General features: G+C 72.4%; 52 protein-coding genes and 3 pseudogenes (2 of these 55 only partly in view). 17 read left to right on the top strand and 38 right to left on the bottom strand.

Translation table 11 applies throughout. The annotated features are described in order from the left end of the window. Window positions 1-593 carry the 5' portion of an LLM class flavin-dependent oxidoreductase gene (locus tag FIV44_RS18610; RefSeq protein WP_141005748.1) on the bottom strand. The gene continues 562 nt to the left of window position 1, outside the view, so only the first 593 of its 1155 coding nucleotides appear in the window; the start codon lies at window positions 591-593; the stop codon falls past the left edge of the window. Window positions 594-607: 14 nt separating this feature from the next. Then, a complete protein-coding gene (locus FIV44_RS18605; RefSeq protein WP_141005747.1) occupies window positions 608-1729 on the bottom strand; it encodes an LLM class flavin-dependent oxidoreductase in 1122 nt (373 codons plus the stop codon). A gap of 56 nt (window positions 1730-1785) precedes the next feature. On the opposite strand from FIV44_RS18605, the gene FIV44_RS31465 reads away from it, so the two are divergent. Beyond that, window positions 1786-1998, top strand: coding sequence for a hypothetical protein (locus FIV44_RS31465; protein ID WP_219996087.1), 213 nt, complete (start codon window positions 1786-1788; stop codon window positions 1996-1998). A gap of 212 nt (window positions 1999-2210) precedes the next feature. Here the strand turns inward: FIV44_RS31465 and FIV44_RS34150 are convergent. The 3 genes and pseudogenes from FIV44_RS34150 to FIV44_RS18590 form a co-directional block, all read right to left on the bottom strand. Continuing rightward, a pseudogene (locus FIV44_RS34150) lies at window positions 2211-2801 on the bottom strand (ATP-binding cassette domain-containing protein); the annotation flags it as partial. Further along, a complete protein-coding gene (locus FIV44_RS18595; protein ID WP_219996086.1) occupies window positions 2798-3784 on the bottom strand; it encodes an ABC transporter ATP-binding protein in 987 nt (328 codons plus the stop codon). The gene FIV44_RS18595 and the pseudogene FIV44_RS34150, both read right to left, overlap by 4 nt. A 22-nt stretch (window positions 3785-3806) precedes the next feature. After that, complete coding sequence (locus tag FIV44_RS18590; RefSeq protein ID WP_141005745.1) at window positions 3807-4697, bottom strand: ABC transporter permease; 891 nt, start codon at window positions 4695-4697, stop codon at window positions 3807-3809. A gap of 353 nt (window positions 4698-5050) precedes the next feature. On the opposite strand from FIV44_RS18590, the gene FIV44_RS18585 reads away from it, so the two are divergent. The 3 genes and pseudogenes from FIV44_RS18585 (at window position 5051) to FIV44_RS31455 (ending at window position 6285) form a co-directional block, all read left to right on the top strand. Continuing rightward, window positions 5051-5968: an IS110 family transposase gene (locus FIV44_RS18585; RefSeq protein WP_219996085.1), complete on the top strand. Its 918-nt coding sequence runs from the start codon at window positions 5051-5053 to the stop codon at window positions 5966-5968. After that, window positions 5935-6060 (top strand): annotated as a pseudogene (locus FIV44_RS32380) (transposase); the annotation flags it as partial. The gene FIV44_RS18585 and the pseudogene FIV44_RS32380, both read left to right, overlap by 34 nt. A gap of 3 nt (window positions 6061-6063) precedes the next feature. Next, complete coding sequence (locus tag FIV44_RS31455; RefSeq protein WP_219996084.1) at window positions 6064-6285, top strand: hypothetical protein; 222 nt, start codon at window positions 6064-6066, stop codon at window positions 6283-6285. Between the two features lie 11 nt (window positions 6286-6296). Here FIV44_RS31455 and FIV44_RS18580 read toward each other — a convergent pair whose 3' ends face one another. The 3 genes from FIV44_RS18580 to FIV44_RS18570 all read right to left on the bottom strand — a co-directional run bounded on the left by FIV44_RS18580 (window position 6297) and on the right by FIV44_RS18570 (window position 10331). Next, window positions 6297-7346 carry an ABC transporter permease gene (locus tag FIV44_RS18580; RefSeq protein ID WP_141005744.1) on the bottom strand — a complete coding sequence of 350 codons (1050 nt, stop codon included), beginning with the start codon at window positions 7344-7346 and terminating at the stop codon, window positions 6297-6299. After that, entirely contained in the window at window positions 7343-8890 is a 1548-nt protein-coding gene (locus FIV44_RS18575) for an ABC transporter substrate-binding protein (RefSeq protein WP_141005743.1), read from the bottom strand. Before FIV44_RS18575 ends, FIV44_RS18580 begins: the two co-directional genes overlap by 4 nt. A gap of 82 nt (window positions 8891-8972) precedes the next feature. Continuing rightward, window positions 8973-10331: an LLM class flavin-dependent oxidoreductase gene (locus FIV44_RS18570; protein WP_141005742.1), complete on the bottom strand. Its 1359-nt coding sequence runs from the start codon at window positions 10329-10331 to the stop codon at window positions 8973-8975. Window positions 10332-10458: 127 nt separating this feature from the next. Here FIV44_RS18570 and FIV44_RS18565 point away from each other — a divergent pair, with 127 nt between their 5' ends. Further along, a complete protein-coding gene (locus FIV44_RS18565) occupies window positions 10459-11565 on the top strand; it encodes a LysR family transcriptional regulator (protein WP_219996083.1) in 1107 nt (368 codons plus the stop codon). Between the two features lie 68 nt (window positions 11566-11633). Here the strand turns inward: FIV44_RS18565 and FIV44_RS18555 are convergent, their stop codons facing one another. Then, window positions 11634-13514 (bottom strand): phosphoenolpyruvate carboxykinase (GTP), encoded by a 1881-nt coding sequence (locus tag FIV44_RS18555; RefSeq protein WP_246086487.1) that lies wholly within the window; start codon window positions 13512-13514, stop codon window positions 11634-11636. 50 nt (window positions 13515-13564) lie between these two features. Between FIV44_RS18555 and FIV44_RS18550 the strand changes: the two genes are divergently transcribed. Beyond that, complete coding sequence (locus FIV44_RS18550) at window positions 13565-13900, top strand: ArsR/SmtB family transcription factor (RefSeq protein ID WP_141005740.1); 336 nt, start codon at window positions 13565-13567, stop codon at window positions 13898-13900. Next, a complete protein-coding gene (locus FIV44_RS18545) occupies window positions 13897-15624 on the top strand; it encodes a SulP family inorganic anion transporter (protein WP_141005739.1) in 1728 nt (575 codons plus the stop codon). The genes FIV44_RS18550 and FIV44_RS18545 overlap by 4 nt, the downstream gene beginning before the upstream one ends. Here the strand turns inward: FIV44_RS18545 and FIV44_RS18540 are convergent. After that, window positions 15572-16336 (bottom strand): 3-hydroxyacyl-CoA dehydrogenase, encoded by a 765-nt coding sequence (locus tag FIV44_RS18540; RefSeq protein ID WP_141005738.1) that lies wholly within the window; start codon window positions 16334-16336, stop codon window positions 15572-15574. The two genes, FIV44_RS18545 and FIV44_RS18540, sit on opposite strands and share 53 nt — an antisense overlap. A gap of 136 nt (window positions 16337-16472) precedes the next feature. Continuing rightward, a complete protein-coding gene (locus tag FIV44_RS18535) occupies window positions 16473-17666 on the bottom strand; it encodes a thiolase family protein (RefSeq protein WP_141005737.1) in 1194 nt (397 codons plus the stop codon). A gap of 63 nt (window positions 17667-17729) precedes the next feature. Between FIV44_RS18535 and FIV44_RS18530 the strand changes: the two genes are divergently transcribed. Then, complete coding sequence (locus FIV44_RS18530; RefSeq protein WP_181410687.1) at window positions 17730-18323, top strand: TetR/AcrR family transcriptional regulator; 594 nt, start codon at window positions 17730-17732, stop codon at window positions 18321-18323. Window positions 18324-18352: 29 nt separating this feature from the next. On the opposite strand, the gene FIV44_RS18525 is transcribed toward FIV44_RS18530, so the two are convergent. From FIV44_RS18525 to FIV44_RS18515, 3 genes are read right to left on the bottom strand one after another with little or no spacing between them, the layout of a single operon-like run. After that, entirely contained in the window at window positions 18353-18844 is a 492-nt protein-coding gene (locus tag FIV44_RS18525) for an HtaA domain-containing protein (RefSeq protein WP_141005735.1), read from the bottom strand. After that, window positions 18841-19158, bottom strand: coding sequence for a hypothetical protein (locus FIV44_RS18520; RefSeq protein ID WP_141005734.1), 318 nt, complete (start codon window positions 19156-19158; stop codon window positions 18841-18843). The genes FIV44_RS18525 and FIV44_RS18520 overlap by 4 nt, the downstream gene beginning before the upstream one ends. Window positions 19159-19174: 16 nt before the next feature. Then, window positions 19175-20101 (bottom strand): SDR family NAD(P)-dependent oxidoreductase, encoded by a 927-nt coding sequence (locus tag FIV44_RS18515; RefSeq protein WP_141005733.1) that lies wholly within the window; start codon window positions 20099-20101, stop codon window positions 19175-19177. A 60-nt stretch (window positions 20102-20161) separates the two neighbouring features. Between FIV44_RS18515 and FIV44_RS18510 the strand changes: the two genes are divergently transcribed. Both FIV44_RS18510 and FIV44_RS18505 read left to right on the top strand, forming a co-directional pair. Continuing rightward, window positions 20162-20944, top strand: a complete 783-nt coding sequence (locus FIV44_RS18510; protein WP_141005732.1) for an enoyl-CoA hydratase — start codon at window positions 20162-20164, stop codon at window positions 20942-20944. A gap of 17 nt (window positions 20945-20961) precedes the next feature. After that, a complete protein-coding gene (locus FIV44_RS18505) occupies window positions 20962-21768 on the top strand; it encodes an aspartate/glutamate racemase family protein (RefSeq protein ID WP_141005731.1) in 807 nt (268 codons plus the stop codon). A 16-nt stretch (window positions 21769-21784) separates the two neighbouring features. On the opposite strand, the gene FIV44_RS18500 is transcribed toward FIV44_RS18505, so the two are convergent. The 8 genes from FIV44_RS18500 to FIV44_RS18465 form a co-directional block, all read right to left on the bottom strand. Beyond that, window positions 21785-22216, bottom strand: coding sequence for an SRPBCC family protein (locus tag FIV44_RS18500; protein ID WP_141005730.1), 432 nt, complete (start codon window positions 22214-22216; stop codon window positions 21785-21787). A 37-nt stretch (window positions 22217-22253) separates the two neighbouring features. Beyond that, window positions 22254-24587: an acyl-CoA dehydrogenase family protein gene (locus tag FIV44_RS18495; protein ID WP_219996082.1), complete on the bottom strand. Its 2334-nt coding sequence runs from the start codon at window positions 24585-24587 to the stop codon at window positions 22254-22256. Beyond that, window positions 24584-25075 carry a nuclear transport factor 2 family protein gene (locus tag FIV44_RS18490; protein ID WP_141005729.1) on the bottom strand — a complete coding sequence of 164 codons (492 nt, stop codon included), beginning with the start codon at window positions 25073-25075 and terminating at the stop codon, window positions 24584-24586. Before FIV44_RS18490 ends, FIV44_RS18495 begins: the two co-directional genes overlap by 4 nt. Beyond that, window positions 25062-27434, bottom strand: coding sequence for a transketolase-like TK C-terminal-containing protein (locus FIV44_RS18485; protein WP_141005728.1), 2373 nt, complete (start codon window positions 27432-27434; stop codon window positions 25062-25064). Before FIV44_RS18485 ends, FIV44_RS18490 begins: the two co-directional genes overlap by 14 nt. Before the next feature lie 29 nt (window positions 27435-27463). Next, window positions 27464-28243, bottom strand: coding sequence for an SDR family NAD(P)-dependent oxidoreductase (locus tag FIV44_RS18480; RefSeq protein ID WP_141005727.1), 780 nt, complete (start codon window positions 28241-28243; stop codon window positions 27464-27466). 44 nt (window positions 28244-28287) lie between these two features. Then, a complete protein-coding gene (locus FIV44_RS18475; protein ID WP_141005726.1) occupies window positions 28288-29328 on the bottom strand; it encodes an LLM class flavin-dependent oxidoreductase in 1041 nt (346 codons plus the stop codon). 103 nt (window positions 29329-29431) lie between these two features. Beyond that, a complete protein-coding gene (locus FIV44_RS18470) occupies window positions 29432-30628 on the bottom strand; it encodes a CaiB/BaiF CoA transferase family protein (RefSeq protein WP_141005725.1) in 1197 nt (398 codons plus the stop codon). Further along, complete coding sequence (locus FIV44_RS18465) at window positions 30625-31794, bottom strand: alpha/beta hydrolase (RefSeq protein ID WP_141005724.1); 1170 nt, start codon at window positions 31792-31794, stop codon at window positions 30625-30627. The genes FIV44_RS18470 and FIV44_RS18465 overlap by 4 nt, the downstream gene beginning before the upstream one ends. 148 nt (window positions 31795-31942) lie before the next feature. On the opposite strand from FIV44_RS18465, the gene FIV44_RS18460 reads away from it, so the two are divergent. After that, on the top strand, window positions 31943-33091 hold the full coding sequence (locus FIV44_RS18460; RefSeq protein WP_141005723.1) for a CaiB/BaiF CoA transferase family protein: 1149 nt from the start codon (window positions 31943-31945) through the stop codon (window positions 33089-33091). Here the strand turns inward: FIV44_RS18460 and FIV44_RS18455 are convergent. The 6 genes from FIV44_RS18455 to FIV44_RS18430 all read right to left on the bottom strand — a co-directional run bounded on the left by FIV44_RS18455 (window position 33075) and on the right by FIV44_RS18430 (window position 39930). Then, on the bottom strand, window positions 33075-33845 hold the full coding sequence (locus FIV44_RS18455) for an enoyl-CoA hydratase-related protein (protein WP_141005722.1): 771 nt from the start codon (window positions 33843-33845) through the stop codon (window positions 33075-33077). The genes FIV44_RS18460 and FIV44_RS18455 overlap by 17 nt on opposite strands. After that, window positions 33845-34966 (bottom strand): Rossmann-fold NAD(P)-binding domain-containing protein, encoded by a 1122-nt coding sequence (locus tag FIV44_RS18450; protein ID WP_141005721.1) that lies wholly within the window; start codon window positions 34964-34966, stop codon window positions 33845-33847. The genes FIV44_RS18455 and FIV44_RS18450 overlap by 1 nt, the downstream gene beginning before the upstream one ends. A 3-nt stretch (window positions 34967-34969) precedes the next feature. Continuing rightward, window positions 34970-35782 carry an SDR family NAD(P)-dependent oxidoreductase gene (locus FIV44_RS18445; protein WP_219996081.1) on the bottom strand — a complete coding sequence of 271 codons (813 nt, stop codon included), beginning with the start codon at window positions 35780-35782 and terminating at the stop codon, window positions 34970-34972. Between the two features lie 28 nt (window positions 35783-35810). Further along, a complete protein-coding gene (locus FIV44_RS18440; protein ID WP_141005719.1) occupies window positions 35811-36377 on the bottom strand; it encodes a VOC family protein in 567 nt (188 codons plus the stop codon). Between the two features lie 20 nt (window positions 36378-36397). Beyond that, the gene (locus tag FIV44_RS18435) at window positions 36398-39124 is read right to left on the bottom strand and encodes a branched-chain amino acid ABC transporter permease/ATP-binding protein (protein WP_141005718.1); all 2727 of its coding nucleotides are present in this window, start codon (window positions 39122-39124) and stop codon (window positions 36398-36400) included. 77 nt (window positions 39125-39201) lie between these two features. Next, window positions 39202-39930, bottom strand: a complete 729-nt coding sequence (locus tag FIV44_RS18430; RefSeq protein WP_141005717.1) for an ABC transporter ATP-binding protein — start codon at window positions 39928-39930, stop codon at window positions 39202-39204. A gap of 240 nt (window positions 39931-40170) precedes the next feature. On the opposite strand from FIV44_RS18430, the gene FIV44_RS18425 reads away from it, so the two are divergent. The 3 genes and pseudogenes from FIV44_RS18425 (at window position 40171) to FIV44_RS18415 (ending at window position 42966) form a co-directional block, all read left to right on the top strand. After that, window positions 40171-41358, top strand: a complete 1188-nt coding sequence (locus tag FIV44_RS18425) for an ABC transporter substrate-binding protein (protein ID WP_141005716.1) — start codon at window positions 40171-40173, stop codon at window positions 41356-41358. A gap of 2 nt (window positions 41359-41360) precedes the next feature. After that, window positions 41361-42115: pseudogene (locus FIV44_RS18420) on the top strand (SDR family NAD(P)-dependent oxidoreductase). Beyond that, window positions 42112-42966: an alpha/beta fold hydrolase gene (locus FIV44_RS18415; RefSeq protein WP_181410684.1), complete on the top strand. Its 855-nt coding sequence runs from the start codon at window positions 42112-42114 to the stop codon at window positions 42964-42966. Before FIV44_RS18420 ends, FIV44_RS18415 begins: the two are co-directional and overlap by 4 nt. A 4-nt stretch (window positions 42967-42970) precedes the next feature. Here the strand turns inward: FIV44_RS18415 and FIV44_RS18410 are convergent, their stop codons facing one another. The 6 genes from FIV44_RS18410 to FIV44_RS18390 form a co-directional block, all read right to left on the bottom strand. Continuing rightward, the gene (locus FIV44_RS18410; protein WP_141005713.1) at window positions 42971-44077 is read right to left on the bottom strand and encodes a phosphotransferase family protein; all 1107 of its coding nucleotides are present in this window, start codon (window positions 44075-44077) and stop codon (window positions 42971-42973) included. Window positions 44078-44154: 77 nt separating this feature from the next. Further along, window positions 44155-45336: an ABC transporter substrate-binding protein gene (locus FIV44_RS18405; protein WP_141005712.1), complete on the bottom strand. Its 1182-nt coding sequence runs from the start codon at window positions 45334-45336 to the stop codon at window positions 44155-44157. 107 nt (window positions 45337-45443) lie between these two features. Further along, window positions 45444-46559 (bottom strand): alpha-ketoacid dehydrogenase subunit beta, encoded by a 1116-nt coding sequence (locus FIV44_RS31450; protein WP_219996080.1) that lies wholly within the window; start codon window positions 46557-46559, stop codon window positions 45444-45446. Window positions 46560-46678: 119 nt separating this feature from the next. After that, window positions 46679-47452, bottom strand: a complete 774-nt coding sequence (locus tag FIV44_RS31445) for a thiamine pyrophosphate-dependent dehydrogenase E1 component subunit alpha (protein WP_219996079.1) — start codon at window positions 47450-47452, stop codon at window positions 46679-46681. Window positions 47453-47532: 80 nt separating this feature from the next. Then, window positions 47533-48027, bottom strand: a complete 495-nt coding sequence (locus FIV44_RS18395) for a MarR family winged helix-turn-helix transcriptional regulator (protein ID WP_141005711.1) — start codon at window positions 48025-48027, stop codon at window positions 47533-47535. Window positions 48028-48069: 42 nt separating this feature from the next. After that, window positions 48070-48264 (bottom strand): ferredoxin, encoded by a 195-nt coding sequence (locus tag FIV44_RS18390; RefSeq protein WP_141005710.1) that lies wholly within the window; start codon window positions 48262-48264, stop codon window positions 48070-48072. 171 nt (window positions 48265-48435) lie between these two features. Between FIV44_RS18390 and FIV44_RS18385 the strand changes: the two genes are divergently transcribed. From FIV44_RS18385 to FIV44_RS18375, 3 genes are read left to right on the top strand one after another with little or no spacing between them, the layout of a single operon-like run. Further along, window positions 48436-49479: an NAD-dependent epimerase/dehydratase family protein gene (locus FIV44_RS18385; protein WP_219996078.1), complete on the top strand. Its 1044-nt coding sequence runs from the start codon at window positions 48436-48438 to the stop codon at window positions 49477-49479. A 35-nt stretch (window positions 49480-49514) separates the two neighbouring features. Continuing rightward, a complete protein-coding gene (locus tag FIV44_RS18380; RefSeq protein WP_141005709.1) occupies window positions 49515-49811 on the top strand; it encodes a hypothetical protein in 297 nt (98 codons plus the stop codon). Beyond that, entirely contained in the window at window positions 49745-50719 is a 975-nt protein-coding gene (locus FIV44_RS18375; RefSeq protein WP_181410683.1) for a cytochrome P450, read from the top strand. The genes FIV44_RS18380 and FIV44_RS18375 overlap by 67 nt, the downstream gene beginning before the upstream one ends. Here FIV44_RS18375 and FIV44_RS18370 read toward each other — a convergent pair. The 4 genes in view from FIV44_RS18370 to FIV44_RS18355 are tightly spaced (each overlapping or abutting the next) and all read right to left on the bottom strand, a layout consistent with a single transcriptional unit that may run on beyond the window. Next, entirely contained in the window at window positions 50706-51122 is a 417-nt protein-coding gene (locus FIV44_RS18370; protein WP_141005707.1) for a TIGR03618 family F420-dependent PPOX class oxidoreductase, read from the bottom strand. The two genes, FIV44_RS18375 and FIV44_RS18370, sit on opposite strands and share 14 nt — an antisense overlap. Further along, complete coding sequence (locus tag FIV44_RS18365) at window positions 51119-52021, bottom strand: hydroxymethylglutaryl-CoA lyase (RefSeq protein WP_219996077.1); 903 nt, start codon at window positions 52019-52021, stop codon at window positions 51119-51121. The genes FIV44_RS18370 and FIV44_RS18365 overlap by 4 nt, the downstream gene beginning before the upstream one ends. Continuing rightward, complete coding sequence (locus FIV44_RS18360) at window positions 52018-54006, bottom strand: oxidoreductase (protein WP_141005705.1); 1989 nt, start codon at window positions 54004-54006, stop codon at window positions 52018-52020. Before FIV44_RS18360 ends, FIV44_RS18365 begins: the two co-directional genes overlap by 4 nt. Next, window positions 54006-55230: the 3' portion of an oxidoreductase gene (locus FIV44_RS18355; RefSeq protein WP_141005704.1), read on the bottom strand. The gene runs 824 nt beyond the window's last position; only the last 1225 of its 2049 coding nucleotides appear in the window; the start codon falls outside the window, past its right edge; the stop codon is at window positions 54006-54008. The genes FIV44_RS18360 and FIV44_RS18355 overlap by 1 nt, the downstream gene beginning before the upstream one ends.

The raw sequence follows: 55230 nt of genomic DNA, 5'->3' as shown, positions 1-55230 counted from the left end.
TCCGCGCGCCTCGCGCCGACGACATACGCCGCGGGCGAGCTGCCGCCGAAGAAGAGCTCCAGATGCCGGTCCTGGTAGGGGAAGACCTGCGGGGTGGCGCCCTCGAAGCGGTAGTAGCGGCCCTCGAAGTCGCGCGGCCCCTTGGTGTCCCAGGCGGTGCGCAGGATCTGGAGGTACTCGTCGGTGCGGTCGTAGCGCTCGTCGTGCGGCACGTAGTCGCCTTCGCGGCGCTGCTCGGCGTTGGTGCTGCCGGTCACGATGTTGAGCGCGACCCGGCCCTTGCTGAACTGGTCGAGCGTCGTGAACGTGCGCGCCGCGAGCGTCGGGTGCACGACGCCGGGCCGGTGCGCGACGAGGAGGCCGAGGCGCTCGGTGTGCGCGGCGGCGTACGCCGCGACCTGGCTGCCCTCGGCCCAGCCGGAGCCGTAGCCGATGAGGACGCGGTCGAAGCCGCCCTCCTCGTGGGCGCGGGCGAACCGGGCGGTGTAGTCGGGGTCGACGACGGCGGCGTTGCCGGGGCGGATCTCGGAGGCGTCGGCGGTGCCGATCATGCCGAGGATCTCGACGTCGTCGTAGGGGGATGCGTGGCTCATGGGATCTCCTTCTGCTAGCCGGCGAGCGCCGGGTGGTCGGCCGCGCCAGCGCGGACAAGGTCGATGAGTCGGCCGTACTTCCGCGCGTCCTCGAGCGGGTCGAAGCCGCGGATGAGCAGCGTCGTGACGCCGATGCCGACGTAGTCGAGCAGCGCTTCGGCGACCTGCTCGTAGCTGCCGACGACCGCCGTCGAGTTGCCGCCGGCACCGGTGACCTTGGCCAGTGCCGTCCACAGACGCTTGTCGTGCACGTCGGCCTGGTCGGCGGCGGCGAGCAGGCGCTGTGAGCCGACCGCCTTGCTGCCGAAGGCGCGCACCTTCTCCGCGCCGGCGGCGGCGACGTACTCACGCGTGCGGGCGAGGATCTCCTCCGCACGCGACCACGCCTCGGCCTCGGTGTCGGCCACGATCGGCCGCAGGCTCACGCTGAAGCGCGGCTCGCGGCCGTACGGCTCGGCGGCCGCGCGGACCTCACGGATGCGCTCCTTGATGCCCTCCAGCGGCTCGCCCCAGAAGGCGTACGCGTCGGCGTGCTTGCCGCCGACCCGGATCGCGTCGGCGGAGGCGCCGCCGAAGTAGACGGGGATCCGGGTACCCGGCCGCACCGACGACCAGGCGCCGGCGACCCGGTAGAACTCGCCCTCGTGGTCGAAGGGAGCCTCCGACTCCCACTCCTTGCGCACCACCGTGAGGAAGTCGTCGGTACGCCGGTAGCGCTCGGCCTTGGTGAGGAAGTCGCCGTCGCGCTGCTGGTCGGCGTCGTCGCCACCCGTGATCACGTGCATCGCGACCCGGCCCGGGTGGAAGGCGTCGAGGGTCGCGTAGGCGCGGGCGGCGATCGTCGGGGCCCAGAAGCCGGGGCGATGCGCCAGCAGCACCTTCAGCCTCTCGGTGGCCTCCAGCACCTGGTCGGCGACGACGAAGCCGTCGGGCATCGAGGACAGATGGGCGATCAGCACCCGATCGAATCCGGCCTCCTCGTGAGTGCGGGCGAGCCGACGGACGTAGTCCTTGTCGACGACGGGGCCGACCGGCGCGGATGCCTCGGACTGGGTGGTGGCGCCGACCGAGGTCGCCCCCGGGCCGCGAGTGCCCACGTCCTGGGTGGCGGTGATGCCGATGAACTCCAGGCTCATGCGGACTCCTTCTGCGGGTGGGGATGGTCGAGTCGCTCGCGCCACACGACGGCGTCGTGGCAGGCGACCTGCCGGCCCGGCGCCTGCGGTACGACGGCCGGGACGGGCTGGTCGGCGCAGGCGTCGTGCGCGAACGGGCAGCGGTGGGCGAAGACACAGCCGAGGTCGGCCGGCCAGGACGGGGTGCCGGCGGCGGGCCGGAGCTGGTCGGGGCGCAGCCGGTCCTCGTGCCCGATGCTCGGGCGGAGGCGGTGAGCAGCGCCGTGTAGGGATGGGCGGGGTCCTCCAGCACGGCGCGGATCGGGCCCTGCTCGACGATCCGGCCGCGGTAGAAGACGGCGACCCGGTCGGCGATGCCGGCCAGCGAGCTGAGGTCGTGGGCGATGATCACGACGGCGAGGTCGAGCTCGACCCGGAGCCGGTCGAGCAGGTTGAGCACCAGGTTGCGGTTGGACACGTCGAGCGCGGAGACCGGCTCGTCGCAGAACAGCAGCCGCGGACGGGTGGCGATGGCGCGGGCGAGGGAGACGCGCTGGCGCTGGCCGCCGGACAGCTCGCGCGGACGGCGGTGCGCGACCGTCTCGGGGTCGAGGCCGACGAGGTGGAGCGACTCCGCCACCCGCTGCTGCCGCTCGGTCCGTGTCAGCGTGCCGGCGATGTCGAGCGGCTCGCGGACCAGCTCGGCGACGGCGAGGTCGGGGTCGAGCGAGCGCAGCGGGTCCTGGAAGACCAGCTGCACCTGGCCGGAGCGGCGGAAGGCGCGCCGCGCGCGGCCGCGCAGGCCGCCGATGTCGTCGCCGGCGAACTCGATGGTCCCGGCAGCGGGCGCGACCAGGCCGACGGTGGCGCGGGCGAGCGTGGTCTTGCCGGAGCCGGTCTCGCCGACGATGCCGACGATCTCGCCGGGGCGGACCTCGAGGTCGGCGTCGCGGAGCGCCGCGCCGGTGCCGAGGTGGGTGCCCTTGCGCGGCGGGGCGTAGGAGACCGAGAGGCCGCGGACCCGCAGCAGCGGCGCGGGGGTGGGCGTCACCTCCGCACGCTCGGGGATCCTGAGGTCGTGGGTCGTGCTCATGCCGGCACCGCCTCTCCGACCGACGTGGCCGAGGATGTGGTCGTGCGGACGCACCGCGACGTGCGGCCCGCGCCGAGATCGGTCACCGGGACCGGTCCGGCCAGGCACGCGTCCGCGGCGTACCCGCAGCGCGGGGCGAACCGGCAGCCCGGCATCTCCTCCCCCGCCGCGGGCGGCTGGCCGGGGATCACCTCGAGCCGGCGCCGGCCCCAGTCGCCGATGGTCGCGACGCCCATCAGCGCGCGGGTGTAGGGATGCCGCGGGTCGCCGAGGACCTCGTCGGTGGGGCCGCTCTCGACGATCTGGCCGCCGTACATGACCAGGATCCGCTCGCAGCTCTCGGCGACCACGGCGAGGTCGTGGGTGACCAGGAGCAGCGAGAGACCGTGGGCCGCGCGCAGCCGCCGCAGCAGGGCGAGGATCTCGGCCTGGATGACGACGTCGAGCGCGGTGGTGGCCTCGTCGGCGATGAGCAGCTCGGGCTCGCAGGAGATCGCGATCGCGATGAGGACCCGCTGGAGCATGCCGCCGGAGAGCTGGTGCGGGTACTGGTGGAACACGCCGGCGGGGTCGTGCAGGCCGACCTCGGCGAACAGCTCGACCGACCGGTCGTGGGCCGCGCGCCGGCGCAGGCCGCGCTTGACCCGCAGCTGCTCGGCGAGCTGGTGGCCGACGGTCAGCGAGGGGTTGAGGTACGACGCCGGGTCCTGGAACACCGCGCCGATCCGGCCCGCGCGGACGCCGTCCCAGGTGGAGCGGCGCGCGCCGGTCAGCTCGACCGCGTCGGCGCCGTCGCCGAGCACGATCCGGCCGGCGTCGACCCGGCCGGTGGCCGGCAGCAGCCCGAGCGCGGCGCGGCAGGTCAGCGTCTTGCCGCTGCCGGACTCGCCGACCAGGCCGACCGACTCGCCGCGGGCGATCGCGAAGGAGACGTCCTGGACGGCGACCAGCCCGTCGGCGACGGAGATCCGGAGGTCACTCACCTCGAGCGTGCTGGCGGGTTGCTCAGGACGCGACGGCATCGCGCTGCTCCTCTCGGGAGGCGGACGGGGTGGGCCGGGTACGACGGCGCGGCGCCGCGCTCGCGCCGGTGGCGTCGCGGATGGCGTCGGCGAGGAGGTTGAGCGAGCCGACGGTCGCCATCATCAGCAGGGCGGGGAAGATCGGCGCCCACGGCTGCTGCGCGAGGTAGCCGAGGTCGGAGGAGAGCATGCCGCCCCAGGTGGGTGCGGGCGGCGTGACGCCGAGGCCGAGGAAGGCGAGCGAGGCCACCACGAGCAGGGCGGCGCCGGTCGCGTGCGCGGCGGTGACGGCGACATTCGGCAGCACCTTGTTCCAGATGTGCCGGCGCAGGGTCCACCACTCGGTGGCTCCCATCAGCTCGGCGGCCTCGACGTACTGCACCTTGCGCAGCCCGAGCGCGGCGGCCCGGGTGACGCGGTAGAAGATCGGGCTGATCAGGATGCCGATCGCGATCATCGCCTGCTGCAGGCCGTTGCCGAGCGTGCCGGCGACCGCGATGGCGAAGACCGTGAACGGAAGGATCACCAGGGTGTCGCTGACCCGCAGCGTGATCCACTCCAGCCGCGGGCCCAGCCAGGCGGACGCGAGGCCGGACGGGATGCCGAGCAGCCCGCCGATCAGCACCGCCTCGACCGCGCCGAGCACGGACAGGCGGGTGCCGCTCATCAGCCGGCTCAGCACGTCGCGGCCGACGTAGTCGGTGCCGAGCAGGTGCTGCGCGCTCGGGCCCTGCAGCACGTCGTCGGTGTACTGCTTCAGCGGGTCGTGCGGGGCGAGCGTGCCGCCGAAGACCGCGAGGAGCGCCACGCCGGCCAGCACGATCAGGGCGAGCCGGGCGCTGGGGATGCGCCACAGCGCACGGAGGGTGCTCACTGGACTACCTTCCTGACGTCATCGCTTCCAGATGAGGCGGTGATGCACCCCGGGTGCCGCCAGGTCACTGCCCTGCTCGCTTGACGCCAAGGACGTCCACGATGAGATCTGCAGGATCTGGTGGTTGCCCGGGACGTGTGGACCGTCGATAGGGCTGTGCGCCAAGACCGCTGCTGAGCATCAGCGTGGTCGCGAGCGCCGATCAGTGAGCGAACCGGCAGACACGTCCCGGCACCGTGAGATATCGCGACACCCGAAGAAATGGGTGCCTCCCCACTGATTGGAGCAGCGAGGAGGCTGACGTGAAGTCTGCCAGCAAAACCCCGACCGAATCCATGAGTAGCCAACGTTCTGTGACCCTGCCCGAGACCGCGCCCAACGACGTGACCGCGGGCATCGACTGGGCCCGTGACGACCACGCCGCCTGCATCGTCAACGGACGCGGCCGCAAGGTCGCCACCACGACGGTCGAGCACACCGCAAGCGGCCTGCGTGAACTGGTCGGCTTCCTGCGCCGTCACGGCGTCGACGAGGTCGCGATCGAACGACCCGACGGACCCGTCATCGACACACTGCTGGCCGCCGGGCTGAGCGTGGTGGTGATCTCCCCGAACCAGGTCAAGAACCTGCGCGGCCGCTACGGATCGGCCGGCAACAAGGACGACCGTTTCGACGCCTACGTCCTGGCCGACACCCTGCGCACCGACCGGACCCGACTGCGCCCACTGATCCCCGACCGCGACGACACGGTCGCGCTGCGACGCGCCTGCCGTGCCCGCAAAGACCTCGTCAAACACCGCGTCGCGGTCGCCAACCAGCTCCGTGCCCACCTGCGCAACGTCTTCCCAGGCGCCATCGGCCTCTTCCGCGACATCGACTCCGAGATCTCCTTGACGTTCCTGACCCGGTTCGACACCCAAGACCGCGCCGACTGGCTCACCCCCCAACGCCTCGGCGGCTGGCTGACCAAACAGGGCTACTCCGGACGCACCGACCCTGCCGTGCTGCACGCCCGGCTCCTGGACGCGCCCAGGGGCGCCACCGGCATCCACGCCACCACCCAGGCTGCGATCACCGCGAGCTACGTGACGCTGCTGCTGACTCTGGTCGAGCAGATCAAGATCCTCTCGACCCAGATCGACCGGCAGCTCGACGCACACACCGACGCGCACATCTTCACCAGCCTCCCCAAAGCCGGACGCGTCCGCGCCGCACGCCTCCTGGCCGAGATCGGCGACTGCCGAGCCAGATTCCCCACCCCGAATCGCTGACCTGCCTGGCCGGCGCCGCACCCTCGACCCGCCAGTCCGGCAAACACCGAGCCGTCGGGTTCCGCTGGTCCTGCGACAAACAACTCCGCGACGCCGTGGTCGACTTCGCCGCCGACAGCAGACACGCCAACCCCTGGGCCGCCGACTACTACAACCGCGCCAGGGCACGAGGCCACGACCACGCCCACGCCGTACGCATCCTCGCCCGAGCCTGGCTCCACATCATCTGGCACTGCTGGCAAGACAACCTCGCCTACAACCCCGAAACCCACCGCGCACTCCAACGCGTCATCACCCAACAGAACAAAGCGGCTTGACATAGGGCTTCTCATCGCGCCGCCCCCGTCGCTCCGCTGCCGCGCCGGGCGACCGGGTTGAGCAGCACCTGCAGCAGGTTGACCACGAGACTCGCGATCACGACGACCACGGCGGTGACCAGCAGGGTGCCGAGGACGACGGGCACGTCGCCCTTCTCGGCCGCCTGCAGCGACAGCTGGGCCACGCCCGGCAGGCCGAACAGCTTCTCGGTGATCACCGCGCCGCCGATGATCAGCGGGATGGCCAGGCCGATGACCGCGAGCGTCGGTCCCGCGGCGTTGCGGAGCACGTGCCCGAAGAGCACCCGGCGCCGACCGAAGCCGCGCATCTCCGCCCCCACGGCGTAGTTCTCGCGCAGCTGGCCGACCAGCGAGGTCCGCAGCTGGCGCGCGATCGAGGCCGCCACGTCGAGGCTCAGCGCCAGCGCCGGGAGGATGGCGAAGCGCAGCCACTCCAGCGGGTCCGCCTGGATCGGCACGTACCCGCCGGCCGGCAGCAGCTGGAGCTTCACGGCGAACACGACGATGAGCGCCATGCCGATGACGAACGGCGGCAGCGTGGCCAGCAGGGAGCAGACCAGCGTCACCGCCCGGTCGAACACGCCGCCGTTGCTGAGCGCCGCGCCGATCCCGGCGCCGCCGCCGATCAGGAGCGCCAGCACGAGCGCGAGGGCCGCGATCGAGAGGTCGACGGGCAGCGCCTGCCGGATGCTGTCGGCCACCGGGATGGTCGTGAACCAGGAGCGGCCGAGGTCGCCGGTGACGGCGTTGCCGACCCAGCTGAGGTACTGCTCGGGCAGCGGGCGGTCCAGCCCGAACTCGTGGTCGAGCCGCGCGATGTCCTCCGCGGTGGCGGTCTCCCCCAGCGCCGCGGCGGCCGGGTTGCTGTCGCTGAGCGCACCGAGCGCGAAGGTGACGACCGAGGCGAGGAGGAGCACGGTCACGGTCACGGCCACCACGCCGGCGAGCGACCGCAGCGCCGGCACGGTACGGCGGGCCGCCGCGCCGGCGCGGCCGACGGCGGGCGCCGCCGGGGCCGGCGCGGAGGCGACCAGGGTCACGACGTGGTCACCCCCTCGAAGCGCCGCAGGCTCGGGGAGTCCGGCAGCGCCGAGACGCCCTTGCGCGCGACGATCGACGGCGTGAGGTAGAGGAAGACGTTGGGGAACGTGGTGACCGCGATCCGGGTCGCCTCCTGGAGGAGGGCGGGGTACTCCGGGTCGTCGGTCGGCGTCTCCTTGACCTTCTTCAGCTGCGCCTCGAGCTCGGGGTCGGTGGTCCGGTTGGGGTTCATCAGCCCCTCGGCGCCGAAGAGCACCTGGAAGGCCTGCACCGGCGACTCGCGGCCGGCGAAGCCGTCGTACGTCAGGGCCTTGGAGCGCTCGATGTAGACCTGCTGGGTGTGCTGGGTCTGCGGGATCGTGTCGATCTTCGCCTCGATCCCGACCTCCTTCAGCTGCGCCTGGATCAGCTCCACGGCGGCCGGGCCGAAGCCGGAGCTGGTGAAGACGGCCGGGATCGGCTCGGTGTAGCCGGCATCGGCGAGCAGCTGGCGGGACTTGTCGGGGTCGTAGGCGTAGATGTCGCCCAGGTCGGGGTCGTAGCCGACGTACCCCGGCGGGAAGGGCTGGTAGTTCACGTCGCCGATGCCGAAGTTGGCGACCTCCTTGATCTTCTCCCGGTCGATGGCGAACTTGAGCGCCTCCACGACGGCGGGGTCGTCGAACGGCTTCATCCCGGTGTGCACGTCGAGGCAGCTGACGAACATCGAGTCGAGGATCTGCACCTCCAGCCCGGCGTCCTCGGCCTGCTGGACCTGCGCGCCGAAGAGCCGCGCGACGTTGTACTGCCCCGACTGGACGGCGGCCACGACGGTCGCCGGGTCGGCCTGCGGGTAGAGGTCGAAGGCGGAGACCTTGATCTCGTCGGCGGCGAAGAAGTTCGGGTTCTTCTTCATCGAGGCGTGGTCGTTCTGGACGTACTTCGTGACCTCGAAGGGCCCGGACCCGGCGGGCTGGGTGGCCAGCGACGAGGCGTCCTTCTCGAAGACCGCGGGGTTGACGACCATGCCGGTCTTGCCGGCGAAGAGCAGCGGGTACTGGTAGTCGACCTCGCTCAGCTCGAGGACGACGTCACGGTCGCCGGACGCGCTGACCTTCTCGATCGTCTTCATCTGCGGGGCGATGAGCGAGCCCTGCTCGCTGCGGCCGCGCTCGATCGACTTCGCGACCGCGGTGGCGTCGATCGGGCTGCCGTCGCTGAACTTCAGGCCCGCACGGAGGGTGAAGGTGACCTGGGTGCCCGACGCGTCGTACGTCCACGACTCGGCGAGCCACGGGATCGCGTTGCCCTCCTGGTCGAGCGCCGTGATGGGGTCGTAGGCCAGCGCGAGCATCTGCACGTCCGAGCCGGCGGAGGAGGTGACCGGGTCCCAGGTCGTCGGCAGCTGCCAGGCCCACTTGAGGGTGCCGCCGGCGCCGCCGCTGGTGCCCGTCGAGGTGCCGCCGCAGGCCTCGAGCGCCAGGATCAGCCCGGCGCCCAGGCTGGCGCCGAGGAAGGTCCGCCGGTTGAGGTGGGTGGCGGGCTTGCTGGTGCGGAGAGGCATGCGTTTCTGCTTTCGTGGGTGTCTCGGGGTGTCTTCGTGCTGGTGACCGGGCGCCCGGCGGGTGCGGCCGGGCGCCCGGGGTCTAGACGCTCGCGGCGGCGGTGGCGCGAGCGGTGGTGTGGCGGTTGACGGGGACGGGCAGCCCGAGATGCCCGCGCAGGGTCGTGGCGTCGTACTCGGCGCGGAAGACGCCGCGCTCGGTGAGGATCGGCACCACCTCGTCGACGAAGCGGCGGAAGTTGGCCGGGTGGTCGACGCCGACGTTGAAGCCGTCGCAGGCGCGCGCCTCCCACCACTCGACGAGCTTGTCGGCGACGGTCGCCGGGGATCCGACGAACTCGCTCTTGCGGAAGTAGCGGGTGGCCTCGACGGTCTGGCGCAGCGTCCAGCCGTTCTCGACCGCCCGCTCGGTGACCGCCTTGGCCTGGGTGAAGAACGAGCGCTCGCCGTACCTCAGCGCCTCGGCGGGGAAGGGCGCGTCGAGGTCGTACCGGGTGAAGTCGTGCCAGCCGAAGGGCCGGCCGAACTCCGCGAGCGCCGCGGCGAAGGTGTGGTCGCGGTCGTTGTTGAACGCCTCGATCTCGCGGGCCTCCTCGTCGGTGTCGCCGACGACGACCTTGATCCCGGGCAGGATCTTGAGGTGCTCGGGGTCGCGGCCGAACTTCGTCCGCGCCCGGCCCTTGATGTCGTCGTAGAACGCCTGGCCGGCGGGGATGTCCGGTGCGTGGGTGAAGATGCCCTCGCCCACGCTGGCGCCGAGGTCGCGGCCCTGGTCGGAGTCGCCGGCCTGGAAGACCACCGGGTGCCCCTGGGCGGAGCGCACCAGGTTGAGCGGGCCGCGCACCCGGAAGTAGGTGCCGTCGTGGTTCAGCACGTGCTGCCTGTCGCGGTCGAGGAAGACGCCGGTCTCGCGGTCGCGGACGAAGGCGTCGTCCTCGTAGGAGTCCCACAGCGCGCGGGCGAGCTCGACGAACTCCTGGGCCCGGCCGTAGCGGGTGTCGTAGTCGTAGTGCTCGTCCAGCCCGTAGTTGCCGGCCGTCCCCGCATCGCCGGTGGTGACCACGTTCCATCCGGCCCGGCCGCCGCTGATCAGGTCGAGGGAGCCGAGCCGTCGGACCAGGTTGAAGGGGCTGTTGAAGCTCGTCGTCGCGGTGCCGACCAGACCGAGGTGGGTGGTGCGTGCGGCGAGCGCGCTGAGCAGGGTGAGCGGCTCGAGCCGGTTGAGGTAGTGGGGCGGCGAGTGCGGGGTGATGAACTGGCTGTCCACGACGAACAGCAGGTCGAAGCGCCCGCGCTCGGCGAGCCGGGCGATCTCGGTGTACCAGTCGATGCTGACGCTCGCGTCGCCCGGGATGTCCGGGTCCAGCCACAGCGTGTGGCTCCCGGGTCCGCCGGTGCCGTAGGGCACCGCACCCAGGTGGATCTGCCGCCTCGTCGCCATCCGCTCCCACTCCCGCGTCGTCTCGATGTTTGTCTACCAAGTTACTTTGATTAAATCAGCCGGTCCAACGAGGGTTCGTGATCCGAACCGATCACGGAGCGTGATCGGTCCGGGTTACTCTTGTTTCATGAGCAAGATTCTGGACATTGCCCCGCTGCGCAGCCTCGTCGCCGTCGCGGACTGCGGCGGTTTCCAGCGCGCGGCGACCCACCTCCACCTCAGCCAGGGCGCCGTGAGCCAGCACGTACGACGCCTGGAAGGCGTGGTCGGCACGAAGCTGGTCGAGAAGCACGGGCGCGGGTCCCGGTTCACCGCCGGCGGCGAGCGGCTGGTGCACCACGCCCGGCAGATCCTGGCCGCGCACGACGACACCCTGCGCAGCTTCGCGGTCGAGCAGGTCACCCAGGTCACCCTCGGCTCCACCGAGCACGCCGCCGCCCAGCTGCTGCCCTCACTCGCAGCCGCCCTGGAGCAGGCCGATCCCGGCTACCGGTTCCGGTTCCGGATCGACCGCGGCAACCGGCTGCGGGAGGGGCTCCTCGCGGGCTCCGTCGATCTCGCGCTGGTGCTCAACGCCGACGACCCGGACGCCGTACCCGTGGGCGAGCTCGACCTCGCCTGGTACTCCTCCCCCACCTGGTCCCCGCCCCACGCGCCCGAGCCGGTGCCGGTCGTCGCCTTCGACAGCCCGTGCAGCCTGCGCAGCCGCGCCCTGGAGACCCTGGCGGCGCACGCCGTGCCGGCCGTCATCGGCGCCGAGGCGATCCAGCTCGCCGGCGTCCAGGCCGCCGTCGGCGCCGGCCTCGGCGTCGCGCTCATGGCCACGCTCGGCCAGACCCCCGAGGGACTGGTCCGCCGCGACGACCTCCCCACCCCGAGCCGCTCCGGCTCTCCGTGTGCGCCCGCGCCGGCCTCCCGCCCGCCGTGGTCCGGCTGGCCGCCGACGCCCTCGCGCCGCTGCTCGTCCGGCCGGCCTCGGGCTGACGCCGGCGGACGCCCTCCGAGCAGGGTCTCGGATCAGGCGCGGATCAGGTCTCGGATCAGGTCTCCTCGGGGTCGACCGCGGGAGAGGCGGCACCGGTGTGCCGGACCACGACCTGGTGGAGCGGGAGGGCGACGTGTCCACGCCGCCGGACACCGGACGAGGCGTCGACGACGTAGAGCCAGACGACGCCCGGAACGGCCGACCGGACGATCTGGATCCGGCAGCGACCGGACACGCCCGGAATGGTGACGACGTCGCCGGGCTCGAGCTGGGCGGCGGTGACGGATGCGCCGGCTTCCTTCATGCGCTGTCGAGACTCAGGCGTTGTCGAGGGCCTGGGCGACGCGGCGGTGTGCTTCCCAGATCTCCTCGGGCAGCCCGTCGAACTGCGCGAGGTGCTTCTCGCGGAAGCCCATCTCCTGCTGCCAGCGCTCGACGTCGATGGCCAGGACCGTGTCGAGGTCGGCCAGGGTCTGCTCGTCCAGGCCCTCGAGGTTGAGCTCCTCACGCTTCGGCAGCACCCCGACCGGGGTCTGCACACCCTCGACCTCGCCGCCCAGGAACTGCATGAGCCAGTTCAACGGCCGCAGGTTCTCCCGATACCCCGGCCACAGGAAGCGGCCATCCTCACCACGCTGGAACCAGTTCACGTGCGCGAAGATCGGCTTCGTCGTGGCGCGGCCGATCACCTCGAGCCAGTGCGCGGCATAGTCGGCCTCGGAGTACGACATGAACGGACGCATCGACATCGGGTCATAACGCAGCACACCCTCGAGGCCGTCGGCCGCGGCGGTCGCCTCCGCACCCAGGGTCAGGCCGTCGTACACACCCTCGGCGACGTCGGAGATCGCGCGGATCAACGGCTCACGATCGCGGGTACGGCCACCGAAGATGATCCCGTGGATCTCCACACCGGCCGGGTCCTCGAAGTCCTTCGCGACGTTCGGGACATTCGCCAACGTGGTCGTGAACCGCGAGTTGGGGTGCGCCCACGGGTCCTCGGCGTTCTCCGGAGCCCGCTCGGCGATCACCTCGCCCTTCCAGTCCTCCCAACCATCCAGATCCGCCGGCTTGTCGCCGCGACCCTCCCACCAGACCTCCTGGGTCTTGGGGTTGTAGGCCACGTTGGTGAAGATCGCACCCGTACCCTCAACGATCGAGTCGATCGCGGTCGGGTTGGTCTTCTCGTTGGTGTCCTTCGCAACACCGAAGACACCGTTCTCCGGGTTCATCCCGTACAGCTTGCCGTCCTCACCCACCCAGATCCACGCGATGTCGTCGCCGTAGAACTCCACGTAGTAGCGCTCACCGAGCGCGTCGGGGGCCAGCGTCATCGCAAGGTTCGTCTTGCCCGAGGCCGACGGGAACCCACCGCAGATGTTGTACTTCGCCCCGGTCTCCTTGTCGGTGATACCGAGCAGCATGAACTGCTCCACCAGAAAACCGTTCTTCCACCCGTCGTAGGCGCCCTGGCGCAGACCATGGGCGATCTTGCCCAACAGCGCGTTGCCGCCGTAGGAGGAGCCGAAGTGCAAGATCGTGCGCTCGTCGGCCACCGTCACGAAGTACCGCTTGTCCTCAGGCGTGCCCTGGCCGAGGTTCTCCAGATCGCCGGTCACGTGCACGGCCTTGACGAAGGACTCGCCCAGATCGTTGACGAACTCCACACCGACCCGCGACATACGGATCATCTGCAGCACCACATTGCGGTTGTCGGTCAGCTCCACACCCGCGGCGAACCTCTCCAACGGCGAGCCCTTCGGCGCCATCAGATACGGGATCACGTACATCGTCTTGCCCACCGACGCACCCGTCATCAACTCCACCAGCTTCGGCTTCATCTCCGCAGCAGGCTTCCAGTTGTTGTACACACCCCTGTCGTTCTCGTCACTGGTGGCGACGATGGTGCGCTCCTCAGCACGCGCGGTGTCCTTGAAATACGAACGCGAGTAGTAACGACCCTCGCCGGCGGGAAACAGCTCACCCGCGTCCAGTGCCTCCTGGACCAGACGCGCGTCATCAGCCGCGGACACGACCTCGACACGCTCTGCTCCCGTGATCGCCGCCCAGGTCTCGACGTACTGCTGGACGTAGTGGTTCGTCAGTCCCGCCTCGGCCATGGCCTGATGCATGTTCGCCACCGTTCGCTCCCGTGTCGCCCGATCCCGGAAGGGATCACTACATGAACACTTCTTCAAGTCATGTACTCTAGCGTCTGCCGGTGCCACGACGACAGGGAGGCCGCGCGATGGGTGTTCCGCTCTACCAGACCAAGGCGGAGTTCTTCCGCACCCTCGGGCACCCCGCCCGGATCCGGATCCTCGAGCTGCTCGCCGAGCGCGACCACGCGGTGCACGAGCTGCTGGAGCAGATCACGATCGAGCCCAGCAACCTGTCCCAGCAGCTCGCCGTGCTCCGTCGTACGTCGCTCGTCGTCTCGCGCCGCGAGGGCACGGCCGTCGTCTACTCGATCAGCGTCCCCGAGGTCCGCGACCTGCTGCTCTCGGCCCGCCGGATCCTGGTCGGGCTCGCCGAGAGCCGCAGCGAGCTCGAGGACGAGCTGATGGTCCCCGGCGCCGGATGAGCGCCCTGCTGGCGCGCGCCCGGCAGCTCGGCCCGCGGCGGGAGGACTGGGCGCAGGCGAGTCCCCGGCGCGACCTGACCGCGGGCGTGATGGTCGCGCTGGTGGCGCTGCCGCTCGCCCTCGGGTTCGGGGTGAGCTCGGGCGTCGGCGCCGGTGCGGGCATCGTGACGGCGATCGTCGCCGGGGCCGTCGCGGCGGTGTTCGGGGGCAGCCACGTCCAGGTCAGCGGGCCCACGGGCGCGATGACCGTCGTCCTCATCCCCATCGTCGCGGCGCACGGCGCCGACGGCGTCCTCGTGGTCGGCCTGCTCGCCGGCCTGATGCTGCTGGCCCTGGCCGTCACCGGCGCGGGGCGGGCGATCCGGTACGTGCCGGTCTCCGTCATCGAGGGCTTCACCGCCGGGATCGCCGTCATCATCGCGCTCCAGCAGCTGCCCGCCGCCCTGGGCGTCGACGCGCACGCCGAGCGGATCCTGGTGCTCACCAGGGACGCCGTCCGGGCCTGGGCCGCGGCCCCCACGTGGGGGGCGCCGGCGACGGCGCTCGGCATCGCCGTGGTCATCGTCGCCATGGCCCGGGTGCGTGCCGGCTTCCCGGCGGCGCTGGTGCTCGTCGTCCTGGCGACGGTCGGGAACGCCCTGCTGGCGCGCGGCGGGGACCGACCGCTCGACACGATCGGCAGCATCCCGTCCGGGCTGCCCGCGCCGCGCCTGCCGTCGGTGCCGTGGGGCGACCTCGACACGCTGGTGCTCGCCGCCGTCGCGGTCGCGGCGCTCGGCGCGCTGGAGAGCCTGCTGTCGGCGACGGTGGCCGACGCCATGAGCGTCGGGCAGCGTCACGACCCGGACCGCGAGCTGCTCGGCCAGGGCCTCGCCAATGTCGCCAGCCCGCTGTTCGGCGGCATCCCCGCCACCGCGGCGATCGCCCGGACGGCCGTCAACGTCCGGTCCGGGGCGAGCTCGCGGCTGGCCGCGCTCAGCCACGCGGTGCTGCTGCTGGTCGTCGTACTCGTGGCGGCACGGTGGGTCGGTCACATCCCGCTCGCCGCCCTGGCCGGGGTGCTGATCGCCACCGCCGTGCAGATGGTCCGGGTCTCCAGCCTCGCGCCGCTGCTGCGCGCGACCCGCGGCGACGCCGCCACGCTGCTGGTCACCGCCGCGGCCACGGTCGTCCTCGACCTCGTCCTCGCCGTCGTCATCGGCCTGGCCGTCGCCGGCTTCTTCGCCCTGCGCCAGACCGCCACCACCGCGCGGCTGGAGGAGGTGCCGCTCGACGGGAGCGACCACCACGACGAGGAACGGCGACTGCTCGACGAGCACATCGTCGCCTACCGCCTCGACGGACCGCTCTTCTTCGCCGCCGCCCACGACTTCCTGCTCGAGCTCGCCGAGGTCGGGCGGGTCCGCGTGGTCGTCCTCCGGATGTCGCACCTGACGACCGTCGACGCCACCGGCGCCCACGTCCTCGCCGACACCATCGGGCGCCTGGAGCAGCGGGGCGTCACGGTGCTGCTCTCCGGGACGCGGCCGGAGCATCTCGCCGTGCTGCAGCAGCTGGGCGTGCACCGCCAGCTCGCGCACGAGCGGCACCTGTTCGCCACGACGCCGGAGGCGATCGCGCACGCACGACTGCACGCCGGTCGGATCGCGCACGACCCGGCCGAGCCGGGGATCAGCGCGGAGCCATCCGGATCGCGCCGTCGAGACGGATGGTCTCGCCGTTGAGCATCGGGTTCTCGACGACGTGGGCGGCCAGTGCGCCGTACTCGCCGGGGTCGCCGAGGCGCGAGGGGTGCGGCACCTGCCGGCCGAGGCTCGTGCGGGCGTCCTCGGGCAGCGACGCGAGCAGCGGGGTGTCGAACAGCCCGGGCGCGATGGTGACCACGCGGATGCCGAGGCTCGCGAGGTCGCGGGCGATCGGGAGGGTCATCCCGACGACGCCGCCCTTCGAGGCGGAGTACGCCGCCTGGCCGATCTGGCCGTCGAACGCGGCGACCGACGCGGTGTTGACGATGACGCCGCGCTCCTCGCCGAGCAGGTCGAGGCCGGCCATGTGCGCGGCGGTGAGCCGGATGACGTTGAAGGTGCCGAGCAGGTTGATCTCGATGATCCGCTGGAACTTGTCGAACGGGTAGGGCGTGTTGTCCCGGCCGACGGTCTTGATCGCGTCGCCCGTGCCGGCGCAGTTGACGACGACCCGGAGCTCGCCGAGCTCGGCCGCGGCGGCGATCGCGGCGGCGACGTCGTCCTCGCTGCGGACGTCGGCGGGGACGAACCGGGCCGCGTCGCCGAGCTCCTTGGCCGCGACCTCGCCGGCGCCGCCTGGCAGGTCGAGGATGACGGCCCTGCCGCCCTTGGCGAGGAGGGCCTCGACGGTCGCGCGACCGAGACCGGAGGCGCCGCCGGTGACGAGGGCGACGGTGTCGGAGATCTGCATGGTCGGTCCTTACGGGTTGGAGATGGGCGGATAGAGGCCGGCAGCGTGTCGCCTGCGACGAAGTCGCATCGGAGGCAAGCGTGGGCCGAAGGCCTGCGCGCAGCCTTCGATGGGCGACACGCTCGGCCAGATCAGATCAGATGCGTTCGATGATGGTGGCGTTGGCCATGCCGGCGGCCTCGCACATGGTCTGCAGCCCGTACCGGCCGCCGGTGGCCTCGAGGTGGTTGAGCAGGGTGCCGAGCAGGCGGGTGCCCGACGAGCCGAGCGCGTGGCCCAGGGCGATGGCGCCGCCGCGCGGGTTGAGCTTCGCCGGGTCGGCGGCGAGATCCTGCGCCCAGGCGAGCGGGACGGGGGCGAAGGCCTCGTTGACCTCGTAGGCGTCGAGGTCGTCGATGCCGAGGCCGGCGCGGCGCAGCGCCTGCCGGGTGGCGGGGATCGGCGCGGTCAGCATGAGCACCGGGTCGTCGCCGGTGACGGCGTACGACACGAACCGGGCGCGGGGCGTGAGACCCAGCTTGGCCGCGGCCTCCTCGCTCATGATGAGGACGGCGGACGCGCCGTCGGTCAGCGGCGAGGAGTTGCCGGGCGTGATCCGCCAGTCGATCTCGGGGAAGCGCTCGGTGAACACCTCGTCGGCGAAGGCGGGCTTGAGGCCCGCGAGGCCCTCCACCGTGGTCGTGGCGCGGACGGTCTCGTCGAGGCGGTGCTCGAGCGTCGCGCCGTCGGCGCCGGTGACGGCGATCGGCACGATCTCGCGGTCGAAGAAGCCGGCGGCGGCCGCCTCGGCGGCACGGCGGTGCGACTCGGCGGAGTAGGCGTCGAGGGTCTCGCGGTCGAGCTTCCAGCGCGCGGCGACCAGCTCGGCGGAGATGCCCTGGTTGACCAGGCCCTCGGGGTAGCGCGCGGCCACCTCGGGGCCGTAGGGGTCCTTGCCCATGGGCGTCGTGCCCATCGGGACCCGGCTCATCGACTCCACGCCGGCGGCGATGACGACGTCGTACGCGCCGGCGGCGACGCCCTGTGCCGCGAAGTGCACGGCCTGCTGGCTCGAGCCGCACTGGCGGTCCAGCGTGGTGCCCGGCACGCTCTCGGGGAACCCGGCGCCGAGGACGGCGTTGCGCGCGATGTTCAGCGCCTGCTCGCTCGCCTGGAAGACGCAGCCGGCGATGACGTCGTCGACCAGGGCGGGGTCGAGGTCGTTGCGCTCGACGAGCGAGCGCAGGACGTGGACGAGCAGCGAGGTCGGATGGGTGCCGGACAGCGCGCCGCCGGGCTTGCCCTTGCCGGACGCGAGGCGGACGACGTCGACGATGACGGGCGTGGGCATGGGGACCTCCAGGAGCCGGATCACGAACCAGTCAGTGCTGACTGGTTCGCCTATACTCTAGCCGTGCCCCCTCGCGCCGTCCAGAGCCGGTCCCTCGACGTCCAGCGCCGCATCCTCGACGCGGCCGTCGAGGTGATGCTCGAGCACGGCTACAGCGGCGCCTCCACGCTGCAGATCCAGGAGCGGGCCGGCGTCTCCCGCGGCCGGCTGCTGCACCACTTCCCCTCCCGCGACGTCCTCCTCATCGCCGCGGCCCACCACCTCGCCCGCGCCCGCGTCGGCGAGCTCCCCTCCGAGCACACCTGGCCCACCGACCCCGGCGAGCGGATCGACGCCGTCGTCGACACCATGGCCGGCACCTTCACCCAGAGCTACTTCTGGGTCGCCACCGAGCTGTGGGTCGCGGCCCGCACGCACCCCTCCCTCCGCGACGCCCTGCTCGAGGGCGAGCGCGACATCGCGCGCGCCGTCCGCGTGGCGATGGACGGCTTCTTCGGTCCCGAGCTCGCCGCCCGGGACGGTTACGACGACCTGCGCGAGGTGATCTTCACCAGCCTGCGCGGCATGGCGCTCACCAAGGCGTTCGACCCGCGCGACGAGCCCACGGTGCGCCACGTCGAGCGGCTCAAGCGGATCGCCAGAGCGATCCTGCTGTGACGCACCGATCCACGCCGGCGCCGGACGGTTCAGACGACGACGCGGACCGACAGCGGATCGAAGGGCTCTCCCGCCGGGTAGGCGTGGTTGAAGAGCTCCACCCCCGCGGCGCGTAGCGTCGCCGGCATCGGCGCGTAGAGCCGGGCGCCGCGGTGTTCGCCCCAGCCGCGCTCCTCGACGTCGAGGAGGTCGAGCCGGCGGTCCATCGCGGGATGGCTGGCCGGGTCGACGATGCTGAGCGTCGCCGCACCCGCACGGAAGGTCAGCCACGGCTGCGCGACCATGACGAACATCATGCCGTGGTGACCCGCGAAGCGGACGTCGCCCGCGAACCGGATCGTGCCCTCCCCGCGCGCCGGGTCGAACTCCTCCGTCGACTCCGTCGGGAAGAGGATCCGCTGTCGCTCGTCGACCACGGCGCCGCCGGTCGCTGAGAAGCGGGCGTCCGGAAGCCCCGCGAGGTAGGCGAGAAAAGTCGCCTTGAGGCCCCACATCAGCCCCTCGGGGAGACTCTCGGTCACGACCGCTCCACGTGCGCACGCACCGCCGCGCCGTCGGGTGAGACCCAGCCCCGAGATAGCGCATAGGCCACCATCGCGTCGTACCCCTCGTGCCAGTCGGCCCCTTTCTCCGCGCCGGCTCGGTCGCGCAGCGCTGCGATGTCGAGCCAGACGTGGTCGCCGGACGGGTGGGCGGGGACAGCCTCCGCACAGAGGCCCTCGGCCACGAGCATCCGGTACGTCGTCGCGTCGTCGAGGCGGGTGCACACCGACAGCGCGGTCAGGATCTCCGGCTCGGCGACGGCGACCGAGCCGTCGGCGATGATCAGCTCCACGTCCACTCCTCCAGGATCACAGGTCGGCGAGCACCCGGTCGGCGATCTCTGCCAACCGGGAGGCCGCCTCGGCATCGAGAGCGTAGGGCGCGACACCGCCGGAGTAGTCGCGCGGGCGAGACGAGACCACCGGTGCCGGCGCGCAGTCCTGCCAGTACACCGGCAGGTCCGCCACCGGGCCCTCGGCGAGCTCGGGAGCGGTCGCGACCAGCACCGAGGTGCTGGCACCCTGGGCCGGCGACTTGAGCGGCAGGTCGGTGGTGTCCCAGTCGATGTGGCGCTGGAGCTCGGTGTGGATGATCCCGGGATGGACGGCGAACGCGCGGACACCACGGTCCCCCAGCCGGCGCCGGGTCTCGACCGCGAGCAGGATGTCGGCCGTCTTGGACTGACCGTAGGCCAGCCACGGGTCGTAGGGGCGGAACCGGAAGTGCAGGTCGTCGTGGACCACGGGCGAGCGCAGGTGCGCCGCCGAGCTCAGGCACACCACCCGGGCCCCCTCGCGCAGCCGGTCGCTCAGCCCGGCGACCAGGGCGTGGTGGCCGAGGAAGTTGGTGGCGAGCTGCAGCTCCCAGCCGTAGGAGGTCCGCTCCAGGCGGGGCAGCGCCATGATGCCGGCGTTGTTGACCAGCACGTCGAGCGGAGCGTCGTACGACGCCGCGAACGCCCGCACCGTCGCGAGATCGGCCAGGTCCAGCCGGGCGACGTCGAGCCGCGCACCGGGGACCGCCTCGGTGATCGCCCGCGCCACGTCGCGGGCCGCGTCGGGCCGGCGGACGGCGAGGGTGACCTCGGCGCCGGCGAGCGCAAGCGCCCGGGCCGTCTCGACCCCGATCCCCGACGTCGCTCCCGTCACGACCGCGCGCCGGCCGGTCAGGTCGACGCCGGCGACGACATCGTCGACCGTCGAGTCGAACCCGAACCGCTGCCATCGCTGTGCCATCCCGGCCTCCATCTCTCATCGACTCTGGCGTGCAATAATCAAACACTGTAGTGTTTTGACATGTCCTCCGCCAGCCTGGTCCGGATCGAGCACGACGGACCGGTCGCCACGATCACGCTGAACCGGCCCGAGCGTCGCAACGCGCTCACCTCGGCGCTGATCGCCGAGCTGTCCACCGCCCTGCGCGACGCCGACGCCGACGCCGCCGTGCACGCGATCGTGCTGACCGGAGCGGGGTCCTCCTTCTGTGCGGGGCTCGACCTGCGCGAGCTCGGGAGCACCGGCGACAACATGCGCACGGTCGGTCCGTTCGCCGGTGAGCCCCGGCCCTGGCCGCGGCTGTCCACCCCGCTCGTGGGCGCGATCAACGGCCCCACCGCGACCGGCGGCCTCGAGATCGCACTGCACTGCGACTTCCTGATCGCCGCCCAGGAGGCGGCCTTCGCCGACACCCACGCCCGGGTCGGCGTGCTGCCCGGCTGGGGCCTCACCTACCTGCTGCCGCAGGCGGTCGGCGTCCGACGCGCCCGCGAGATGAGCCTCACCGGCCGGATGGTCGGCGCGGACGAGGCACTCGCCTGGGGCCTGGTCAACCACGTGGTCCCCGCCGCCGAGCTGCTCCCGACCGCCCGCCGGCTCGCGCTCCAGGCCGCGGACCTGGACCCGGCCCTGGCCGCCGAGTTCCTCGACCTCTACCAGGCCACCACCGCGACCACCCTCGCCGACGCCGTCTCGATCGAGGCCCGGCGCTCCGTCGCCTGGGCCGAGGCCACCTTCAGTCCCGAGGCGGTCGGCACGCGCAGCGACCAGATCATCCGGCGCGGCCGGGCCCAGCTGAGCTGACCACACCTGGAGGAGACATGCGGATCGCCCACCTGACGCCGCCCAGCGCGACGTACCTGATCCCCGAGCGGTCGACCTGGCCGGCGGACGTGACCGTCGAGGACGTGCTGGTGCGGGTGGACGTCCCGCTCGCCACCGACCCGGCCCGGCTCACCATCAAGGACCTCGTGTACGTCGATGCCGCGGTCACCGCCGAGCGCGCCGGGTTCGACGCCATCTTCGTCAACACGGTGGCCGACTACGGCGTCGACCTGATCCGCGGGACCACCGCGCTGCCCACCGCCGGCGCCGGCGAGTCGTCCATCGCCGCCGCGCTCTCCGCGGCGCCGTCCTTCGGCATCGTCACCGTGTGGCCCTCCAGCACGCAGATCTACTACGACCGCGTGCTCGCCGCCACCGGCACCGCCGCGAGCTGCACCGGCACCCGCTACGTGCTGGAGGAGCCCGAGCTCGGCGAGCACGGCGGGGGCGCGGGCGCGATGGCCGCCGCCCACGACCCCGGCTCGCCGATCGCCGCCCGGGTCCTGGCCACCGCGCTCCGCACGGTCGAGGAGGACGGCGCCGCGAGCATCGTGCTCGGCTGCTCGTGCATGAGCCGGCTGACGCCGATGCTGCGCGAGGCCCTCGACGTGCCCGTGGTAGACCCGCGTCACACCGGCTTCGAGGCCACCGTGGCCGCCGCCCGGGCACCGCGCGCGGAGGTCGCCGTGAACCCCGACACGACCGCCCGGATCGTGGCCGCCGTCGACGTCTGGCAGCAGCTCGGCGACTCCGTCACCTCCGCGTGGGACGAGGAGTGCGGCGACGCCTGCGCGATCGCCTGACCCGCCGGCGCCTGGCTCAGCAGCCGAGGTGGGCGACCAGATCGGCGGTGAAGGCCACGTAGCGGGACAGGAAGGCCGTGCGCATCTCCTCCTCGACCGCGGCGTCGCAGTCGAAGTCGCCGTACCACTCGACGAAGGTCGTGCCGGTGCTGGTCACCGGCCGGACCCGGATGGTCGCCAGATAGCTGCGCACCGGGAACGGGATCGACTCGGCCGGGAACTCGTACTGGTAGCTGCGGTCGCGCGCGTCCATGCTGACCAGGCGCTCGCGGGCGACTCCTCCGGTCGCGATGGTGAGCCGGCGGACGGCGCCCACCACCGGGCCGCCGCCTCCCTCGAGCTCACCGGCCGAGAGCTTGCCGACGAAGTCGGCGATCGACTCGAACCGGCCGAGCACCGCCCACACGTCGTCGACGGGGACGGGGGACGACGGTGCTGAAGTAGGCACGGGACATGGGGACCTCCGGGGCTCGGGGACTGGGAGACTAGGAACGCTGCGTGCGGCTCCACGGGACGTCACGGTCGACGCGGGGCTCGCCCGGGAGGCCGAGCACCCGCTCGCCGAGGACGTTGCGGAGCACCTCCGAGGTGCCGCCCTCGATCGAGTTCGCCAAGGAGCGCAGCCAGGCCTTGCGCGGATCGGTGGAGCCGAACACCGCGGAGGTGGCGCCGTCACCCTGGTCGTAGTCGTCGACGTAGAGCCCCTCGGCCGCGGCCAGCTCGACGCAGAAGTCGTAGCTCGCCTGGTTGCCCTCGGCCATCTGCAGCTTGGCGATCGAGCCCTGCGGTCCCGGGTCGCCGCCACCGGCCGCGGACCGCGCGCTGGTCAACCGCGCCGCCTCCGCCGCCGACCACAGCCGGACCAGCCGGTCGCCCTCGATCGGGCCCGCCACGCCGCGCGCCACCGCGCGGCGGTACGACGCGAGCGCGGTCGCGATCGGGCCGCCGTGCCGCGGCGCCCGGCTGCCGCCGATGGCGACCCGCTCGTTCATCAGGGTCGTCATCGCCACCCGCCAGCCGTCGCCGACCGCGCCCAGCACGGCCGAGCGCGGCACCCGCACCCCGTCGAAGCGGACCTCGTTGAACTCGGCCTCGCCGGTGAGCTGGCGCAGCGGCCGGACCTCGATGCCGGGAAGCCTCATGTCCAACAGGAAGTAGGTGAGGCCCCGGTGCTTCGGCACGTCCGGGTCGGTCCGGGCCAGGAGCAGGCCGTAGTCGGCGACATGGCCGAGCGAGGTCCACACCTTCTGTCCGGTCACCACGAAGTCGTCGCCGTCGGCGACCGCGCGGGTCGCCAGGCCGGCCAGGTCGGAGCCGGCCCCCGGCTCGGAGAAGAGCTGGCACCAGATGTGCTCGCCGGTGAAGCACGGTCGCAGGTGCGCCTCCTGCTGCTCCGGGTTGCCATGGGCGCGGATCGTGGCCATCGCCATCCCGAGTCCGATCACGTTGCGACCGGACCAGTCCCGCGCGCCGGCGGCCAGGAAGGCAGCCTCGACCTCACCCTGCTCGGCCAGTCCGGCGTCGTACCGGGCAGCGCGCAGGTCGCGGTCGGGCGTGCTCGCGACCGGATGGCGCGCCAGGAACGCCGCCACCGCCGGCGGCACCGGCGTCGTGTCGGTCGCCACGCCCGTCTCGGAGCCGGTCCGGGCGGCATCGGCGAGGAGCAGCGGCAGCAGCCGCTCGCGGGACCGGCCGGGCCCTCCGAGCAGGAGCTGCGTGGCCCGGGCTCGCTTGAGGTACAGGTGGGCGTCGTGCTCCCAGGTGAAGCCGATGCCGCCGTGCAGCTGGATCACCGCGGTCGCGATTCGCAGGTACCCGTCGGCGGCGACCGAGCGGGCCAGGTCGGCGGCCAGCGCCACCGCGTCGTGGTCGATCGGGCCGCCGTCGAGGACCGAGGCGCAGCGGAGCAGCCCGTCCCGGACGACCGAGCGCATGGACTCCAGCGTCATCAGCAGGTCGGCGCACCGGTGCTTGACCGCCTGGAACGAGCCGATGGCCCGGCCGAACTGGTGCCGGACGCGGGCGTGCTCCACGGTCAGCTCGAGGATCCGCGCCGCGCCGCCGACCTGCTCACCGGCCAGCACCAGGGCCGCGAGATGGTGGGCGGTGCGCAGCCGTTGGGCGACGCCGTCGGGCTCCTCCCGGTCGCCCGGTCCGGGGACGGCGACGGGGCGGGCCGCCGCGCGGCGCAGCACGACGGGCGCGACGTCCAGGGTCAGGTCCATCGGCGTCTCGCCGCCCGCGACCCGGCCGTCGGCGCGGTCCTCGACCAGGAACAGCCCCGGCCCGTGGGGCGTGGTGGCGACGGCCAGCAGCCGGTCGGCGGTCGTGGCGTCCAGCACCGCCGGCGCGGCCCCGTCGACGAACCAGCCGGTGTCCTCCCGGGTCGCGACCAGCGGCGAGCTCCAGGGCTCGGGACCGCTCGCCACGGCCGCCGTCCGCTCGCCGGCGGCGAGCTCGGTGAGCAGCTCGCCCGCGGCGGAGCCACCGGTGAGGACCAGGGGCAGCGTCGCGAGGACCGCGCTGGACAGGTGCGGGACGGGGCACAGGACCCGGCCGAGCTGCTCGGCGACGGCGGCCAGCTCGACGACCCCGGCCCCGCTGCCGCCGTACGCCTCCGGAACCGCGAGCCCGGGCAGCCCCAGCTGGACCAGGCCGTGGCGCAGGGGTGGGCGCCACGACGCGTCCGCGGACCGCTCGGTCAGCGCGGCGCGCACGACCTCCGGCGGGCAGGCCCGCTCCAGCCACCTCCGTACGGCGCTCGCCAGGTCGGCCGCGTCGACGCCGAGGTCGAGCGGGCAGCTCAGGACGTCACTCACGCGGGACCGGCCTCCTGGCGCAGGAAGGCCTCGGTCTCCCGCTTGAACTCGATGACGACCCGGCGCTCGCGGAACAGCCAGCGTCCGTCGACGCGGACCAGCTCGTCGAGGTAGTCGCCGACCACGCCGGGGCGGGTGTCGACGCCGAGTCCGTCCGCGCCGCGGTCGTCGCGGATCTCCACGGCGTAGGAACGTGCGCGGGCATGGTCGGCGGCGAGCACGTCGATGGAGATGTTGGTGACGACGTGCCGGGTGAGCCGCTCGGTCATCGCGGCCCGGCGGGCGAAGAACGCCCGCAGCTGGGCCTGCCCGACGGCCTCGATCGTGTTCGACCGCCAGGCGCCGTCCTCGGTGAACAGCTCGGCGACCTCGACGCTGAGGCCGTGGTCGAAGCGCCAGCCGTACTCGGCCATCAGCCGGCGACACTCCTCGACGGCCAGCAGTCGCTCGACCGGGTCGAGCGCGCGGGCGGGCTCAGCGGGTGCCATCGGGTCCTCCTCGTCGGCCCTGTTCGGCCAGGTCCAGGCCGGCGCGGACGATCGCGTCGGCGTCGATGCCGTGCACGGCGTACAGCTCGGGCAGGTCGCCGGACTGCCCGAAGCCGGACACCCCGAGCGTCCGGATCCCTCGGCCACCGTTCTCGGCGGCCAGGAAGGCCAGCGTGTGCGGGTGCCCGTCGAGCACCGTGACCAGGCCCTGCGGGCGGTCGAACAGGTGGTCCAGGATCCAGGTCTCGGCCACGTCCAGCCCGCTGCGGGCGCGATGGGCACGCAGCAGCCGGTCGGCGCTCGTCACGACCAGCACGTCCGCCGGGACGCCGCTCGCGGCCAGCCGGTCCGCGGCGGCGAGGGCCTCGGTCACCATCGCTCCCATCGCCACGATCGCGACGTCCGCGCCCGGCGCGGTGCGCAGCCGGTAGCCGCCGGCCAGCACCTGGCGGCGCCTCCGCTCCCGGGCCGCCGGGTCCGCCGGCAGGTCGGCGAGGCCCTGGTCCACGCCGCGCGTCGACAGCCGCAGGTAGGTCGAGCTGCCGTCCGGGCGGCCGAGCCGGGACAGACCGTCCAGCAGCGCCCACTCGACCTCGACGGCGAAGGCGGGCTCGAAGGCGACGCAGCCCGGCTGCTCCAGTCCGATCGAGGGGGTCGTGATCGACTGGTGGGCGCCGCCCTCGAAGCCCAGGGTGACGCCGGACGGCGTGCCCACGAGGATCGACTGCCCGCCGGCGTACATCCCGAACGACCAGGGCTCCAGCGCCCGCCCGACGAAGGGGTCGTAGACGACCCCGATCGGGAACAGCGGGTGTCCCCAGCGGCTCCAGGTCGCCCCGAGCTCGCCGAGCAGGCCGACCAGGTTGACCTCGGCGATACCGAGCTCGATGTGCTGGCCGGTCGGCCGCTCCGTCCAGTGCAGGATGGTCTCGCGGTCGTCGGCGAACCAGTTGCGCTTCTCGGTGCTCGACCAGGTGCCGGCCTTGTTCAGCCAGCCGCCGAGGTTGGTGCTCGACGCCACGTCGGGCGCGACCGTGACGACCCGCTCGGCCACGGCGGGTGCGGACCGGGTGAGGTCGAGCAGGGTGCGGCCCAGCGCCTGCTGGGTCGAGGTGCGGCCCTGCGGCGACCAGCCGAGGTCGGCGGGCACCGGCGGCGGCGCGACCGTGCCGGCCGACGGCCGCGCCAGCCGGGCGGCCGCCGCGGCGCAGAGCGCGGCCTCCGGCGTACCCGGGGCGAAGGCCGCCCAGGGGTCGTCCGGGTCGGCCCCGGTGCGTGCCGCCAGGTCGGCGAGCTGCTCGGGACTGAGCAGGTTGGAGTGGTTCTGGGGGTGGCCCGCGCTGGCCAGCCCGTAGCCCTTGACGGTGTAGGCGAAGAGCACGCTCGGGCGCGTGTCGTCGATCCGGTCGAAGGCGTCGAGCAGGGCGGCCAGGTCGTGACCGCCCAGGTCGCGTACGGCGGCGACCAGCTCCGCGTCCTCGACCCCCGCGAGCAGCCGCGCGATCGCCGGCGCCGAGGCGCCGCCGCCGGGCAACCGCTCCCGGATCTCCTCGGCGCCGCAGCGCAGCAACCGCTGGTACTCCGGGTTCGACATGGTGTCGATGCGCTGCTCGAGCAGCACGCCGTCCGGTCGCTCGAAGAGTCGCTGCAGCCGGCCGCCGTACTTCACGGTGAGCACCTGCCAACCCGCGGCGTCGAACATCCGCTGCAGCCGGGACACCGCGATATTGGGGACCACCCGGTCGAGCGACTGGCGGTTCAGGTCGACGATCCACACCACCTCGCCGAGGTCGGCGGTGCCGGGGTCCAGCACCGCCTCCCAGACCGCGCCCTCGTCGAGCTCGGCGTCGCCGACCAGCGAGTACTGCCGGCCCCGCCGCTGCGCGGGGACGGGCGTGCGGTCGTCGACGTAGCGGCGGGCCACGGCGCCCCAGATCGGCGCCGTGGCACCGATCCCGACCGATCCGGTCGAGTAGTCGACGCGGTCGGGGTCCTTGGTCCGGCTCGGATAGCTCTGCAGGCCGCCGAACTCCCGCAGCCGGGTCAGGTACGACGCGTCGAGGTCGCCGAGCAGGTGGTTGACCGCGTGCAGCGCCGGCGAGGCGTGTGGCTTGACCGAGACCCGGTCCTCGGGCCGCAGCCGCGTGAACCACAGCGCGGTCATGATGCTCACCATCGACGCGCTGGAGGCTTGGTGGCCGCCGACCTTGAGCCCCGAGGCGTTCGGCCGCCGGTTCGCGTGGTCGATCATGGCGGTGGCCAGCCAGAGCACCCGCTGCTCGATCGCGGCGAGCAGGTCGAGATCGTCGCTCCCGGCGGCCGGGGCCGGCAGCGCGGGCGCGGTGGTGGGCGAGGTCATCGCTCCTCCTTGCGAGGGTGGGGTGTGGGTCAGTGACCCGACATGCCGCCGTCGACCGGGAGCGTGATGCCCGTGACGTACGACGAGGCGTCGCTCGCCAGGAAGAGCAGCGCGCCGTCGAGCTCGTGCGGCTCGCCCAGCCGACCGAGCGGCGAGTGGTGGCCGACGAACTCGTCGAGCATCGGCCGCGGGATCTCGTCGGTCATGTCGGTGACGAAGTAGCCCGGCGCGATGGCGTTGACCCGGATGCCTCGGCGGCCCGACCACTGCTGGGCCAGGTCCCGGGTGAGGCCGACGAGTCCGGCCTTGCTGGCGGCGTACGCGGCTTGGGGGGCGAAGGACTTGATCAGCGCCAGCACGCTGGCGATGTTGACGATGCTGGAGCCCGGCCGCATCACCGCGCCGGCTGCCTGCGCCATCCAGTAGGCGCCGAGCAGGTTGACGTCGATGACGCCGCGGAACTGCTCGGGGGTCTCCTTCAGCGCGGGGACGGCGGTCCCGACGCCCGCGTTGTTGACCAGGATGTCGATGGCGCCGAGCTCGGCGACGGCCCGGTCGACGACCGCCGCGCAGTCCTCGGGGGACGCGACGTCGCAGCGCACAGCGAGGGCGCGGGTGCCACCGGAGCGGAGCTCCTCGGCGAGCGCGGTCAGCCGGTCCTCTCGGCGGGCGGCGAGCACCACGTCCGCGCCCGCCGCGGCGAGGGCCCGGGCGAACCCGGCGCCGAGACCAGAGCTCGCACCGGTCACCACGGCCACCTTCCCGGTCAGGGCGAATGACGCGACGCCGGCAGGGACCTTCTCGGGCACGGCAGCTCCTGGCTGGTGGAGGGACGAACGGGAGGGGACGACCGTCAGGCCAGCTGGGGGATGACCTTCTCGCCGAACAGCTGGATCGCCTCGAAGAGCTCGCCCTCGGGCATGCCGCCCATGTCCATGTAGGCGAGGTGGGTGGTCACCTTGAGCAGCTCGGAGAGCGAGGCGATCCGCTCGACGACCTCGTCGGGGCTGCCGACGATGGCAGGACCCTTGGTGGTGAGCCACTCGAAGTTGAACGCCCGCTGGTTCTGCTTCGGGATCGACGGGTTCACCTTGCCGAGAAGGTCGTTCATCCAGGCGTGGTACGCCGCATAGCGGGGCTCCCACTGCGAACGGGCCTTCTGGCTCTCGGGCGCGACCCAGACGTGCCAGCCGGCGCCGATCTCGGGCTCCCAGTCATGGCCGACCTGCTCCCACACGGCGAGGTAGTGGTCGACGACCTTGGTGAAGAAGGACGGGTCGCCGAAGGCACTGGGCAGCATCAGCTTCCAGCCGAGGCGGGCGGCGAGCTCGACCGACTCGAGCGAGCTGCCGCCACCGATCCACATGCAGTCGGCCGCGGCCTGCACCGGTGCCGGCTGGAGGGTCTCGCCGTTGATCGAGGGGCGGAACCGGCCCGACCAGTGCACGGGCTCCCCGCGCCACAGCTGGTCGAGCAGCTCGGCGTTCTCCTTGAACCGGTCGGCCGACTCCTCGAGCTCCTGGCCGAAGAGGGTGTAGGTCGAGGCGAAGAAGTTGCCCCGGCCGTGCACGACGTCGACCCGGCCCTGGGAGAGGACGTCGACGGTCGCGTAGTCCTCCGCGACGCGCAGCGCGTCGAGGTTGGCGAGCAGCGTGACCGCCGTGCCGAGGCGGAGCGTGCTGGTGCGCTCGGCGATCGCCGCGAGGACGACCGGCGGCGCGGAGTAGATGTACTCGATGCCGTGGTGCTCGCCCATGTTGATGCCGTTGAAGCCGACGCCCTCGGCGATCTGCGCCATCTCCGGGAACATCTGGTAGCGCCGTGCGTTCGTGCTGCGCTCACCGGTGACCGGGTCGGTGACGAGATCACCCAGCGACATCAGGTTGAACTTCATGGGATCCCTCTTTCTCGGCATCGTGCGCTGCGTCCGCGCACCCTTTCGGACAACCAAGAACCTAACAGTCTTTGGTTATTGGGTCAACCACTCACCGTTTGATTCAGCTCCCGGTCGCCGCGAGCCTCTCCGCGACCTCGGCCCGGAGCTCGTCGAGGAGCTCCGCGTTGTGCTCACCCAGCCGCGGCGCGCCTCGGGAGACCCGGCCCGGGGTGTGCGAGAGCTTCGGCACGACGCCCTGCATCGGCACCGTCTCGTCATCGAGCGCCGGGGTGGCGACGTCGATCACCATCTCCCGCGCGCGGTAGTGCGGATCGGCCAGGATGTCGGGCGCGGTGTAGATCCGGCCCGCGGGCACGCCGGCGTCCTCCAGCAGGGCGAGCAGCTCGTCGATGCCGTGGCGCGCGGTCCACTCCGCGATCGCCGCGTCCAGCTCGAGCTGCGCCGCACCGCGTTGGCCGTGGGCCCGGTACGGGCCGTCGGTGGCGACCCAGTCCGGCCGGCTCATCACCTCGGCCAGACGGGCGAAGACATTGTCCTTGTTGGCGCCCATCACCACCCACTGCCCGTCCAGCGTCGGGTAGACACTCGACGGCGCGATGCCCGGGAGCAGCGGGCCGGACGGCCCGCGGACCTGGCCGAGCTTGGCGAACTCGGGGACGATCCCCTCCATGTACATCCACATCGCCTCGTAGAGCGCGACGTCGACGACCTGACCCCGCGGCCGGTCCGGGCGCAGGTGGCCCGCCAGCAGCGCGAGCAGGGCCCCGACGAAGCCCTGGGTCCCGGCGAGCGCGTCGCCGATCGAGACGCCGACCCGCACCGGAGGCCGGTCCGGCTCGCCGGAGAGGTGGCGGAAGCCGCTCATCGCCTCGGCGATCGAGCCGAAGCCGGCCACGTCGCGCATCGGCCCGGTCTGCCCGTAGCCGGTGATCCGCACCAGGATGAGGTCGGGGTTCACGGCACGCAGGTCGTCGGGACCGACCCCCCAGCGCTCCAGGGTGCCCGGCCGGAAGTTCTCGATCACGACGTCGGCGGTCCGCGCCAGCTCGCGGAAGAGCACCTGGTCCGCCGGCGTACGCAGGTCCATGGTGACCGACTTCTTGCCACGCCCGATCACCGGCCAGTACAGGCCGACGCCCTTGTACATCCCGCCCCAGGTCCGCATCGCGTCACCCTCGGCCGGCTCGACCTTGATGACCTCGGCGCCCTGATCAGCGAAGAGGTGCCCGCAGAAAGGACCGCTGATGATGTGGCCGACCTCCAGGACCCGGAGCCCCTCGAGTGCGGCCGCGGTCACCGGCCGAAGCCGTTCTGCACCATCCACCCGTCGATGTGGTCGATCGCCGACTGGAGGTGCTTCTTCTGACCGCTGTAGTAGTGGTTCGCGCCCTCGATCACGCTGTACTGCTTCTCGGCGGTCGGGAGGGCCTCGTAGATCGCCTTCGGGTGCGCCGGCGGGCAGGCGTCGTCCCGCGAGTTCTCCAGGATCAGCACCGGCTTGGTCACCCGGGCGGCCGCGTCGACGGCGTCCACCTGGGCGGTGTCGAAGGACCACTGCGACAGCCAGCTGCGGGTCGTCGTGTAGCGGCCCAGCGCCGACGGGCCGTCGTTGACCAGCCGCGGATCGCCGAGGTAGGAGCCCGGGGCGCGGTCGTTGGGGTCGACCGCGCCGTCCAGCCAGCGCGGGTCGGCCATGGTGCCCTGGACGACGAAGCAGTGCTCCTCGTGCTCGCGGCCCTGCGCCTTCAGATCGGCCAGCCGCTCCTGTGCATAGGCCGTGATCCGGGCACTGCGGGCCCGCTGCGCCGCCCGGTAGGCAGCCACGAAGTCGGCGGAGTACGGCGGCTGGTTCGGGTTGTCGCCGGCGTACAGGTTCAGCTCCGGGTCGCGGACGTCGGGCCGGGACTCGTCGAGGATCGACGCGTCGAGGAAGTCGGTCAGCAGGTGATGACGGCTGCGGTGCGCGGCCAGGATCATGACACCGTCGGCCGCGCTGAGCTGGGCGTCCGCCAGCGGCGTGTACTCCCCCGCACCGGTCTGCGTGATGACCGGCTTCTCGGCCTCGCCCTGGTAGCCCATCATCAGCGACCCGCCGCCGCTCCACCCGGCCAGGATCACCTTGCGGTAGCCGAGTCGCTCCCGCGCGTCCTTGACGACCGCGCCCAGGTCGAGCAGCACGTTCTCCATGATCAGGGCGGCGTCGCCGTTGCCGTAGCGGGTGTCGCTGGCCACGACGTGGTAGCCGGCCCGCGCGAGACCGGAGAACATCGGCAGGTAGCCGGGCGACCCGATGGGGTGCATCGCGACCACACAGGTGTCGGAGTCCTGCTCACCACGCAGCAGCTGCGCGTGGAGGACGACCGAGTCGTCGATCGTTCCATAGACGTCCTTGCGGACCGCGTTGTCGCGCTGGACGACCAGGTACGGCGTCCGCGAGTACTTGACGGGTGCATCGGTTGACATCGGCGACCTCTCGCTCGTGCGGTGGCCCGCGGACTGCGGCGGGCAAAATAACCATACAGCGTTTGGAATACCTCGGCCAGAGTCTTTCCGAACAGTGGTAGGTTCCTGAGCCGCCGGCACCTGACCCCGTCGGCGGAGGAGGAACCCCATGACCGGCCCACTCGCAGGTCTGCGCGTGCTCGAGCTCGGCGCGCTGGGGCCCAGCGCCTACGCCACCATGCTGCTCGCCGACCTGGGCGCCGAGGTGGTCCGGGTCGACCGGCCCGCTGTCGACGCCCAGGGCACCGAGGCGATGGACCCCGCGCTGGACTTCCTCAACCGAGGCAAGCAGTCGGTCGCCATCGACCTCAAGCACCCCGACGCGGCCGAGGCCGTCCTCACCCTCGTCGAGAACGCCCAGATCGTGACCGAGGGCTACCGGCCCGGAGTCGCGGAGCGACTCGGCCTCGGTCCGGACGCGTGCCTGGCCCGCAACCCCGCCCTGGTCTACGCGCGGATGACCGGCTGGGGCCAGGACGGCCCCCTCGCCGCGATGGCCGGGCACGACATCAACTACATCTCCCTCACCGGCGCCCTCCACGCCGTCGGGCCCGCGGACGGCCCACCCGTGCCGCCGGTGAACTTCGTCGGCGACTGGGGCGGTGGCGGGATGTACCTCGTGGCCGGCGTGCTCGCCGCGCTCCGCGAGGCCGAGCGCTCCGGCACCGGCCAGGTCGTCGACGTCGCCATCGTGGACGGCGTGCTGCACATGCTGTCGAGTCTGCACAGTCTGCTGGCGCAGGGTCTGTGGGTCGACGAGCGGGGCGCCAACGCGCTCGACGGTGCGGCGCCGTACTACGGCGTCTACGAGACCGCCGACGGCGAGCACATGGCCGTCGGCGCGGGCGAGGTGAAGTTCTACGCCCGCCTGGTGGCGGCACTCGGCCTCGACCTGCCGGTCGAGCGGCAGTACGACCGCGGCCACTGGTCCGAGGCGCGGGCGGTGCTCGCCGACGCCTTCCGCGCTCGCACCCGCACCGAGTGGACCGCGTTCTTCGCCGACATCGACTGTTGCGTCACCCCGGTCCTCAGCCTGCGCGAGTCGGCGGAGCACCCGCATGTCCGGGCCCGCGGCTCCGTCGTCGACCGCGACGGCCGGCTGCACTCCGGGCCGGCGCCGCGCTTCTCCCGGTCGACCGCGGCCGAGCCCACCGCGCCCCCGGTGCCCGGCCAGCACACCGTCGAGGTCCTCGCCGCCGCCGGCCTGGACCCGGCCGCGCTGATCGATGCCGGGGTCGCGGTCAGTCGCGCGGACTGAGGTAGCCGCGCCGCTCGCCGGAGACGAAGGTCTCCCGGGCGGCGCGGGCGTCGCCCCGCATGTTGAGCTCGAGGGTCAACGCCGTCTCGGCGCGGTAGAGCTCCTCGATGTCGCGCTGCGCGCTGGCGTTGACCGCCTGCTTCGCGGCCCGCAGCACGGTGGCGGGCTTGCTCGCCATCACCTCGGCGAGCCGCCGGGCCTCGGTGAGCACCGCCGCCTCGTCGGGGACCGCGACCACGGTGCCGTACGTCGCCAGCTCCCGGCCCAGCACCGGCTCGCAGGTGAACATCGCCTGGCGCAGCCGCTTGTCGGGCATCAGGCCCATCGCCTGGACCGCACCACCGGTGGCCCCGTTGTCGACCTCGGCGAGCACGAAGGTGCACCCCTCGTCGGTCACGACGACGTCGCAGACTCCGGCGACCAGCACACCGAGGCCGATGCAGTAGCGATGGACCGCGGCGACGACGGGCACCGCGCAGCGGTGGATCCCGACGGTGAGGTCGGTCGACCCGGTGACCTGGCCGAGGATCCCCTCGAAGCCCTCGAGTCGCTGGACCTCCTTGACGTCGCCGCCGCCGATGAAGCCGCGGCCCTCGCCGCGCAGCAGCACCACGCTTACGTCGGGGCGCTCCGCGACGCCCTCGACGACCCGCGCGAGCTCGGCCAGGTCGGCGATGCCGACGGCGTTGACCGGTGGCGCGTCGATGACCAGCTCCAAGACGCCGGTGGCGCCGAGCTCCTGCCGGATCGCCATCAGCGACCGCGTTCGTCGACGGTGAGCGAGGGGACCTTGGGGTGCGGCATCGGGTGCGCCAGCGGTGGCGCCTGGTCGGGGGCCTCGGCGAGACAGGCCTCGACGGCCCGGGCGTACGCCGCGACCTGGCGGTCCTCGAGGTCGTAGTCGAACTTCCCGGTGTACATCGGGTATGCCTCGGGGGTCGGCGGGTTCTCCCGCAGCCAGGCGACGGTCTCGGCCAGAGCGTCGTACGCCGTGATCACGTCGCGATAGCCCAGCTGCGTGCGGATCTTGGACGCATCCACCGTCATGTGCGGCCGGCTCGCCGGTGCGAGGAACTCGTTCATCGCCGACGGTGCGATCAGCGACGGGATGCCGATGAAGTCGAGCTCGGCACCGCAGATCTGTGCCACCGTCTCCGCCCACTGGCGCATGCTGAACTGGTCGTCGTCGGCGACGTTGTAGGACTCGCCGTTCGCGAGGTCGGGCTGGTCCACGATCGCCATGATCGCGGCGGCGGCGTTGCGCGCCGCGGCCCGGAAGAACAGCCACAGGCCGTCGTCGGGCAGGATCATGTAGGGCCGATCGTCCTGGATCCGCTTCAGCACCGCCCACTCCCACGGGACGATATTGCGCGGCCCGTAGATCTGCGGATAGCGCACGTACGACGCCCGGTAGGCGCCGTCCGCGGCGCGTGCCAGCACCGAGCGCTCGGCGTTGAGGATCTGCATCGCGAACTTGGCCGGCACCTCCGCGGTGTCCGCCATCGGGCTGTCCTCGCGGGCGTTGACCTTCATGCCCCACGGCCGCGATCCCTGCGGCTCGATGAAGCCGCGGTACACCGGGACGCCGCCGACGCACACCAGCTGGCCGGTGCGCCCGGCGAAGTACTCACCGGTGACCTTCATCCGGCCGTAGGTCGCCACCACCACGTCCCACTCGGCGTCGCCCACCGCCTCCGCCAGCGTCTCGGGGAAGTGCGGGTCGGCGTGGAGGTGCCGCACATCGGGCAGGTCGGGCGGCTCGTGAGCCCCGCGGTGCAGCATCGTGACGTCGTGCCCGCGGTCGAGCAGGCCCTGCAGGATGTGCGGACCGGTCGGGCCGGTGCCGCCGATGACCAGGGTCTTCGGTGCGCTCATGGGTCAGTCCTCGATTCCACGGCTGGTCGCGGGGGCGAGGCCCTCGCTGAAGCCGGATTGGCCACCGTCGACGGGGATGACCGCGCCGGTGATGAAGCTGGACAGGTCGGAGGCGAGGAAGACGACGGCGTTGCCGAGCTCCTCGGGACGCCCCATCCGGTTGAGCAGGTGGGAGCGCTCGACCTCGCGGACCCGCTCCTGCGGGATCCCGCCGCGCAGCGCGGGGGTGTCGAAGACGCCGGGCACGATCGCGTTGCAGCGGATTCCCTGCGCGCCGTAGTGCACGGCGACGGTGCGGGTCAGGCCGAGGATCCCCGCCTTGGCGGTGTTGTAGCTCATCCGCCAGGTCGCGCCCGTGATCCCGCGGGTCGACGACATGTTGATGATGCTCCCGGTACCGGCCTCCAGCATGCCGGGGAGCACGTGCTTGCAGCCCAGGGCCGACCCGGTGAGGGTGACCGACAGGCTGGTGTTCCAGGCGTCGAGGTCCAGGTTGAGCGGGTCGCGATCGCGGTCCATCACCGGGCCGATGGTGAGCGCGGCATTGTTGTGCAGCACCGTCACCGGGCCGCCGAGCTCACGGCGGGCGGTCTCGACCGCGGCCGCCCAGGCGCTCTCGTCGGCGATGTCGTGGGCGGTGGCGACCGCCGTACCGCCCTGCTCGGCGATCGCGGCGGCCGTGGCCGCCGCGGTGTCGGCGTTCAGGTCGGTGACGAGCACCTTCGCGCCCGCGGCCGCGAGGGCCCGGGCCGAGGCGACGCCGAGTCCCGACCCGGCGCCCGTGACCAGGGCGATCCGTCCGTCCAGTGTTCCCATCAGGTCTGCTCAGCTCTCCTGTCGGTGTTCAGCGATTCTCGTGGTCGTACTTGTAGGCGGTCAGGACCGCCGGGTCCTCGCCCTCGTGGTAGCGGCGGGCGAGGTCGGCCAGGTCCACCCGGTGACCGACCGGGTGCCGCGCGAACGCGGGCGAGGCGAGGAACGCCGTCGCCTCCTCGTTGGTCGCGAACCTGTCGATCTGGAGCTCGGCCTGGTTGCCGTCGGGGTCGCTGTAGTACGCCGACAGGGTCGGCCCGTGGTTGACCACCCAGGTGGGTGGCACCCCGGCCGCCAGCAGCCGCTCGTAGGTGGCGACCAGATCCCCGAGAGTGGCGTAGGTGAACGCGATGTGGTCCAGTCCGGAGCCGGCCACCACCGGCTCCCCCACCTCCGGCGGCTGCACGATCGCGATCCGATGGTGCTCCTCGTCGAAGGTCAGGAAGGCGATGAAGTCGTTGCGGAAGACCACCTCGGCCTGCAGCACCTCTCGCCACCAGTCCACCATCGGCGTGAGGTGGCGGGTGCGCAGGACGACATGGGCCAGCCGGTCCGGGCGGGGCGCCCGGACGACGGGACGGGCTGCCGTCTCGGTCATCGCGGTCCTCTCCGGCCGGCTCAGCCGACCTCGGCGACCAGCGCCTCGGCCACGCGACCGTCGGGGTCGTCCTCGGCATCCCCACCCAGGTAGGCCTCCAGCACCCGCGGGTCGTGGCGCACCTCGCTCGGCGTGCCGTTCATCAGCACGGCGCCGGCGGTGAGCACCGTGACCTCGTCACAGGCGGCGAGCACCATGTCGACATTGTGCTCGACCAGCAGCACGCCCATCCCCCACTCCTGCGCGAGCTTGCGCAGCAGCCGGGCCAGGTTCTGGGCCTCGGCGTCACTCAGGCCGGCGGCCGGCTCGTCGAGGCAGAGCACCGACGGGGTGCTCGCCACGGCCCGCGCGATCGCCGCGAGCCGGCGGTGGCCCATGGAGAGCTGGCCGGGCTTCAGGTCCAGCTCGGCCATCAGGTCGAACTCCTGAGCGGCAGCCAGGGCGGCGCCGTTGAGCTTGATGGCGCCCGGCGCGACGAAGTCGGAGGCGTACTTGAGCGGGCTCCACGCCTCGCTGGCGATGGCCAGGTTCTCGCGCAGTGTCAGGTCCTCGAACAGCTCGAGCGACTGGAACGAGCGCCCGAGACCGGCCGCGAGCCGGGCCTGCGGCGTCATCCGAGTGAGGTTGGCGCCGTCCAGCTCGACCCGGCCCGCGTCGCAGCGCACGAAGCCGCTCACCGCGTCGATGACGGTCGTCTTGCCGGCGCCGTTGGGCCCGATCAGGCCGTGGACCGTGCCGGGCTCGACCACGAAGGAGGCGTCGGCGACGGCCACGACGTTGCCGAAGCGGACCCGGACCCCGTCGACGACGAGCCGACGGGCGCGCACCGGCTCGGGCGTGACCCGCTCCTCGACCGCGGCCTCCGAGACGACCGGCGCCGGCTTGGCCCGGCGGAACCGGTGCGCGAGGCCCTTGACCATGTCGACATTCATCTGCCACAGGCCCGACGGGTTCTGGACCAGGATCACCAGCAGCATGACTCCGCTGATGAGGGGCAGCCAGGACTCGATCGACTCCACGTTGTGGAGCAGCTCGGAGCCCACGCCGGACGGCATCAGGGTGCCGCCCACGACACCGCCGCCGACGTACCCGACGCCGCCGACCACGGTCATCGCGACCGCGCTGATCGAGTTGAAGGTGTCGAAGTTGATCGTCACGACGCTGAAGCTGCGGAAGGTGAGCACGACTCCGGCGATCGCGGCGATGCCGGCGGCGGCGCCGAACGCGAACAGCTTCGCGGCGAAGACGCTCACCCCGAGCGAGGCCGCAGCACGCTCGTTGCTGCGCACCGCGAGCAGCCGGCGACCGACGGCGCCACGACGCAGGTTGAGGACGCCGATCGCGACGAGGAACAACAGTGCGAGCGCCATGATGCCGTAGCGGTCGGGCGCGAGCAGGCCACTGACGTCCTGGCCGAAGATCGTGATCGGCGGGATCACGATGCCGCTGGTGCCACCGGAGTAGTCCGTGTTGTTGAGGACGATGTTGAAGATCACCACGGCGAGGCCGAGGGTCACGATCGCCAGGTTGATGCCCCGGGTGCGCAGCGCAGGCAGGGCGACCAGGACGCCGAGCAGCGCGGTGATGACGACGGCGCCGACCAGCGCGAGCAGGAACGGCCAGCCCTGGTCCGCGACCAGCCGCGCCGCGACGAGGGCGCCGAAACCGGCGAGCACGTACTGCGCGAGGGAGAGCTGGCCGGCGTACCCGGTCACGAGCACGATCGAGACGCAGAGGATCGCGAAGCCGATGGTCACCGTGAAGGCGTTGGTCCAGGCGATGTCGAACACCGAGGTGAACAGCCACGCCATCACGGCGAAGCCGATCGCGGTCGGGATCCAGCGGACCCGACCGGTTCCGACGTCGGCCATCCGGTCGAGAACGTGGCTGCGCAGCGGGATGCCGCGGCCGCGCAGCACCATCACGATCACGACGATGATGAACGGCACGCTGGCCGACCAGCCCGGGGCGCTGACATAGCGCGCCATCAGCGACTCCACGACGCCGAGACCGATGGCGCCGCCGAAGACGATCGGGAAGGAGTTGAAGTTGGCGATCAGGCCGACGGCGAGCGCCGGGATCACCAACATGGCCAGCACCTGCGGCTGCAGATAGGTGATCGGGGCGATCAGGGCGCCCGCGAGGGCGGCCACGGCCGCGCCGATCGCCCAGTTGACGATGGCGATCCGCTCCGGCGAGTGACCGAGGCTGGCCGCGACCAGCTCGTTCTCCGCCACGGCGCTGGTGGCCCGGCCGAAGGTCGTGTACCGGTAGACCCACCACAAGACCGCGGTCGACAGCGCGCCGAGGAAGAACAGGATCATCCGGTCCGCCCCGATGAACACGTCGGAGGCGACCTGGATGCTCTTCGTCGGCAGCAGCGACGGCGCCGACTTGAGGTCGCTGCCGTAGATCAGCACGGCGGCCGAGACCAGCACCATGAGCACGGCCAGCGTCGAGATCACCCGCAGCAGCGCGGAGGACTCGCGCATCGGCCGCAGCACGAGCACCTGGACCAGGGTCCCGAGGACCGCGCCCACGAGTACCGCGAACACGAGCCCGATCCAGCGGGGGAGCTCGAACTCGACGGTCGCGTGGTAGTAGGCGTAGCCGCCCACCATCACGAAGCCGCCCTGGGCGAAGTTGAGGATGCCGGAGCCGCGGTAGACCAGCACCAGGCCTTGCGCGATCAGCGCGTAGAGCGCACCGGCGCCGAGACCGATGAGGACGTAGCGAAGGATGTCCATGGGAGGATCTCCAGGAAGGTGTCGAGGCCCGTGACGGGCGGTCGGCGAGAGGGCGGGATCGGCCGGGAGGGCCGGGGTCAGCTGGCGACGGACTCGTCGTGGTCGGCGAGGTAGAGGCGCTGGATCTCCTCCAGGCCGCCGTCGGAGGCGCCGGCGGCGACGACCTCGCCACGGCGCATGAGGTACCAGCGGTCGGAGACGTCGAGCGCGCGCCGGGCCTGCTGCTCGACGAGCAGCACGCCGATGCCGAACTCGCCCACCGCGTCCCGGAGCGCGGCGAACAGCCGGTCGACGATGATCGGCGCGAGGCCGAGGGACAGCTCGTCGGCGAGCAGCACCCGCGGCCGGCGCGCCAGCGCGCGGGCGAGCGTCAGCATCTGCTGCTCACCGCCCGAGAGCAGGCCGGCCCGGCGGTCGAGCAGCTTGCCGAGCTCGGGGAACAGCTCGACCGCGGGCTCGATCCCGCCGCTGCCGAGCAGCAGGTTGTCGCGCACCGACATCGACATGATCACCGAGCGCTCCTCGGGCACGAACCCGAGGCCGGCCCGGGCCCGGCGGTGCAGTGCGCCGGTGAGAGGCGTGCCTAACCAGGTGATCTCTCCGGCGATGGGAGGCAGCTGGCCGGCGAGGGTGAGCAGCGTGGTCGACTTCCCCGCGCCATTGGGACCGAGCAGGGCCACGATCTCGCCCGGGCTCACGCTCACGTCGAGGTCGCGTACGACGGCCAGGTCGCCGTAGCCGGCGACCAGCCCGCGGGCACTGAGCGCGACGCTCCCCGTGCCTGTCTCAGGGGCAAGAACTGTCATCTCTGTCCTCCGCGGAAAAGGTCGGCATGGTCTGTGACGCCGAGCACATCCGATTGTAACGCTGTTTGGTTATTCGTCCAGCCCCTCGCGGCAACCGGTTCCGATTCGACGCCGATTCCCTGCACCTTCCGGGGTTTTCGGGCCAGGCGACTCCCTCGCGACGGCCGCGAAGTGGGGCTTGCGACGTGATCGGCGCCACAGCTAACGTAACAGCGTTGGATTATTCGAGAAGGGTTGCTCATGCCTCGTCGCCTCGTCACCACGCTCCTCGCCAGCGCGCTCGCGCTTCCCCTCGCCGCCTGCGGCGACGAGGGTGGTGATAGCAGCGGCGGCTCCGCGGACGGACCGATCAGGATCATCTCGATCGGCTCCTTCGAGAGCGCCGTGTTCTCCACGCCTCAGATCGAGACCGCCCTGCGGGCCAAGGTCGCCGCGATCAACGCCGACGGCGGGATCGACGGCCGCGACGTGGAGCTGACCGTCTGCAACGACAAGTTCGACCCCAACGAGGCGACCGCCTGCGCCCAGCGCGCGGTCTCCGAGGGCTTCGTCGCGGTGGTGGGCGGCGCGTCGCCGTTCTCCCCCCAGTTCCTGCCGATCCTGGAGAAGGCGAAGATCCCGCTCGTCGCCGGCAGCGCCAGCTCCGGCGCCCCCGAGCTCGAGAGCCCGATCTCCTTCCCGGTCAATGCGGGCGCGCCCGGCATGTCGCTCGGCAACGGCCGGCTGGCCGCGGAGGCGGGTGACGACACCGTGGTCGTCGCCTCCGACAACGACGGGTCCCAGACCGGAGCCGACCTGACCATCAAAGGCGCCGAGGCCGCGGGCGCCACGATGACCAAGGTGACCATGAAGCTCGGCGCGCCCGACGTGTCGGCGACGGTGGCCGGCATCCTCGAGCTGCACCCGGACGCCGTCGCGCTCCAGGTGGTGACCGAGGACGCGCTCAAGGTCGTCAAAGGCCTGCGCCAGGCCGGCTACGACGGCGCGATCACCGGGCCCGGCTCGCTGTTCCCGCCCGCCAGCCTCGAGGCGCTCGGCGAGTTCGCCGAGGGCGTGCGGATGACCAGCCGGGTGGTGCCCTCCACCGCGACGGACATCCCGCAGGTCAAGGAGTTCGTGGAGCAGATGACCGCGGAGGACCCGGACGCGCAGCCCGACGACCTGGCGCTGAACGCCTGGACCGGTCTGACCCTGCTGGCCGCGGTGATGAAGGGCCACGACATCACCGACGGCGCCTCGGTGATCGCCGCGTTCGGCGACATCGACGAGCCCATCGAGCTCGGCACGGTGCCGGACTACCCCGGGATCCCCGACACCCCGGATGCCGAGGAGTACGCGCGGGTCCCCGTCTTCGCCACGGTGCCGAGCGTCGTCGAGAACGGCGCGGTCAAGCTGGACGGCGACTTCTTCAACCCGCTGGCGTCCTGACCGTGGCCGACACCGACCCCACGGCGGCCGCACGAGCCGTCATCGTCACCGGCGGCGCCAGCGGGATCGGCGCCGCGACCTGCCGCACCCTGGCGGCCCACGGCTTCTCCGTCGTGGTGTCCGACCGCCAGGTCGCTGCCGGGGAGGCGGTCGCCGCGGAGGTCGGTGGGCTGTTCGTCCGTCACGACGTCGGCGAGCCCGCCGACTGGCACCGCGCTGTCGAGGCGGCCACGGACCGCTTCGGCGGCATCCACGGGCTGGTCGCGGCCGCGGGCGTGAAGAGCGAGTATCTGCTCGACTCGCCCGAGGACCCCGGACTCTTCGAGCGCACCGTCCGGGTCAACCAGTACGGCGTGCTCCTCGGCCTGCAGGTCGTGGGTCGCCGGCTCCGCGAGGCCGGAGCCGGCTCGATCGTCACCATCGCCTCGGCCGCGGGGATGCCGCCGGCCCAGAGCCCCGACCTGGCCTATGTCAGCACCAAGTGGGGCGTGCGCGGCCTCAGCCGCACGGCTGCCCGCGCCCTCGCCCCCACGGGGTACGGGTCAACACGGTGCTGCCCGGGCTGATCCGCACCCCGATGATCGCGGGCGTCGTCGACGCCGACCCCGAGCGAGTGCGGCAGATCAGCGCGGCCATCCCCCTGGGTCGGATGGGGGAGCCCGAGGAGATCGCCCGGGCGGCGTACTTCTTCATCTCGGACCTGAGCAGCTACGCCACCGGATCCGAGCTGGTCGTCGACGGCGGGAGCCTGGCGTGAGCGTGCTGCGCTGGCAGGCGCCCGGCGGGCCGACGCTCGTGGGTGAGCGGCACTCCGGCGCCGGCCCGCTCGTCGTCCTCCTGCACGGCGGGTTCCAGAACCGGAGCGCCTGGCGCTCGGCAGTGCCCGAGCTGCAGGCCGCGGGCTACGAGGTCGTGACCTACGACCTGCGCGGGCACGGCGACAGCGATCGCTCGCCCACCGGCCGTTACGACGTCGCCGACCACGCCGCCGACCTGCGCGCCCTGCTCGAGCTGTTGGACCGGCCGGCGGCGCTGATCGGCGCCTCCCTGGGCGGCGGCGCGGCGCTCAGTGTCGCCGGACATCGCGACCGGGCCGTGCGCGACCGCGTCGCGGCACTGGTCCTCGTCGACGTCGTCCCTCGTCTCGAGGAGGGCGGCCGCGACCGGGTTCGGGCGTTCGCCGCCGACCACGCCGCCGGCTTCGCCAGCCTGGAGGATGCCGCGCAACGCGTGGCGTCGTACGTCGGGGGGACGCCCCGCGCCGGACGCGGCCTCGAGCGCAGCTTGGTCCTCGGCGAGGACGGCCGGTACCGCTGGCACTGGGATCCGGCACTCGTCGACGAGGGTTTCGACGCCTACGGCGACCAGCTGGTCGCCGATCAGCTCGCGGCCAGCCGTAGACTCGAGCTGCCCACTCTGCTGCTGCGCGGCGGGAGCAGCGACGTCACCAGTCCCGGCGCCGTCGCGGAATTCCTCGCTGCGGCGCCGAAGGCCGTCTTCCGCGAGATCCCGGAGGTCGGGCACATGGTCTCGGCGATGCCGAACCACCCCTATCTCACGGCAGCCGCCGAGTTCCTGTCCGGGCTGGATCTGCCGACGGCCCGCTGACCTCTCAGCTCTTGGCGAAGTGTGTCGCGGCGCCTTCCACCCGGTCCCCCAGCAGCCGCCGCAGGATCAGGGTGCTGCCGGTCTCGATCCCTGCGCCGGGAGCCGCGGGCATCCAGCCGGCGGCGATCGACACCTGGGCCACCCGCATCACGTTGATCGCGCTCTGCGTCGCGAGCGCGACCTCGTAGTAGGGCAGATCGTCGAGCGCGCGCCCGGTCAGCGCCCGGTAGTGGTCCAGCTGCTCGGCACCCGTCGGGAACCCCTCGGGCCGCGGGACGCCGATGCCCTCGGTGAAGTAGCGGTCCGCGAACATCCAGTGCGCGACGTCGTGGGCCGGGCTCGCGACGCAGGCGAACTCCCAGTCCAGGAGGGCCGCGACCTCGGTGCCGCCGGGCTCGAAGATCAGGTTGCCGAACCGGGAGTCGCCCCAGTTCAGCACCGCGTCCTCCTCCTCGGCGGGTCGGTTGTCGCGCAGCCAGGCCAGGCCGCGCTCGACGTGGACGTGGGCCGAGCCCAGCTCGCGCGCGACGTAGTCGTAGTAGGCCTCGTAGAAGGCCAGCCGCAGGTCGAGCGCCGTACGACCGGGCTCGGGGCGCTCCAGCGAGGGGATCTCGACCGCGGCGAGGTCGACCGCGTGCACCGCCGCCATCGCCTCGACGGCCGCATCGTGCAGCCGGCGCCGCGCCCCGGGCGGCAGGTCGAGGATCCAGCCGCCCTCGGTGTACGGCGGACTGTCCGCGGGCGGGCGGCCGGCGACCCGCCCCATCAGCAGGTACGGCGTGTCGTCCTCCTCGCGGCCGCGCCACAGCACCCGCGGCACAGGCACCGCGCTGTCACCCAGCGCGGCCATCACCTCGCCCTGCAGGTCCAGGGTGGGCAGGTGCAGGAAGGTGGGTCCGGCCGGTGGCGTCCGCAGCACCAGCTCGCGGCTCTCGTGGACGCTGCCGTCGGGCCACTGGACGCGGAACAGCCAGGTTCCGTTGGAGAAGCCGCCGCTGGTCGGCGTGGACACGTGGTCCACGACCACGTCGTCGGGGTCGGCTCCCTGCTCCAGCAGCCAAGGTCGCAGGGCGGCGAGCAGTCGCCGGTTCGCTGCGGGGTCGGTCGCCATGGCGTCTCCTCCTGTGCCGGGTCGGCAAAGCGCGCCGGTGGCCGGGCGTCGCCCGACCACCGGCTGCAGATCGTCGCTCAGCCCTCGAGCGGGTCGAAGAACTCGCCGTCGGGGACCACGTGGCCGCCCTCGATGGTGCTCGGCTGCACCTCGAAGACCGCGACCCGCGGGTACTCGTCGTGCGGCACGCCGCCGCCGAGGCCCGGGTAGGCCGGGTAGATGCCGAACAGGTCGATCGGCTCCTTGATGTCGGCGAGCGCGGCGATGGCCGACTGGCCGTCGGTGATGTCGTGGCCGGCGAACGCGGCAGCCGTCAGGCGTACGGCGAGCCAGCCGTTGAGGCTGATGTCGTCGATGGGGGCGTCGGCGTCGATCCCGTGCACCTCGTCGTTGAACTTCTGGATCATCTCGTTCTCGGTGTACGACGCCGGGAGTCCACGGCCGGCGAGGACGATCCCCTCGGCCTTGTCGCCGAGCGCCTTGATCGAGGCGGGGTTCACGATCGAGGCGGGGCCGGTGATCGGGCCGGTGAACCCGTTGTCACGCAACGCGCCGACGATCCGGGTCGCGGTGTCGCCCGAAGCAGTCAGCACGACGCCGTCGGGGTCCTGGTCGAGGACCTTGAGCGCGGTCGGGTTGTAGTCGGCGGCGGTGGCCGGCGCGACGACCTGGGTCATCTTGCCGCCGGCGCCCTCGATGCCGAGCTTGGCGTTGTCGACGCTGGCCAGGCTGGAGCCGACGTCCATCGGCACCACCACGACGTTGGGGCCGCCGCGCTCGACGGCGAGGCGACCTGCGCCGATCACGAACGCGGTCGAGCCGGCGTTGATCGGGTAGAACGCCGGCTGCTCGCTCTCCGCGACGCCGTCGCCACCACCGGGTCCGATGAACGGGATCTTCGCGGCCTCGAGCACCGGCGCGATCGCTGCGGTGTGCGGCGTCATGCCGCCGACCACCGCGACGACCTTCTCGCTGACCGCGCGCTGCGCGCAGGCGGTCGCCTCGTTGGGGTCGAACTTGTCGTTGCAGAACAGGACCTCGAGGTCGCGACCGTCGATGCCGCCGTCCTCGTTGACCGCGTCCACCGAGGCCTGGATCGCGGTCTTGAGCTGCGGGATCGAGTACGTCGAGCTCTCGAACGACGCGATGGACATGATCTTGACGGGGCCGTTGGCGTCACTGCCCGTGTCGTCATTGCCGCAGGCGACGAGTGGCAGGGCAAGGGCGAACAGCGGGACGAGCCTCAGCATGCGACGCATGAGCAGCGCTCCTTAATCAAACGGTGTTTGGTCGATGTGACCATACAGTGACGCCGATCACCGCCACAACCCCCGAACCACGCGCGGTTCCCCGCGAGCCGGCAGGCTCACGGGACGCTGTCGACGGTGCGCCGTACGGCCTCGGCGATCTGGCGCTGGCCGACCACCCACTCCCGCTCCAGCGCCGGGGCGTAGGGCGCCGGCGTGAAGGGAGCCGTCACCCGCAGCACCGGCGCGTCGAGCGACCAGAAACCCTCGTCGACCGCGCGCGCCGCGATCTCTGCGCCGATGCCGAAGTCCGACACGGCCTCGTGAGCCACCACCAGCCGGTTGGTCTTCGCCAGCGAGCCCAGCACGGTCTCCCAGTCGATCGGCGCCACGGAGCGCAGGTCGACCACCTCGACGGAGATGCCCTCCGCGACCAGCTCCTCGGCGACGGCGAGGCTCTCCCGGGCCATCCGCGACACCGCCACGACCGTGACGTCGGTGCCCTCGCGCAGGACGGCGGCCTTCCCGATGGGGACGACGTGGTCCGGGTGGAAGCCCGGGCCGGACTTCTCGTAGAGCAGCCGGTGCTCGATCACCACGACCGGGCTGTCCTCATGGATCGCGCTGCGCAGCAGGCCGTAGGCGTCCGCGGGCGTCGAGGGCATCACGACCTGGAGCCCCGGGATGTGCGCCAGCATCGCCTCGATGCTCTGCGAGTGCTGCGCGCCGGACGACCGACCGGCCCCGAACTGGGTGCGGATCGTGAGTGGCACCGAGACCTTGCCGCCCGTCATGTAGCGCAGCTTCGCCGCCTGGTTCATCAGCTGGTCCAGGCACACGCCGAGGAAGTCGGCGTACATGATCTCCATGACGGGGCGCATCCCGGCCATGGCGGCGCCGACGCCGGCCCCGATGATCGCCGTCTCCGCGATCGGGGTGTCCCGCACCCGGCCCGGGAACTCGGCGGCCAGGCCGCGGGTCAGGCCGAAGACGTTGCCGCCCTCACCGACGTCGATGCCGGCAACGAAGACCGACGGGTCGCGCTCGAGCTCGTAGCGCAGCGCCGCCTTGACCGCCCGGCTGTACCGGGTCGGCTCGGGCGCCTCCGGCCCGGTCGGGAGCGGCGTCTCGGCGACGGTGCGCGGCGTGGTGCGCACGTACTCGAAGAGGCTGCCCCGGTCCGGCTCCGGTCCCGCGAGCGCGGCCTCGACCGCGGCCTCCACCTCGGCGGCCACGGAGGCGTGGACCGCCGCGATGTCGTCGGCTCTCCAGCCCGCGGCCGCGAGGTGCTGCTCGGCGATCTGGATCGGGTCCCGCTCAGCCCAGGCCGCGACCAGGTCGGGGTCGCGGTACTTCAGCTGGTCGCCCTCGTAGTGGCCGCGGGCCCGGAAGGTGACCGCCTCGACGAAGGCCGGCCCCGCCCGGACCGGACGTCGGCGACGATCCGCTCGAGCGCGTCGGCCACAGCGACGACGTCGTTGCCGTCGACCCGGTGGAAGGACATGCCGTACGAACCCGCCCGGGCCTCCATCAGCTCCGGTCGCTTCATGTGGGTGCCGGTGAACTCGGAGAACTGGTTGTTCTCACACAGCATCACCAGCGGCAGTCCCCAGTCTCCGGCAAGGGTCGCGCCCTCGTGGAATGCGCCGGTGCTGGTCGCACCGTCACCGAAGAAGGACACCGCCACCTTGCCGTCACCGCGCAGCAGCGCGGCCGTCGCCGCACCGGCCGCGATGGGCACGCCGGCGCCGACGATGCCATTGGCCCCGAAGATGCCCAGCCCTGGGTCGGCGATGTGCATGGAGCCGCCCCGGCCGTGGTTCGTGCCGGTCTCACGGCCGAAGAGCTCGGCGAAGGCGCCGGTCAGGTCCAACCCCTTGGCCAGCACGTGACCGTGGCCGCGGTGGGTCGAGGTGATCACGTCGTCGGGCCGCAGGGCCGCCACCGTGCCGACAGGTACCGCCTCCTGGCCGACCGAGAGGTGGACGAACCCGCGGATCACGCCGTCGCGGTAGAACGTCGCCGCGCGGTCCTCGAACATCCGGATCCGCAGCATCTTGCGGTGCAGGTCCGCGAGGTCCGCGCGTGCGGGGAGGACGTCGCTCGGGTGCTGCTGCAGGTCGGTCATCGGGGCCCCTCGTCATCGGCAATCCGACTCCACGCGAGCCGGCCCCCTCATTAAACAATCATTGATTGGTACGGGGAAGGTCAGGGCACCCGCTGGTCGGCCAGCTTGCGGAGCAGATGCCGCATGGTCTGCTGCTCCTCGGGGCTCAGCACTCCGAACCAGGCGCGGTCCCGCTCCGCCTGGGCATGCAGGCCGGCCCGGATCCGCTCATGACCGTCGTCGGTCAGCCGGACCATGACCTGGCGCCGGTCGCTCTCGCTGCGATCCCGCGCGACCAGGCCGTCGCGCTCCAGGGTGTTGAGCAGGCTGGAGATGGTCGCCCGCGAGGAACCGGCGAGCCGACCCAGCTGGCGCGACTCCATCGGTCCGGCCGCCCAGAGCAGGTTCATGATCCGGAAGCCGGCCCAGCTCCAGCCCAGCGGTCGCTGCACGGACTCCGCATCCTGGCTGAGCCGGTTGTAGAAGCGGGTCAGGTTGACGATGAGGTCCGTGCGGTCGGCCGCCTCGGGCGCGACGATCCCCTCCGCCAGCAGGCGGTCGTGCAGCACCTCACCGAGGTCACGCTCATCCGACATCCGGCCAGGATAGGACGTCCGCCCGACCCTGATTCAGTCGACTCAGTCGACGACGGCGATGGCCTGCTCCGGACACGCGAGCGCCGCGTCCCGAGCGTCGAGCGCCTGCTGCTCGCCCAGCTCCTCGACGACCACCTGCACGTAGCCGTCGGCATCGAGGTCGAAGACCTCGGGCGCCATCATCGCGCACTGACCGTGGCCCACACACTTGCCCGACTCGACTCGGACCCGGCTCATGGCTCTCTCCTTCGGCTCGACAGGCGACCAGCAGGTCGCACTCCCGAGATTAACCCAATATCGTATGGTTATGAAGAGCGCACTCGTCGTCGGAGGCACCGGGCCCACCGGCCCCACCTGCTGCAGGGACTGCTCGACCGGGGATACGACGTCACGATCCTCCATCGCGGGGTGCACGAACCACCCGACCTGCCCGAGGTCCGGCACATCCACGCCGACCCGCACTTCCGCGAGACGCTCGACGAGGCGACCGGCGACCGGGAGTGGGACGTGGTGCTGGGCCTCTACGGCCGGCTGCGCACGGTCGCCCGGGCCTTCGCCGGCCGATGCGGCCACTTCGTGGGCGTCGGTGGCGTGCCGGTCTACCGCGGCTTCCTCGACCCCGAGGACAGCCGGCCCCATGGGATGGCGGTCCTGGCCCGCGAGGACGGTCCGCTGGCCGACGCCTACCCGCCGGTCTCGCCCTTCGCCGGCAAGATCGTCGAGGCCGAGCGGGAGGTCTTCGCCGTGGGCGCCGCCGGCGGGTACGCCGCCACGATGGTGCGCTACTCCCAGATCTACGGCCCCCGCAACATCGTGCCCTGGGAGTGGGCCGTGATCCGGCGGATCGCGGACGGCCGGCGCCGGATGATCCTGCCGGACAACGGCCTGTGGCTGATCTCGCGGTGCGCGGCGCGCAACGCGGCCGAGGTGCTGCTCAAGGTGGTCGACTCCCCCGGGACGGCGGCCGGCGAGGCGTTCAACGTCGCCGACGACGACCAGCAGACGACGCGGCAGTGGGTCCAGCGGATCGTCGCCCTCCTCGGCGCCGAGCTGGAGATCGTCGGCATTCCCGCCCAGCTCGCGCCGTCGGCGATGGGCGAGCTGCTCGCGCCGACCGCGGGACCGCACGTGCTGGTCGACGCGACCAAGGCCAAGCGGCTGCTCGGGTACCACGAGGTGGTCAGCGCCGATGTCGCGCTCGCCGAGACGGTCGACTGGCTGCGGGCGAACCCACCCACCGCGACGGCCTACCCGGCCTACAACGCGCGCTTCGACTACGCCCAGGAGGACCGGCTGATCGCGGCCTGGGAGCAGGCGTGCGCACACGTGCTGGCCACCGCGCCCGAGCAGCCGCTCGAGACCGCGCACGCGATGCCGCATCCCAAGGTCCCGGCGTCACCGTCGACGAACGCGGGCGCTGAACGTCTTGTGACCCGCGCCACTCCTCGATAACGTAACACCGTTTGATTTCAGCGAAGGGTGAGCCGATGGACCTGGACCGCAAGTCGCCGCACACGGTCGACTTCGACAACACCGACCCGGCGCTCGCGCCGCGCCTGTTCGGGACGCTGCGCCGGCTGCAGCGGGAGACGCCGGTCGCGTGGACCGACGCGGTCGGCGGCTACTGGGCGCTGACCAAGTACGACGACATCACCCGGGCCGCCAACGACTGGGAGACCTTCACCGTCGAGGAGGGGCACAACATCCCCGCCCGGCGATGGCCGTGCGGTCCATCCCCGCCGAGCTGGACCCGCCCGTGCACACCGCGTGGCGCCGCCACGTGATGCCGTACTTCACCGCCAAGCAGCTGCAGCGCTGGCGGCCGCAGATCGAGGCGATCGTCGCGGACGCCTTCGCGGGCCTGCGCGAGAGCGGCGAGGCCGACCTGGTGCGAGAGGTGGCCTGGCGGGTGCCGACCTCGGTGATCTCCGCGATCCTCGGCTTCCGCCAGCAGTGGGAGTACGTCTCCGAGATCACCGAGGAGTGGATGGTCGCCAACACCGACCGGTCCGACCCCGACCGCGCCCGGCGCGCGGCGGCGGCCGTCGAGGCGGTGGTCACCGACGAGCTGGAGCAGCGGATCGGCAGACCCAGCGTCGACATCCTCGGCGAGATCGTCAACGGCGAGATCGACGGGCGGCCGATTCCGTTCGACCAGCTGCGCGGCCTGACCAACGCGCTGATCATCGCCGGCCACAGCACGACCGTCGACGGCATCGTCAACACGGTGTACCGCGTTCTCACCGAGCCCGGCCTCCTCGACCGGCTCGCGACCGACCGCTCGCTGCTCCCGGCGGCGATCGACGAGGCGCTGCGCCTGGACCCGCCGGCCTGGAACATGGGCCGGACCGCGCGCCAGGAGGTCGAGGTGCGCGGCGTGCGGATCCAGCCGCACGAGAAGGTGATGCTGACCTTCGGCGCGGGCAACTACGACCCCGAGCAGTTCGCGGACCCGGAGCGGTTCGACCCCGACCGGCCCGGCGTACACCGCCACCTCACCTTCGGCCACGGCCGACACCGCTGCATCGGCGAGGCGCTGGCGAAGCTGGAGATCCAGGTCGTGCTGGAGCACCTGCTCGACCACCTCCCGGACCTGGCCGTCGACGGGCGGCCCGAGCCGCGGTCCGGATTCAGCACCTACGGCCTGCGCGCCCTCCGGGTCCGCCGGCCGCAGGTCGTCACGCCGGGGTGAGGTCGGTGGCCACGATCCGCCGTGGCACGAAGGTGACCTTGCTCCGGGTCTCCCCCGGCCCGTCGAGGTCGTGGAAGTCGTGCCCGTAGCGAGCACCCGCCAGGGCCGCGAAGGCGAAGTCCGGATCCGGCTCGACCAGCGCCCGGGCCCGCACCTCGAGCGTGCGGTACTTGTTCTCCGGGTCGATGACGAAGAGCGTCGCCGACGGGTCACGCCGCAGGTTGCGCGCCTTCTGCCGGCTGTCGTTGAGGGAGATCTGGAAGAGTCCGCTCTCCTCGTCGAAGTGGAAGGCGATGGCGGTCACCTGGATCGAGCCGTCCGGCATGGTGGTGGCCAGGGTGGCCGTCAGCAGCCGGGTCAGGTCGCGATGGCTCTCCGGGACCACGGGCAGGTCGCTCGTCATGCCGCGTCTCCTGTCGGGAACCCGCCGGCCTTGGAGACGAGCGAGGGTACGGCATGCCCGAGCCGCTCACCGATGAACTCCGCGGCGCGGACCAGCTCGGGCACCGTGAGACCGCTCGGCAGGCCGGACCGGTCGAGCAGGTAGACCAGGTCCTCGGTGGCGATGTTGCCGGTGGCGCGTGGGGCGAACGGGCAGCCCCCGATCCCGCCGATGCTCGCGTCGAGCACACCGACCCCCGCGTCGACCGCGGCCACGGCGTTCGCATAGCCGGTGTTGCGGGTGTTGTGGAAGTGGGCGCGCAGCCGCGCCGTGCTCACCGAGCGGATGCCGTCGACCAGCACGCGCACCTGACCCGGCACCCCGACCCCGATCGTGTCGGCGACCGCGATCTCGACCGCGCCGGCCACGCCGGCTCGGGCAGCGAGGTCCACCACGACATCGGGTGGCACCTCGCCCTCGAACGGACAGCCGAAGGCGGTGGCGATGGTGACCGATGCGGGCAGGCCGGCCGCCACCGACTCGGCGACGACCTCCTCGACCATCGCGGCCAGCTCCTCGGTCCCGGCGTTCTGGTTGCGCCGGTTGAAGGACTCGCTCGCCGCGACCACCAGGTTCACCTCGTCCACGCCGGCATCCACGGCGCGGGTGAAGCCGCGACGGTTGAGGACCAGGCCGATGTACGACACGTCGTCGCGGCGCGGCACCCGCGCCATCACCGCCTCGGCGTCGGCCATCTGGGGCACGGCGTCGGGACGGACGAACGAGACCGCCTCCATCCGTCGTACACCGGCGGCCAGGGCCAGCTCCACGAAGCGCACCTTGTCGGCCACCGACACGATGGTCGCCTCGTTCTGCAGGCCGTCGCGCGGACCGACCTCCACCACCTCGACACCCGTCACGACACCCTCATCTCCCGCTCGCACAGCTCCGCCACCCGGAGACCTGCCTGATGGCCCTCGTGGACCGCGGTCCGGTACGTCCGCGGCAGCACCGCGTCGCCGACCACCTCGACCGGGACGCCGAGGCCGGTCAGCCAGTCCGGGCGAGCCGGCGCGGGCCTGGTCACCATGACCACCAGGTCGGCGACGAGGCGCTGCCGGGTGTGACCCATCAGGTCCTCGATCGTCGCGTCGTGCTCGCCGACCTCGGCCAGCATCGCCAGCGGATGAGCGGTGAACCGACCGCTGGGCCGCAGTCGCGCGAGCGCCAGACTGGGGCGGCCGGTCGCCTCGATCGGATAGCCGATCGAGGGCAGCGAGGTCACGAAGTGGACGGTGGTGCCGTTCGCGACGAGCAGCTCGGCGACGCCGATGGCGGGATAGTCGCCCAGCTCGTCGACGACCACCGCGGCAGCGGGGAAGGTCGCGAGGTCCAGCACCTCGCGCGCCGGTACGACGTGCGCCCGGTCGCCGCCCGGCACGAGCACGCCCGGCCGGGCGGTCTGCCGCGCGTCGTGGCGCGGGAGCGAGCCGGTCGCGGCGATCACCAGGTCCGGCCGGGTGGCGAGCACCCGCTCCGCGTCGGCGGACGCACCGAGCCGGACCTCGACCCCGAGCCGGGCGATCTCGCGCTCGGTCCAGGCGATCGCCTCGGCGGTACCGCCGGCGTTGGGGATCCGCTCGGAGGCCCGGCGGGCGACACCGCCGAGCCTGTCCGCGGCCTCGAGAAGGGTGACCTGGTGGCCGCCCAGCGCGGCCGCCCGGGCCGCCTCCAGGCCGGCCGGGCCGGCGCCGACGACGGTGACCCGGTGCCGCCGGACGGGCGGCGCGACATCGTCGCTGCCTCCGCCCCGGGGCAGGGCCGGGTTCACGGCGCAGCGGATCGCGGCCTGGGTGATGATCGCGCGCACGCACTCGTTGCACCCGATGCACGGGCGCACCCGCTCGGGCGTGCCCGCCATCGTCTTCCGCACGATCTCCGGGTCGGCGATGTGCGCCCGGGTCATGCCGACCAGGTCGGCCGCGCCCCCGGCGATCGCGGCATCCGCCTCGGCGAGGGTCCGGTAGCGGCCGGTCACCAGGGTCGGCACGGTGAGAGCACGCGAGGCCCGCTCGTTCCACTCCAGCTCGTAGCCGGCGGGGCGCTCCATGCCGCCGGTCATCAGCGGGAAGGACTCCGGGGTGCGCCCACCGAGCGAGAAGCCGACGTAGTCGACCAGGCCACGCTCGGCGAGCGCCTGCCCGACGTCGAGCAGGCCCTGGGAGTCCAGTCCGCCGGGACCGACGTCGGCGCTGAGCCGGATGCCGAGCACGAAGCCGGGCCGGGTCTCGGCACGCATCCGCTCGAGGATCTCGGCAACGAACCGCAGCCGGTTCTCCGGCGAGCCGCCGTAGTCGTCGGTGCGCCGGTTGTAGAGCGGCGACAGGAAGTGGTTGACCAGATAGTGGTGCGCGCCGTGCACCTCGCAGCCGTCGAGGCCGGCGGCCGAGAACACCCGGGCGGCGTGCACGAAGGCGTCCTGGATCTCCTGGATCTCGCCGCGACTCATCGCCCGCGCCGGGGCGCCGTAGATGCCGTCGTTGTCGGACGGCGAGAGCGCGGGCCGGCCCTCGGGCAGCGGCGGAGCCGCGGCGCCGCCGTGGTTGGCCTGCCCGAAGATCACCGCGCCCTCGGCGTGGACCGCCTCGGCGAGCCGGGCGAGGCCCGGCCCGACGTCCTCCCGATAGAGCTGGAAGGACGCCGGCCGGTAGGTCTCGTGGACGGCTCCGGCCTCGGTGACGATCAGCCCGACCCCACCCCGGGCCCGGGCCTGCAGGTAGTCGACCAGGGTGTCGGAGACCAGGCCCTGCTCGGCGTATCCGGTCATGTGAGCGGTGATCGCGACCCGGTTGCGGATCGTCAACGGCCCCAACCGCAGTGGGGCGAGGACCGAGTCCAGCGCCATCAGACCGAGCTGCCGCCCGAGTAGCGCACCCAGCTCGCCCGGCCCCAGCCGGCCTCGAACCGCTCGGCGGCCAGCGAGCCCTCGGTGATCGCGGGCTCCAGCGTGCGCGGACCGAGCGCGTCGCCGATCCGGTACAGCTCGGGGACGGACTCGAGCTCGGCGTACAGCTCCTCGTCGGGAACCGCGCCCGACATGAACACGAAGGTGCCGATCTCCAGCTCCCGCAGCCGATGCGGCGCGGCCAGCGGGGCGATCGTCGCCTTGCCGGCCTCCAGCGCGTGCACCAGCGAGCGGGTGTGCAGCTCGTAGTCGCCCTTGAAGAGCTCCTCGGCGTGGGGCGCCGCGGCGTAGTCGTAGGCGACGGGGATGTTGGCGGCCAGGTGCGAGAACCGGGTCACGTGGTGCACCGCGTGACCGGCTCGGACCAACAGGTCGGCGACGTCGATCGACTCGTAGTGGCCGATCTCGTCGACCAGCAGCACCGGACCCACGATCTCGGCGCCCTCGATCACGTCCCAGCCGGTGAGCACCCGGACCGAGTCGAAACCCGCCGGCGCCGCGCCCGGGCGCCAGGCCTGGAAGCCGTCGCGCCGCGGGGTCGCGCCGGTCGCGAGCACGACCTGGTCGGCGCCCACCGCGTCGACGTCGGCCCGGGTCCGCAGGGCGGAGCCGAGCACGACCTCGACGCCGAGCCGCGCCAGCTCGGTCTCGTAGTAGGGCAGCAGCTCGGCGACGTCGGCGCGCGACGGCGAGCGCCGGATCAGGTTCAGCTGCCCGCCCAGCCGGTCCGCCTGCTCGTGGAGCACGACCCGGTGGCCGGCGAGCGCGCACGAGCGGGCCGCCTCCATGCCGGCCGGGCCACCGCCGATGACCAGGACGGTACGGCGGCGCGGACTGATCTGGACCAGCGCGTCGCCGCGCCGCGCCTCGTGACCGCAGGCCGGGTTGACGACACAGCCCATCAGCCCGCGGCTGGTCAGCCCGCCCGCGCAGGCCTGGTCGCAGGAGATGCAGGGGCGGATCTCCGCCGCCCGGCCCTGCTGCGTCTTGCTGACGATCTCGGGCTCGGCGATCAGCGCCCGGACCATGGAGATCATGTCGGCCTCGCCGTTGCGCAGGATCCGCTCGGCGTCCTGCATGGTGAGGATCCGGCCGGTGACCATCGTCGGCAGCCGGGTCTCGCGGGTGATCGCGCCGGTGGCCTGCTCGACCATGTAGTTGTGC

Source organism: Nocardioides humi, from assembly GCF_006494775.1.
Taxonomy (GTDB): domain Bacteria; phylum Actinomycetota; class Actinomycetes; order Propionibacteriales; family Nocardioidaceae; genus Nocardioides; species Nocardioides humi.
Note: the sequence above shows the minus strand (reverse complement) of the source record. Positions and strands in the feature narration are given on the sequence as shown.

What these genes read in the sequence shown, in the direction of transcription:
- FIV44_RS18515 (WP_141005733.1), bottom strand. Translation starts at nt 20,101, where the DNA reads ATGGCACAGCGATGGCAGCGGTTCGGGTTCGACTCGACGGTCGACGAT.
- FIV44_RS18505 (WP_141005731.1), top strand. Translation starts at nt 20,962, where the DNA reads ATGCGGATCGCCCACCTGACGCCGCCCAGCGCGACGTACCTGATCCCC.
- FIV44_RS18460 (WP_141005723.1), top strand. Translation starts at nt 31,943, where the DNA reads ATGACCGGCCCACTCGCAGGTCTGCGCGTGCTCGAGCTCGGCGCGCTG.
- FIV44_RS18605 (WP_141005747.1), bottom strand. Translation starts at nt 1,729, where the DNA reads ATGAGCCTGGAGTTCATCGGCATCACCGCCACCCAGGACGTGGGCACT.
- FIV44_RS18485 (WP_141005728.1), bottom strand. Translation starts at nt 27,434, where the DNA reads ATGACCTCGCCCACCACCGCGCCCGCGCTGCCGGCCCCGGCCGCCGGG.
- FIV44_RS18425 (WP_141005716.1), top strand. Translation starts at nt 40,171, where the DNA reads ATGCCTCGTCGCCTCGTCACCACGCTCCTCGCCAGCGCGCTCGCGCTT.
- FIV44_RS18510 (WP_141005732.1), top strand. Translation starts at nt 20,162, where the DNA reads ATGTCCTCCGCCAGCCTGGTCCGGATCGAGCACGACGGACCGGTCGCC.
- FIV44_RS18450 (WP_141005721.1), bottom strand. Translation starts at nt 34,966, where the DNA reads ATGAGCGCACCGAAGACCCTGGTCATCGGCGGCACCGGCCCGACCGGT.
- FIV44_RS18575 (WP_141005743.1), bottom strand. Translation starts at nt 8,890, where the DNA reads ATGCCTCTCCGCACCAGCAAGCCCGCCACCCACCTCAACCGGCGGACC.
- FIV44_RS18430 (WP_141005717.1), bottom strand. Translation starts at nt 39,930, where the DNA reads ATGACAGTTCTTGCCCCTGAGACAGGCACGGGGAGCGTCGCGCTCAGT.
- FIV44_RS18390 (WP_141005710.1), bottom strand. Translation starts at nt 48,264, where the DNA reads ATGAGCCGGGTCCGAGTCGAGTCGGGCAAGTGTGTGGGCCACGGTCAG.
- FIV44_RS18570 (WP_141005742.1), bottom strand. Translation starts at nt 10,331, where the DNA reads ATGGCGACGAGGCGGCAGATCCACCTGGGTGCGGTGCCCTACGGCACC.
- FIV44_RS18440 (WP_141005719.1), bottom strand. Translation starts at nt 36,377, where the DNA reads ATGACCGAGACGGCAGCCCGTCCCGTCGTCCGGGCGCCCCGCCCGGAC.
- FIV44_RS18370 (WP_141005707.1), bottom strand. Translation starts at nt 51,122, where the DNA reads ATGACGAGCGACCTGCCCGTGGTCCCGGAGAGCCATCGCGACCTGACC.
- FIV44_RS31445 (WP_219996079.1), bottom strand. Translation starts at nt 47,452, where the DNA reads ATGACCGACCTGCAGCAGCACCCGAGCGACGTCCTCCCCGCACGCGCG.
- FIV44_RS18535 (WP_141005737.1), bottom strand. Translation starts at nt 17,666, where the DNA reads ATGCCCACGCCCGTCATCGTCGACGTCGTCCGCCTCGCGTCCGGCAAG.
- FIV44_RS18545 (WP_141005739.1), top strand. Translation starts at nt 13,897, where the DNA reads ATGAGCGCCCTGCTGGCGCGCGCCCGGCAGCTCGGCCCGCGGCGGGAG.
- FIV44_RS18475 (WP_141005726.1), bottom strand. Translation starts at nt 29,328, where the DNA reads ATGAAGTTCAACCTGATGTCGCTGGGTGATCTCGTCACCGACCCGGTC.
- FIV44_RS18395 (WP_141005711.1), bottom strand. Translation starts at nt 48,027, where the DNA reads ATGTCGGATGAGCGTGACCTCGGTGAGGTGCTGCACGACCGCCTGCTG.
- FIV44_RS18565 (WP_219996083.1), top strand. Translation starts at nt 10,459, where the DNA reads ATGAGCAAGATTCTGGACATTGCCCCGCTGCGCAGCCTCGTCGCCGTC.
- FIV44_RS18405 (WP_141005712.1), bottom strand. Translation starts at nt 45,336, where the DNA reads ATGCGTCGCATGCTGAGGCTCGTCCCGCTGTTCGCCCTTGCCCTGCCA.
- FIV44_RS18455 (WP_141005722.1), bottom strand. Translation starts at nt 33,845, where the DNA reads ATGGCGATCCGGCAGGAGCTCGGCGCCACCGGCGTCTTGGAGCTGGTC.
- FIV44_RS18410 (WP_141005713.1), bottom strand. Translation starts at nt 44,077, where the DNA reads ATGGCGACCGACCCCGCAGCGAACCGGCGACTGCTCGCCGCCCTGCGA.
- FIV44_RS18445 (WP_219996081.1), bottom strand. Translation starts at nt 35,782, where the DNA reads ATGGGAACACTGGACGGACGGATCGCCCTGGTCACGGGCGCCGGGTCG.
- FIV44_RS18465 (WP_141005724.1), bottom strand. Translation starts at nt 31,794, where the DNA reads ATGTCAACCGATGCACCCGTCAAGTACTCGCGGACGCCGTACCTGGTC.
- FIV44_RS18375 (WP_181410683.1), top strand. Translation starts at nt 49,745, where the DNA reads ATGGCCGTGCGGTCCATCCCCGCCGAGCTGGACCCGCCCGTGCACACC.
- FIV44_RS18490 (WP_141005729.1), bottom strand. Translation starts at nt 25,075, where the DNA reads ATGGCACCCGCTGAGCCCGCCCGCGCGCTCGACCCGGTCGAGCGACTG.
- FIV44_RS18540 (WP_141005738.1), bottom strand. Translation starts at nt 16,336, where the DNA reads ATGCAGATCTCCGACACCGTCGCCCTCGTCACCGGCGGCGCCTCCGGT.
- FIV44_RS18360 (WP_141005705.1), bottom strand. Translation starts at nt 54,006, where the DNA reads ATGGCGCTGGACTCGGTCCTCGCCCCACTGCGGTTGGGGCCGTTGACG.
- FIV44_RS18380 (WP_141005709.1), top strand. Translation starts at nt 49,515, where the DNA reads ATGGACCTGGACCGCAAGTCGCCGCACACGGTCGACTTCGACAACACC.
- FIV44_RS18435 (WP_141005718.1), bottom strand. Translation starts at nt 39,124, where the DNA reads ATGGACATCCTTCGCTACGTCCTCATCGGTCTCGGCGCCGGTGCGCTC.
- FIV44_RS18550 (WP_141005740.1), top strand. Translation starts at nt 13,565, where the DNA reads ATGGGTGTTCCGCTCTACCAGACCAAGGCGGAGTTCTTCCGCACCCTC.